The following is a 57,671-nucleotide window of genomic DNA, read 5'->3' as shown; positions in this document are numbered from 1 at the left end:
TTCACATAATCGGATAAACATCGCATGTTGGATCATTACCGTGCGTAGCGAGGGGGTATGATGCGCCGTTTTCCGGATCCGCCACGCCGATGATCGAGTTCCGGCCGTCAACCCCCTTGTGGTCGGGCAGACTCGAAGGAAACCCTGAGTAAGCGGTTCCGCCTCCTTCGCGAAGACCGGACCCGCCGAACCGTTCCCGAAAATCCTGGAAGAGGGTGGAACGCGTGGACCGTTGCGTCGTCCTGGTGGACGCCGGCTACCTGCTGGGCGCAGCCGCGAGTCTGCTGGCGGGGGAACCCGCCCGCTCGCGCATCACCGTCGACCACGCGGCGCTGATCCAGGGTCTGAGAGAGCGGGCCGAGGCGGACACCGAACAGCCGCTGCTGCGTATCTACTGGTTCGACGGCGCCCCCGACCGCGTACCGCAGCCCGAACACCGCAGGCTGCGCGTCATGCCGCGGGTGACGGTCCGGCTGGGCGCCCTGACCCGCAGTGACGGGCGGTGGGCGCAGAAGGGCGTCGACGCGGCGATGCACGCCGAACTCACCGAACTCGCCAGGAACCGGGCCTGCTCGGACGTCGTCCTGGTCACCGGTGACGGCGATCTGCTGCCCGGCCTGATGTCCGCCAAGGAACACGGCGTCGCCGTCCACCTCTGGGCCGTGCAGGCCGCCGACGGCGACTACAACCAGTCGGAGGACCTGGTCGCCGAGGCCGACGAGCGGCGCGTGCTGGACCGGGCCTGGATCACCCAGGCGGTCCGGGCCAAGGAGACCGGTGGGGCCTGCGCCCCGCCTCCCGTCCCGCGCCCCGAGATCGCGGCGATCCTCTCCGCGCCGCTGCCGGAGGCGGCCCTCGCGGCCTCCGCCGAGCGGGCCCAGGAAGCCCAGGAGGCGCAGGAGGCCCAGGCCGAAGCCGCCCGCAACGGCACGTCCGCGCAGGCCGACGACGAGACGCCCGGCCACACCACCGCGCACGGCCACGGCGGCAGGGGCGTGCCCACCCCGAAGGACCTCGCGGGCGCTCTGCGGGGCCCCGCCGCACAGGCGGACCGGCAGCACCCGGCCCCGCCGCCCGCCAACGCGACCCTGCGCTGGTCGTCCGACCGGGGCTGGGTGGAGCGCGGCGGCCCCCTCGGCGAACCCCCGGAGACCGCCTCCCTGCCGACGCTCGCCCAGCTCACCAGCGCCGAGCAGCGCTGGGCGGACCGGGAGGAGGACATCACCACGGTCGGCGGCGACCCCTTCGAGGTGGGGCAGGTCTTCGCCCGGCGCTGGATGGAGCGCCTGCCGGAGACCGTCCATCTGCAGAAGCTGTCCACCATGTACCCCCGCATCCCGCACCGCATCGACGGCGAGCTCCTGCGGTACGCCGCCCGGTTCGGACTGCTCGCCCACAAGGACGACCAGATCGACGAGCACGACCGGTACGCGATCCGGGCGGGATTCTGGCGCGAGATCGACGTACGGGCCGCCGCGGAGCACGCGCCCGCGGGGGAGAAGCCCGCAGCGTCGGCCGACCGGCACGCGTCCGCCGGCAAACCGGAGAACGCGGTGCCGTCCCGGGACTGAGGCCGTCCCGGGTCCGAGGTCGTCCCGGGACTGAGGCCGTCCCGGGTCCGGGTCCGTCCCGGTCCGAGTCCGTCCCGGGTCCGGCGCAGCCTCGGTGGGCGAGGTGCCCACCCCGCCACGCAATTGCCGCATTGATGCCCGATCGGTGCGGCCCCGGGCGTCATGCGGGTCCCCGGACCCCGTAGTCTCGTACCTCGTGAGTACGGGCACAGCACAGGCGCAGACGGCGAACGGCACCGTGTGCGCGGTGCGCGACCTGGTGAAGACCTACCCCGCGGCCCGCGGGCGGCGCGGCACCCCCGCCACACCCGAGGTGCGCGCCACCGACGGCATCAGCCTGGACATCCGGCGCGGTGAGATCTTCGGACTGCTCGGCCCCAACGGCGCCGGTAAATCCACCCTCGTACGACAGCTCACCGGACTGATGCGGCCCGACTCCGGCAGCGTCGACCTGCTGGGCCACGACCTCGTCCGCCACCCGGAACGGGCCTCCCGGCTGATCGGCTACCTCGGGCAGGAGTCGACCGCGCTCGACGAGCTGACCGTCGGCCTCGCCGCCGAGACCACCGGGCGGCTGCGCGGCCTGCCCGTGCGCGAGGCCCGGGCCGAACGCGACGCGGTGCTCGATGAACTCGGCCTCGGTGAACTCGCCGGCCGGCCCCTGAAGAAGCTCTCCGGCGGGCAGCGGCGGCTCGCCTGCGTCGCGGCCGCGCTGGTCGGGGAGCGGCCGGTGCTCATCCTCGACGAGCCGACGACCGGCATGGACCCCGTGGCCCGGCGCGCCGTCTGGGCAGCCGTCGACCGGCGGCGTGCCGAACGCGGTGCGACGGTGCTGCTGGTCACCCACAACGTCATCGAGGCCGAGACCGTCCTCGACCGGGTCGCCGTCATCGCACGCGGCAAGGTCATCGCCTGCGACACCCCGGCCGGGCTCAAGGAGCGGGTCGCGGGCGAGGTGCGGGTGGAACTGGTGTGGCGCGAGCGGGCCCCGCTCGAGGTCCCCGAGGTCGCCGCCCTGCGGGCGTCCGCGCAGGAGTCCGGGCGCCGCTGGGTGCTGCGGCTCGGGCCGGACGAGGCGAGGGCCGCGGTCGCCGCGGTCACCGGTGGCGCGGCCTTCGCGGCACTCGACGACTTCACCCTGGCGACGCCCAGCCTCGAAGACGTGTATCTGGCGCTCGGCGGGGACGCCACCGATGCGACCAAGGGGCTGGTCAAGTCGTGAGCGGGATCAGCAGTGCGGTGGCCGCAGCGGACCGGTGCGGGTGTGTGGCCGGACAGGGACCGAACAGGAGCAGCGCCAGGTGACGAGCATCGTTCCTGCGGAAGCGGTGTCAGGCCGGGACGGCCGGGAGGGTGCGGGCGGCCCGGAGAGCGCGGCGGGCTGTGCGACGCGGTCCGCCGGCCCGCCCGGCCCGGCGGGGGATGACGGCGGCGTGCAGGGCGGGGCGCCCGCGCCGCTCGCCCCGCGTGCCCGGCTCTTCCCCTCGCTCGCCGCGGTCTACCGGGCCCAGCTGTCCCGGGCCCGGGTCGCCCGTATCCCGCTGCTCTTCGTGGCGACGTTCCAGTCCGTCGGGATCATGGTCCTGATGCGCGGGGTGGTGGACGGCGGCTCCGAGGCCCGCGCCGTCGTGGCCGGCTCCAGCGTCCTGGTGGTCGCCTTCGTCGCGCTGAACCTGCTCGCCCAGTACTTCGGGCAGCTGCGGGCCGGCGGCGGACTCGACCACTACGCGACCCTGCCGGTGCCGCCCGCCGCCGTGGTCCTCGGTACGGCCGGGGCCTACGCCTCCTTCACCGTGCCCGGCACGATCGTGACGGCCGTGACCGGAAGCGTGCTGTTCGGGCTGCCGATGACCCACCTGTGGGTGCTCGTCGCCGTCATCCCGCTCTCCGGCGCGGCCCTCTCCGGCCTCGGCGCCGCCCTCGGGCTGCTCGCGCCGCGTCAGGAGCTCGCGACCCTGCTGGGACAGCTCGGCATGTCCGCGGCGCTGCTGCTGGGAGTGCTCCCCGCGGCCCGGCTGCCGGAGCCGATCGGATGGGCCCGTGACCTGCTGCCGTCCACGTACGGAGTCGAGGCGCTCTCCCGGTCCTTCGACGCCCACCCCGACTGGGCCGTCGTCGCCGTCGATCTGGCCGTCTGCGCCGCTGTGGGCGTCCTCTCGCTCGCCGTGGCGGCGTGGGCGTACCGCAGGGCAGCGGTGCGGTGAGGGGCGGGCCCCCGGTCCGGTGAGGCGCGGCACGGGGACGCCTGGCACGATGGCACGGTGACAGCACCTCTGACGCCGCCGCACCAGCCCTCGCCCCACGACCCGTGGCAGAAGCCGCCGAAAGGGGGCGGCCCCGGCGGCTCCCACCTCGGGACCCTGCTGCGGTCGCCCGAGGACGCGGAACTCCGTGCGGAACTGCGCCGGGCGGCCCTCGTCGCCGTCGCCGTGACGGTCGCCGGGGTCGCACTCGGGCTGCTCTGGCTGTGGCTGGCTCCGCGCGTTCCGCTGGTCTCCGACGACACGGCCGTCTTCCTCAGCGACAGCGAGGGCGAGGAGGCGATCGGCGCCGACGGTACGTTCGCGCTCCTCGCGCTCGCCTTCGGTGCGGTGTGCGCGGCGCTGGTCTTCTGGTTCCACCGGAAGGGCGGGATCTCCTTCGTGGTGGCGCTCGCGGTGGGCGGCGTACTCGGTTCGCTCCTGGCGTGGCAGATCGGCACCCGGCTGGGACCGACGGACGATGTGGTCGCCCACGCGCGCGAGGTCGGCAAGGGCGTGGTCTTCGACGCACCGCTGGAGCTGCACGCGAAGGGGGCGTTGCTCGCGTGGTCGCTGGCGGCGATGGCGGTGCATCTGGGGCTGACGGCGATGTTCGGGCCGCGGGACGCGGAGCCGGAGTGGGGGGTCTACGGAGGGCCCGCGCCCGGGGCTCCCTCGCCGTCGGCCACCCCTTCGCCTTCGTCGTCCCCTTCGCCCTCGTCCTCGCCCGAGGGGGGCCCGCCGTCGTCCGGTCCGTCGGCCTGAGCCAGCCGGATCGGGGCGTTCGGGTCGTGGCGTCGGCGTGAGCAGGGCTGCTGCGACGGGGCTCGTCCCCTGCCCTCCCTTCCCGTGACCGGGACAGCCCTCAGGCTCGCCCGATCGGGGCGAATACCGCGTCCGTCAGCGCCGCCAGATCGGTGGGGGACAGTTCGACCTCCAGGCCCCGGCGGCCGGCCGACACACAGATCGTCGCGTGCGCTCGCGCGGACGCGTCCAGCACCGTGGGCAGCCGCTTGCGCTGGCCCAGGGGCGAGATGCCGCCGCGTACATAGCCCGTGGTGCGTTCCGCCGCCGCCGGGTCCGCCATGGTGGCGCGCTTGCCGCCGGCCGCCGAGGCCAGGGCCTTGAGGTCCAGGGAGCCCGCGACGGGGACGACCGCGACCGTCAGGTGGCCGTCCACGTCGGCCACCAGGGTCTTGAACACCCGGTCGGGGGAGACACCCAGGGCCTCGGCCGCCTCCTCGCCGTAGGAGGCCGAGGCGGGATCGTGCTCGTAGGCGTGCACCGTGAACTCCGTGCCCGCCGCGGTCAGGGCGACCGTCGCGGGGGTGCCGCCGGACTGGGGCTGCTTCTTCGGCTTCTTCGCCACGGGGGAGGGGCCCTCCGGTCGCTCAGTTGGGGTGGGTCGGGGCGAGGGTGAGGTCCACGGCGGGCAGCGACGGAAGGTGGCGGATGACGGCCGTCTCGGAGCGCAGGATCGTCAGCTCCTCGCGGAGCCGGGTCGCGGTGTCCGGGGCCTGGAGGAGCCGCTGCCTGGCGGGGACGTCCAGGGTCGCCGCGGCGGCGACCAGGTAGGAGACGACCGACGGCTCGTCGGGCAGGTCCGCGCCCGTGGTCAGGGAGCGCTCGCTCGCGCCGGCCAGCCGCTTCTGGTAGTTGCGGAAAGCGCGCAGGACGCCTTCGGTGAGCGCCTGGGCCTCGTCGCCCGGATCCTCCTCCAGCTCTTCGAGCTCAGCGGTGAGGTACGGGCCGCTCGCGTCCACGGACAGCAGCCTCACCCGGCTGGTGCCCGTCGCCAGGACCTCGAAGCTGCCGTCCGAACGCTCCCTGATCTTCGCCGCGTCGGCGATGCAGCCGACCCGGTGGAACGTCTGGACGGGGTCCGGACCGAAGCCGTCCGCCGGGCCGCGCTCGACGGGCCGGGTCATCGCGTCAGGCATGCCCGAGCCCGTCGGGGCGGTCTCGCGGCCGTCGCGGATGGCGACCACGGCGAAGCGGCGCGGTTCGTCCTCGTCGGTCTTCAACAGCTCGCGCATCAGGGCGCGATAACGCTCCTCGAAGACGTTCAGAGGCAGCACGAGGCCGGGAAACAGCACCGCGTTCAGCGGGAACAGGGGCAGGCGAGCGGTGGTCACAACGGTCAAGCGTAATGGCCGCGGGCCCGTCCCCGGACGCCCCGGTGGCGAAGCGGCGTCCCGGAGGCCACCCGGAGCCGCGCCGTGTCCCGTGCGTCGAGGAACCTGCCGAGCGGATCGTCGGACACGAAGGTCCACGGGAACGACGCCGCATGGGGTCCGATCTGCCGGAACTGCTCCAGCGCCTCGTCCCAGCGGCCCCGCGCCACCAGCACGTACGCGAGCAGGTTGCGCACCTCGGCCGGCCACGGGTCGCCCGGGGCGAAGGAGGCGGACAGCGAGATCGCCAGATCCGCAGCGGCGTCGATCCGCTCCTCCTGCACCGAGGTGAACCCGGCCCCCGGCCCCTCGGTCAGCACCGCGAACGCCGCGCGCAGGGGCAGCGCCTGCACCAGGGAACTGGGCAGCGAGTCCTCGGCCGCCCGCTCGGCGAAGTCGAAGCACTCGCGGTGCGAGCCGTACCAGGCCGCGGAGAGGTACTGGAGGGCGGCGACATGGCAGCCGTAATGGTGCGTGGAGCGCTGCAGGGCCTGCTCCCACAGCGCCTCGAACGTGGTGTGCGACGCGTGCGTGCCGCGGGCGTGGTCCAGGGCGAGGCGCCAGGGCACCGGATCGCGCGGCTGGCTCTCCGCCGCCGCGGTGATCATCGGTCCGACCGCGCGCAGCTGCTCCGCGCGGGCCGGCGACTCCCAGGCCCGCCCGACCGCGAGCTGGGCCTTGACGAGGAGCGCGTCGGCGTCGTGCGGGGCGGCGGCCAGCCAGTCGCGGAGCCAGCCGTCCCGGTTGCGGGCGAAGGCCACGAGCCGGATCAGATAGCGGTCCCGGCTCTCCCACTCCGCGGCGTCCCGGGTGGTCGCCAGCAGCTTCGCCGCCGGCTCGTACTCCCCGAGGGCGGCGGCCACCAGCGCGGGCGAGAGCCGCTCGTCGGGGGCGTCGAGCATCACCGCGTGGTCCGCGGGCAACCCGGACGACAGCTCCGGGGTGTGCCGGATCAAGCGCGCGGTACGGAGCAGGGTACGGAGGAAAGGCATGGTGCAGACCATTGAAAAGCGCAGGTCGGGGCGGCGCCAGGGGCGTGCTGTGAAGCTTTGGTGCCGAGTGGGAGGGTTGCCCTGGCACGGTCCAAGAAAGAGTAAAGGAAATCGTGGAAACTGGCCTGTTTCCGTCGGTCCGGCCGTGCGACGGCGCTGGGCGGACGGTGGCGGACGCATCCGGTCGACCCCCTTCGGGCCGTCCGGCACAAGGCCCGCGGCCCCGGTCGCCTTCAGCGGGCCGCGCGCCCCGGTCAGCCGCGGCGCAGCAGCCGTGAGGCGCCCGCCGCGACGGTGGTGGCCAGTATCCATCCGAGCAGTACCAGAGCCGCCGCGATCCACTGCCAGCCGCCCTCCAGCCGCCAGTACCCGTCCTGACCCAGGTTGATCACCGGCACCAGCAGATCCAGCGCGTACAGGGCCGGATTCCACTCGGGGTGCTCGCTCCCCGTGATCGACGCCGGTTCGTACCGCGAGAACGCCACCGTTCCCGCGGCCCACAACACCGCCATCCACACCGCGGCCCGTCCCGGCCGGTAGCCGTACGCCACCGTCCAGTCCTGGACGAAGCCCCAGAGCTTCGCGGCGGGCGGCAGCGTCTCGCGGCGGCGCCGCTGCTTGGCGAGCAGCACCTCGCGCGCGTCCGCGTCCTCCCCGCTGCTGCGGAGGACGGCGGCCAGCCGTTCGTACGGCTCCGGCACGTACTCCGGGGTCGCCGCCGCCACCCATTCCAGTCGGCGGGAGAGCGGGAAGTGTCCGTACGGGACGAGGTTCTCGTACACGAAACCGCCCATGGCCAGACCGCCCGGGCCCGGCCAGCTGGTCGACACGTCGATGAGCGTGACGACCTTCGCCCCGTTGAGCACGACCCGTCCCCGCGCCGGGCGTTCCGGGTTGAAGCGGAGCTCCGGCGCGACCGTCCGGCGCAGTGAGAGTTCCTCGTGGGCGGCCAGCACGAAGACGGCCTTGTGCAGATCGATCGCGTCACCGAACCGTCCGTCGTCCAGCCGCACCCCGCCCCTGCACCGGAACGCCTGCGGGCGGGTGCCGCGGGCCGGTGTGGGGGAGTTGGCGATGCCGTACGGGGGAGTGGTGCCCTGGTTGCCCGTGTCCACGCTGACCCAGGCCTCGCTCATGTACAGCGTCCGCTCCACGCTCAGCTGCGGGGCGTTCAGCGCGCGGCGCCCCTGCGTGGCCCGGAGCCGGCTGCCGCGCAGGCTCAGCGAGCCGCCCACCTTCGCCCCGCGCAGGCTCAGCTCCCCGAGCGTCTCGATCATCTCGGCCTGGAGGTCCTGGGCGACGGCGAGTCCGTCGCCGACGAGCGCCCGTCCCTGCCGGTCGGGACCGACGTCGATCTGGCTGATCAGCAGATCCGTGCCGATCTGGGCGTCCGAGAGCCGGATCCCGCGCTCGACCCGGCAGCGCGGCAGGTGCAGGTCGCCCTCGGTGCGCAGCCGCGCCGCCTCCAGCCGGGGCATCGCGCACCCCACCAGCCGCAGCGTCGTGAAGTGGCACTCGGGCAGCAGGACTTCCTCATCGAAGCGGCAGCCCGTCATCTCCACGTACGGATCGACGCGGCCGCCCGCCAGTTCGAGCTTCCCGGTGATCCGCAGCCCCCGGAGCTTCAGTGCCGCCACCCGCCCCGGCCGGGGCTGCGGGCCGCTCAGCAGCAGCCGGGCGACGACGCGGGCCTCCACGCTGCGCTCGGGGCCCCACACGTAGGGGGCGAAGGGATCGTCGCGCGCCGCGTCACGGGCGCGCAGGTCGTAGGTGGTCCCGGTCCGGAAGGACTGCCACATGCCCAGCTCGGCGGGGCTGAGGCCGTCCGGAAATTCGTCGTGCGGTTCGGTCACCGACGCTCCCTCCGCTCGGAGCCGTGAATCGGTATTCCCCTTATTCCCTCTGAGTGACCACGTGAACGCACATAGTCAGCCGTCACACCGAGGGCATGTATCAGCCAGTGATACGGGCGTCCGGGCGTCTGCGCCGGTCTGCGAGAATTGCGGTGTGATCTCTCGAATCGATCTGCGCGGCGATGCCCTCCCCGAGGGCGGCGCCCTGCGCGACCTGCTGCCCCGTGCCGAGTTCGACGTGGAAGCCGCCCTGGAGACGGTGCGGCCCATCTGCGAGGACGTACGCCATCGTGGCTCGGCGGCAGTGATCGACTGGGGGGAGAAACTCGACGGAGTGCGGCTCGGCTCGATCCGCGTCCCGGCCGACGCCATCACCGGCGCGCTGGAGCGGCTCGATCCCGCCGTGCGCGCCGCACTGGAGGAGTCGATCCGCCGCGCCCGTCTCGTCCACCGCGAGCAGCGCCGCACCACGCACACCACGCAGGTCGTGCCCGGCGGCACCGTCACCGAGAAGTGGGTGCCGGTCGAGCGCGTCGGGCTGTACGTGCCGGGCGGGCGTTCGGTCTACCCGTCCTCCGTCGTCATGAACGTGGTCCCCGCCCAGGAGGCCGGCGTCGAGGGCGTCGCCGTCGCGTCCCCGCCCCAGAAGGAGTTCGGCGGACTGCCGCACCCCACGATCCTGGCCGCCTGCGCCCTGCTCGGCGTGGACGAGGTCTACGCCGCCGGCGGCGCCCAGGCCATCGCGATGTTCGCGTACGGCACCGAGGACTGCCTGCCCGTGAACCTCGTCACCGGACCCGGCAACATCTACGTCGCCGCCGCCAAGCGCCTCCTCAAGGGCCGCATCGGCATCGACGCGGAGGCCGGTCCCACCGAGATCGCGATCCTCGCCGACGCCACCGCCGACCCGGTCCACGTCGCCGCCGACCTCATCAGCCAGGCCGAGCACGACCCGATGGCCGCCGCGGTGCTGGTCACCGACTCCGAGGTGCTCGCGGCCGCCACCGAGGCCGAGCTGGAGCCACAGGTGGCCGCCACCAAGCACGTCACCGACCGGATCGAGCCCGCGCTGGCCGGCCGCCAGTCCGCGATCGTCCTGGTCAACGACCTGGAGGACGGTCTCAAGGTCGTCGACGCGTACGCCGCGGAGCACCTGGAGATCCAGACCGCCGACGCCGCGGCCCTCGCCGGCCGCGTCCGCAACGCCGGCGCGATCTTCGTCGGACCCTGGTCGCCCGTCTCCCTCGGTGACTACTGCGCCGGCTCCAATCACGTCCTGCCCACCGGCGGCTGCGCCTGCCACTCCTCGGGCCTGTCCGTGCAGTCCTTCCTGCGCGGCATCCACATCGTCGACTACACGCGCGACGCGCTCGCCGAGGTCACCCACCACGTGGTGACCCTCGCCGAGGCGGAGGACCTCCCCGCCCACGGCGCCGCGCTCAAGGCCAGGTTCGGGTGGAAGGTTCCGCAGCAGTGACGAACGGCAAGACCCGCATCGACGACCTCCCCGTCCGCGACGAGCTGCGCGGCAAGTCCCCGTACGGGGCGCCCCAGCTCGACGTACCCGTCCGGCTGAACACCAACGAGAACCCGTACCCGCTTCCCGATGCGCTCGTCGACCGGATCGCCGAACGGGTCCGCGAGGCCGCCCGCGACCTCAACCGCTACCCCGACCGGGACGCCGTCGAGCTCCGCACCGAGCTCGCCCGCTACCTCACCCGCACCGCCGGGCACGAGGTCACCCGCGCCCACGTGTGGGCGGCCAACGGCTCCAACGAGGTGCTCCAGCAGCTGCTGCAGACCTTCGGGGGCCCCGGCCGCACCGCGATCGGCTTCGAGCCCTCGTACTCGATGCACGCCCTCATCGCCCGCGGCACCGGCACCGGCTGGATCTCCGGACCGCGCAACGAGGACTTCACCATCGACGTCGACGCGGCCCGCGCGGCCATCGCCGAGCACCGCCCCCACGTCGTCTTCATCACCTCGCCCAACAACCCCACCGGCACCGCCGTCGACGCGGACACCGTCCTCGCGCTGTACGACGCCGCACAGGCCGCCGGGCCGTCGATGGTCGTGGTCGACGAGGCGTACGGCGAATTCAGCCACCACGCCTCGCTGCTCCCGCTGATCGAGGGCCGCCCCCGCCTGGTGCTCTCCCGCACCATGTCGAAGGCGTTCGGCGCCGCGGGACTGCGCCTCGGCTACCTCGCCGCGGACCCGGCCGTCGTCGACGCGGTCCAGCTGGTGCGGCTGCCGTACCACCTGTCCTCCGTCACCCAGGCCACCGCGCTCGCCGCCCTGGAGCACACCGATACGCTCCTCGGGTACGTCGCGCAGCTCAAGAGCGAGCGCGACCGGATCGTCACCGAGCTGCGCGCACAGGGCTTCGACGTCACCGACTCGGACGCCAACTTCGTCCAGTTCGGCCGGTTCGCCGACAGCCACACCGCCTGGCGGCACATCCTCGACCGGGGCGTCCTGGTCCGGGACAACGGCGTACCGGGATGGCTGCGGGTCTCCGCGGGGACCCCGGCAGAGAACGACGCGTTCCTCGATGCGGTACGCGAACTGAAGAAGGAGCACGACGCATGACTCGCGAGGCCCGCGTAGGAAGAGTGGAGCGGACCACCAAGGAAACCTCCGTCGTCGTCGAGATCAACCTCGACGGCAGCGGCAAGGTCGATGTCGCGACCGGGGTCGGCTTCTACGACCACATGCTCGACCAGCTCGGCCGCCACGGACTGTTCGACCTCACGGTCAAGACCGACGGCGACCTGCACATCGACTCGCACCACACCATCGAGGACACCGCCCTCGCCCTCGGCGCCGCGTTCAAGCAGGCCCTCGGCGACAAGGTCGGCATCTACCGCTTCGGCAACTGCACCGTCCCGCTGGACGAGTCGCTCGCCCAGGTCACCGTCGACCTCTCCGGCCGGCCGTACCTGGTGCACACCGAGCCCGAGAACATGGCGCCGATGATCGGCGCCTACGACACGACGATGACCCGGCACATCCTGGAGTCCTTCGTCGCCCAGGCGCAGATCGCCCTGCACGTCCACGTCCCGTACGGACGCAACGCCCACCACATCGTGGAGTGCCAGTTCAAGGCGCTCGCCCGCGCCCTGCGCTACGCCAGCGAGCACGACCCGCGCGCGGCCGGCATCCTCCCCTCCACGAAGGGCGCCCTGTGACCGGCCTCAACACCGTCCTGATCCTGGTCGGCCTCTTCCTGGCCGGCGGGGTCTACTCCTTCTCGAAGCAGGGGATGCCCAAGGGCGTCATCGTGCTGCTCGGGATCGCCTCCGTGATGTGCCTGGTGGCAGGCGTCATGCGGATCCAGGGCCTCTGGGACTGAGGAGCGAAACGTGGATACGAAGAAGAAGGTCGTCGTCTTCGACTACGGCTTCGGCAACGTCCGGTCCGCCGAGCGCGCCCTGGCCCGTGTCGGCGCCGACGTGGAGATCACCCGCGACTTCGACACGGCGATGAACGCCGACGGGCTGCTGGTGCCCGGTGTCGGCGCGTTCTCCGCCTGCATGGAGGGGCTGAAGAAGGCCCGCGGCGAATGGATCATCGGCCGCCGGCTCGCCGGCGGGCGCCCCGTCATGGGCATCTGCGTAGGCATGCAGATCCTCTTCGAGCGCGGCATCGAGCACGGAGTGGAGACGGAGGGGCTCGACGAGTGGCCCGGCACCGTCGGACCGCTCCAGGCCGACGTCGTCCCGCACATGGGGTGGAACACCGTGGAGGCCCCCGAGGACTCACGGCTGTTCGCCGGACTCGACGCCGGGGCCCGGTACTACTTCGTGCACTCCTACGCGGCGCACGACTGGTCCCTCGAAGTCACCAACGCCAAGATCCGTGCCCCCAAGGTCACCTGGGCCACGCACGGCGAACGGTTCGTGGCGGCCGTCGAGAACGGCGCGCTGTGGGCCACCCAGTTCCACCCCGAGAAGTCCGGCGACGCCGGCGCCCAGCTGCTGACCAACTGGATCGAGACGCTGTAATGCCGAAGCTTGAACTGCTCCCCGCCGTTGACGTCCGCGACGGCCAGGCGGTCCGCCTGGTGCACGGCGAGTCCGGCTCCGAGACCTCCTACGGCTCCCCGCTGGAGGCCGCACTCGCCTGGCAGCGCTCCGGCGCCGAATGGCTGCACCTGGTCGACCTGGACGCCGCCTTCGGCACCGGTGACAACCGGGCGCTCATCGCCGAGGTGGCCGGCGCCATGGACATCAAGGTCGAGCTCTCCGGCGGCATCCGCGACGACGCCACGCTCGCCGCCGCCCTCGCCACCGGCTGCCGCCGCGTCAACCTCGGCACGGCCGCCCTGGAGACCCCGGAATGGGTCGCCAAGGTCATCGCCGAGTTCGGCGACAAGATCGCGGTCGGCCTGGACGTCCGCGGCACCACGCTGCGCGGCCGCGGCTGGACCCGCGACGGCGGCGACCTCTACGAGACGCTCGCCCGCCTCGACTCCGAGGGCTGCGCCCGCTACGTGGTCACCGACATCGCCAAGGACGGCACCCTCCAGGGCCCCAACCTGGAGCTCCTGAAGAACGTCTGCGCGGCCACGGACAAGCCGGTCGTCGCCTCCGGCGGCGTCTCCTCGCTCGACGACCTGCGGGCCCTCTCCACGCTCGTCCCGGCCGGCGTCGAGGGCGCCATCGTCGGCAAGGCCCTGTACGCGAAGGCGTTCACCCTCGAAGAGGCCCTGGAGGCGGTCTCCGCATGAGCGACTCCGTCAAGCGCATCTCCTCCGGCGCCCCCTGGGAGGAGAAGTTCGGCTACTCCCGGGCGGTCGAACTCTCCAACGGGCTGGTGCTCGTGGCCGGCTGCACGTCCGTGGTGGGCGGCCAGATCTCCGCGGGCAGCCCCTACGAGCAGGCCGTCACCTCCTTCGAGGTCGCCTTCGAGGCGCTGAAGCAGGTGGGCCTCGGACGCGAGGACGTCGTCCGCACCCGGATGTACATCACGCACGCCAGGGACGTGGACGAGGTCGGCCGCGCCCACAAAGAGCTGTTCGACGCGGTGCGCCCCGCCGCCAGCATGATCATTGTGTCCGGCTTCGTCGACCCGAGCCTGGTCGTCGAGGTCGAGGTCGAGGCCTACCGGGCAGGTGCGTGATGACGCTCGCGGTTCGTGTCATCCCGTGTCTCGACGTGGACAACGGGCGGGTCGTCAAGGGCGTCAACTTCCAGAACCTGCGCGATGCCGGCGACCCCGTCGAGATGGCGAAGCTGTACGACGCCGAGGGCGCCGACGAGCTGACCTTCCTCGACATCACCGCGTCCAGCGGTGACCGGGAGACGACCTACGACGTGGTGCGCCGCACCGCCGAGCAGGTCTTCATCCCGCTCACGGTCGGCGGCGGCGTCCGCGCCTCCGACGACGTCGACAAGCTCCTGCGGGCCGGTGCCGACAAGGTCGGCGTCAACACCGCGGCCATCGCCCGGCCGGAGCTGATCCGGGAGATCGCCGAGCGCTTCGGCCGCCAGGTGCTGGTGCTCTCCGTGGACGCCCGGCGCACCCCCTCGGGCACCTTCGAGGTCACCACGCACGGCGGCCGCAGGGGCACCGGCATCGACGCCGTCGAGTGGGCGCACCGGGCCGCCGAACTCGGCGCGGGCGAGATCCTGCTCAACTCGATGGACGCCGACGGCACCAAGGACGGCTACGACACCGAGATGATCAGGGCCGTCCGGAAGCACGTGAGCGTTCCCGTCATCGCCTCCGGGGGTGCGGGCCGGCTCGCGGACTTCGCGCCGGCCGTCGACGCCGGGGCCGACGCGGTCCTCGCCGCGTCCGTCTTCCACTTCGGTGATCTGCGCATCTCCGAGGTCAAGGGCGCTCTGCGGGAAGCCGGGCATCCGGTCCGCTGAGGTTGGGGGCGCTCTGCGGGAAGCCGGGCATCCGGTCCGCTGAGGTTGGGGGCGCTCTGCGGGAAGCCGGGCACCCGGTCCGCTGAGGTTGGGGGCGCGGTGCGGGAAGCCGGGCCCCTGGCGCGCTGAGGGTGCTCTGTGCGAGGCCCGGTACCCGCTCCACCTCGGTCCGGCAAGGGGCGCCCGCCGGCCCGAGACCGGTGAACTTGCCGATGTGCGCCTCGGGGCGCACCGCAACAGTGGCGACCGCCAGAGAACAACGGCGGTTCCACGCGGTGCACCCCGAAGGCCCCCGGTGACGACGGGCTTGCGGTCCCTGCCCGGTGTGGCTCCCCGCCACGACCGAGAGGACCCTCCCGTGCAGCACCTCCCCTCCGGCGACACCTCCCCGCGCCACCGGATGTCCAAGAGCCGCGCACGCCTCGTCAGGGGCCTGCTGGCCGCCGGCGTCGCCACCGCTGGCCTGTGCACCGCACTGATGCCCGGCGCCCAGGCGGCCGACAATCCGTATGAGCGTGGCCCGGCGCCGAGCAACTCGAGCATCGAGGCGAGCCGCGGGCCGTACGCGGTCTCGCAGACCAGCGTCTCGTCACTGGGCGTCAGCGGCTTCGGCGGCGGCACGATCTACTACCCGACGTCCACCGCGGACGGCACCTTCGGCGCGGTCGCCATCTCGCCCGGCTTCACCGCCTACCAGTCCAGCATCGCCTGGCTCGGGCCGCGGCTCGCCTCGCAGGGCTTCGTCGTCTTCACCATCGACACCAACACCACCGTGGACCAGCCGGACAGCCGCGGCCGTCAGCTCCTGGCCGCGCTGGACTACCTGACGAAGTCGAGCGCGGTGCGCAGCCGGATCGACACCTCACGGCTCGGCGTGATGGGCCACTCCATGGGCGGAGGCGGCACCCTGGAGGCCGCGAAGAGCCGCACCTCGCTGAAGGCGGCGATCCCGCTGACCGGCTGGAACCTCGACACCACCTGGCCCGAAGTCCGCACGCCCACCCTGATCTTCGGCGCGGACGGCGACACGATCGCCCCCGTCGCCACCCACTCGGAGCCCTTCTACCAGTCGCTCCCGAGCAGCCTGGACAAGGCGTACGTGGAGCTGCGCGGGGCCACGCACTTCACGCCCAACTCCTCCAACACCACGATCGCGAAGTACAGCATTTCGTGGCTGAAGCGCTTCATCGACAACGACACCCGGTACGAGCAGTTCCTCTGCCCGGTCCCGCAGGTGAGCCTGACGATCGCCGAATCGCGGGGCAACTGCCCCCACACGTCGTAACCCCTGACGCCCGGTGAGGGCCGGACCGCGAACGGCGGTCCGGCCCTTCGCCGTTCCCGTTCCCGGTCCGGTCTGCCGCCGTTCCCGGCCCGGTCCGGTCCGGTCCGGCCCTTCGCCGTCCCCGTCCCGGGTCCGGACCGCGCGCGGGAATGGGCCCGGACTGTGCGCGTGCACAGCCAACTCCGGCCCTACTTGGGAGGATGCCCCGCAACCCGCCGCGGGCGGGGCGGGGCCGGACGCGCGTCTTCCGGCACTGTTTACGCGGAAGTAACGTGCTGGTGTGACTCCATCGACGACCGTGCACAGTCCGCTCCGGCTGTACGGCCGCAGCGGTGAACTCGCCATTCTGGACACCCTGTTGGCGCGACTGCGGGACGGTGACGGCGGCGCGCTGGTACTGACCGCGCTGCCCGGCGTCGGCCGCACCGCGCTCCTGGACGAGGCCGTGGCCGCACACCGTGACCGGCGGACCGGACCCGTCCTGTACGCCACCGCCGCCCCCGCCGAACAGCGGCTGCCGTACAGCGGGCTTCACGCCCTGCTCTGTTCGGCCCCGGGCCCGCTCCCCTCGCCGCCCGACCGGGTGCTGCGCGACGGCATCAGCCCCACGGCCCTGCTCGTGCTGCTGCGGCAACTCGGTGCGGACCGGCCCCTGCTGGTCTGTGTGGACGACGCGCACGCCTGGGATCCCGACTCACGCGACGCCCTCGTCTTCGCGGCCCGCAGACTCGGCGCGGGCAGCCGGGTCGCGGTGCTGATCGGCGCCGGTGACGAGGCCGGCTTCGCGGGGCTGCCCGCGCTCCGGCTCGGCCCCCTCGGCGACGACGCGGCGGCGGCCCTCCTGGACCGGATCACCGACGCCGCGGGCGCCGCCGACCGGGTGGACCCGGTCGTCCGCGGCGAACTCCTGCGGGAGGCGGCCGGAAACCCCCGGCTGCTCGCCGGACTGGCGGCCCGGCTCACCCCCGGCCAACTGGCGGGCCGCACCCCGCCCCCCTATCCGCTGCCCGGCGCCGAAGAGGTCCTGGACGCGCACGCCGCCCGCCTCGACGGGCTGCCCCCGGACACCCGCACACTCCTTCTGCTCGCGGCCGCGGCGCAGGAGCACGAACCGGAGGGCGCCGGCACGGACGTGACCCTCCTGCTCCGCGCTGCCGCCTCGGCCGGCCTCGGCCCCGCCGTGCTCGATCAGGCCCTGCTCACCCCGGCCGGCACCGCCGGCGCCCTCCAACGAGCCGGCGACCGGCTCCACTTCAGCCACCCCCTGCTGCGCCGGGCGGTCCTGCACCGCGCCTCCCCGCAGCACCGGCGCGCGGTGCACGGACTGCTCGCCACCCTCCTGACGCCGGTCCCGCCGGGCGTCCGAGACCGCCGCCCCCGGCGACGGACTCCGGGGGCAGGGTCGGTGGCGTACGGGACGGCTGCTCCTCACACCTCGCCCGTTTCGTACGCGATCCCCGATTCCCGCCCGGGGGACCGGTGGGCGGTGGCTTCCGATTCCCGCTCGGGGGACGGGCGGGCGGTGGCTTCCGGTTGGCACCCGGGGGACGCTCCCGCACCCGGGACCGGGTACCGCGCGGCCGTGCCGTCCATGCTCCCGGCGCTCGTCCAGTGGGCCTGCGCCGCCGCGGGCCCGGACGACCGGCTGGCGGACGCGCTGGTGGCGGCGGCCGTGGCCCCGCGCCCGCATGCCGAGCGGGCGGCCGCGCTCGCCCGTGCCGCCGTGCTCTCCACCGACGAGGCGGTGCGGGCCGCCCGGTTCGCCGACGCCGCCGAACACACCCGGCTCGCGGGCGACGCCGGCCGGGCCCGTGCGCTGCTGTCCCGGGCCGGCGCGCACCCCGCGCACCACGGAGCGCATCTGGTGCGCGGACTGCTCGCCCTGCGCGACGGACCGGCCGCCGACGCCCACGAGGCCCTCCTCACCGCCGCGGTGCTGCTCGCACCGCACGACCCGTGCCGCGCGCTCGAGGCCCAGCTCGCCGCCGCCGAGGCCGCCTGGGCGATGGGGGACGCACTCGCGTACCTCGACGCAATGACCCGGATCCCCGTCTCCGTGACCGATCCGGCCCTCGCCCGGTACAGCGACGGCATGAGCGCGCTGCTGTGCGGACGGATCGCCGAAGGGCAGGCGCTGCTGCGCCGCTGCCTCGACTCGGCCGGCCGGGCGCACGAGCCCGCCGCCCTGATGCGCGGCGGGGTCTCGGCCCTGGTGCTGGGCGACGTCGACGCCGCCTGCCGTCTGGGGACCCGGGCCCTGGCCGTCGTACGGTCGGCGGGCCCCGAGGCCCTGCTGCCGCAGGCGCTGGAGCACCTGGCGTACGCCGAGCTCCGGGCCGGCCGCCACGGTCCCGCCCGCGCCCACGCCCGGGAGGGCCTGCACGCCGCCCGGCGTACCGGACAGCCCAACACCGCCTCCCACCTGCACGCCGTACTCGCCCTCGCCGCTTCCGTGGAGGGCGGCCCGGAAGTCTGCGCCGCCCATGCCGACGCCGCCCTCGCGGGCGCCGGCCCCCACGGACTCGTCCAGGCCGCGACCCTCGCCACCTGGGCGCTCGCCCGCGCGGACCTGGCGGCGGGCCGCTCCGGCGCGGCGGCGGCCCGGCTCGACCCGCTCGTGCGGCCCGGTCCGCGGCGCGGGCACTTCGCGACCCGCATGCTCGCCGTGCCGTGCTACGTCGAGGCCTCCGTCCTGGCCGGGCGGGCGGACCGGGGCAGGGGAGCGGACCCGGTCGCCGACGCCGTGGCGGAGTTCGCCGTGTGGGTCACCCGCACCACCGACCCCCAGGCCCCCGCCCAACTGGCCCGCTGCCGGGCCCTGCTGGCGGCGCCGGCCGATGTCGCCGGACGGTACGAGGAGGCGCTCGCCCACCACGAGCGCGCGGGCGGCGACTTCGAACGCGCCCGCACCCAGCTGCTCTACGGGGCGTGGCTGCGCCGGCGCCGCCGCACCCGGGAGGCCAGGGGCCCGCTGCGGGACGCCCTGGTCGCCTTCGAGCGGTGCGGTGCACGGGCCTGGACCGACAGGGCGAGCGGTGAGCTGCGGGCCGCCGGCGAGGCCGTGGACGGCCCGGCGGCGACGGGGGGCACGGATCCGCTTGCCGCGCTCACCCCGCAGCAGCAGCGCATCGCCCGGTGCGTCGCCGAGGGGGCCACCAACCGTGAGGTGGCGCTGCGGCTCTCGGTGAGCACCCGGACCGTCGACCACCATCTGCGCAATGTGTTCGCGGCGCTGGGCGTGCGGTCACGGACCGAGCTGGCCCGGCTGCTGGACCGTTAGGCCCTTTCGTCCGGATCGGGCGATGAGGCTGCGGGGTCCGGTGCGTGCGGTCGCAAGGCGACGGCAAACCCGGCAGATGCCCGTGCGGGACCCCGCCGAGCCCGGCCCGATCCCAGGTGAACGGCTCTGGGGCCGGCGCGGCTACGGGGTCCCGCCAAGGGCTCCGTAGCCCTGTCCGAGTCAGGGAGGTTGCAGGACCGTGATGAGAAGAACGACGCAAACCTCTAGGTACCGACTGGGCGGTATGCCATTCTGCGGGCGTCAGGATGATTCGGTGTGCTCATGCCCAACACCGGGCTGGGTGAACCGGAGCCGGCCGTATTCCGGAGCCGGCCGAATCCCGGTGGAGGCCGCCATGCCGCAGGTCGTACGTTCACGGGTCAGGGCGTTGCACGGGCCGCCCCCTGTCGCGCCGATGCCGCGCCGCTTCCGTTCGCTGGCCGATCGCGAGGCCGTCGCCGCACTGCACCGGGCTGCCCGGGTGCTGATGGAGGGGCTGCCCGAGCTGACGGACCGGCTCGTCGAGGCGCTGCGGGAGCAGGAGCCCGCCTACCGCTCGGCCATCGACGCCGACGCGGCGGAGATCTGGCAGGAGGTGCACCATTCGCTGCGGCACAACGTCGGATCGCTGATCCAGCCCCGGGAGTTCCGGGAGGCCGCCCACCGCACCTCCCGCCGGATCGGTGAGGTCCGGGCCGAGCAGGGCCTGCCGCTCGACGCTGTCCTGCACGCCTTCCGGATGGGCGGTGCGATGGTCTGGCAGGAGCTGGTGGACGACACCGCCCGCCGCCACCCCGAGGACATCCGGCTGCTGGTGCACGTCGCGGCGGACGTCTGGAACTTCGTGGACGAGCACTGCGGTGTCGTCGCGGACGCCTATCGCCAGACGGAGCGCCGGCTGGCCTGGCGGCGGGAGAACCGCCAGCGGCTGATGACGGCGGCACTGCTGGACGGCACCGCCCAGATCGCCGAACTGCCGGAAGCCGCCGCGATGCTGGGGCTGCCGGAGTACGGGCGGTACGCGGTGCTCGTGGTCGCCACCGCCCGCCGCGCCCCGCACGGCACCGCGCAGCCGCCGATGACGCTGCCCGCCGGGACGGACGCGCTCTGGCACCCGGGCCCGGACGCGGAGTTCGCGATCCTGCCGCTGGCCCGGGGGGAGGGGCCGGCGGAACCCCTCACCCCGCCCACCGGTCCTGCGGACGGGAGCGACGCCCCTCCCGCCGCGGTCGACGGGGACACGGAACTCGCCGCGCTGGCGGCCGGGTTGTCCGTCCCGCCCGGCGCGCGGGTCGGCATCAGCTCCGTCGTCGACGGGCTGGCGGCCGTCGGGGACGCCCGCCGCCTCGCGGAGACCGCCCTGCGGGCCTGCCCGGCCGGGGGCGGGGTCGTCCTGCTCGACGAACAGCTGCCCGCCGCCCTGGTCGTCTCGTCCCCGGGGCTCGGCTCCGCCCTGGCCGCGCGGGTGCTGGGGCCGCTGGACCGGCTGGACCCGGCCGACCGCGACGTGATCATCGAGACGCTGACGGCGTGGCTCGACTCGGACGGTTCCGCCCAGCGGGCGGGGGCACGGCTCTACTGCCACCGCAACACGGTCCTGAACCGGCTGCGCCGCTTCGAGCAGCTGACCGGCCGCTGTCTGACCCGGCCGTCCGACGCGGTCGAGGTCTCTCTCGCCCTGGCGGCCCGCCGTCTGCTGGCCGGCTGACGGGACGCCCGGCGACTTCCCGGTCGCCTCCGGGGCTTGCGGGGCGCCGGCGCCCCGCACGCCCCTGCCGGTTCCGCGGCCCGGACGTGCTCGGCCGTCCCGGGCGCACAGGAGTGCGACTCCGCGATCCGGGCCAGCGGGGACGTGGCGCCACGTCCCCGCCACGCGCCCGGTGTCCGCCTCTCGCGCGTATCCCCCAACCGGCCGCCTCGTGCGGACCGGTGACCGCCGCGTGCGCGCGTCCGCGCCCCCCCCGTGCGGACCGGCGGCTCGCGCCGGTACACGTCTCGCGCGCACGTCGATGTCGGTGCCCCGCGCGGGCCGGCGGGCCGCGCCGGTACACGTCTCGCGCACACCCCGACGCCGCCGCCTCATGCGGACCGGCGGGCCCCCCGGCCCCCCCGTCCGCGCGCACATCCCCGCGCCCAACTGCCGCCGCGCAGACCGGTGATGTGCACGCGCACACACCTCGCCCGCACCGGCTGTACGCGCGCAGCGTCCTCGCCCCGGCCGCTGTACGCGGCCCCCGGCGCCTGATGCCGTGACCGGCATGTCCTCAGTGCCTCCGCCACCTCGCGCGCCCCGTGCGCACCGCGCCTGCGCGACCGCCGTCACCTCCGCTCCCGTCCCGGGACCGCGCCGGTGAGCGGCGGCTTCGACGCCCGGTCGCTGGCCGTGGTCGTCTTCCTCGGATTCGTCGCCGTGTCGTTGCTGCTCTGCGGGCTGGCCGCAGCGGACCAGGACGACCCGGAGCACTTCTACGCGGGGGGCGGCTCCGCCCTCGGCCCCGTCGGCAGCGGCCTGGCCATCGCCGGTGACTACATCTCGGCCGCCACCCTGCTCTCCACCACCGGCTCCGTCGCCCTCGCCGGTTTCGACGGCATCCTGTTCGCCGTCGCCACGGTCGCCTCGCTGGTCCTGGTCATGCGGATCATGGCGGAACCGATGCGCCGCAAGGGCGTGTTCACCCTCGGCGACTTCCTGGCGGACCGGCTCGGCGACCCGACCGTCCGCCGCGCCCTGGGGATCACGACCCTGGTGGTCCTGACCCCCCTGCTGCTGGTCCAACTCGCCACCGCGGGCCGGGTCATGGCCTCCGTGTTCGGGCTGCCCGACGGCGCGCTGACCAGCTGCACCGTCGCCAGCGGCGCCCTGATGGTCTGCTACTCGGCGGTGGGCGGCATGCGCGGCACCGGCTACATCCAGATCGTCAAGGTCGCGGTCGTGCTGGCCGCGGTGACCCTGCTCGCCGGGCTGGTGCTCGCCCGGTACGGCTGGAACCCGTTCACTCTCTTCGACGCCGCCCGGCACGGCAGCGGCGCGGGCGGGTCCTACGCGCGCCCCGGCCTGCAGTTCGGCCACACCTTCGCCGGCGCCCTGGATCTGCTGGGCTTCCAGCTCACCCTGGTGCTCGGGGCCGCCTGTATGCCGCACATCATGATGCGGCTGCACCCCATGCGCGACAGCTGGACCGTGCGCCGCGCCACCGTCTGGGCGGCGGCCCCGGTGGCCTTCCTGTGCACCGGCGTCGTCGTGGTCGGCCTCGGGGCGTCCGCCCTGCTCGGCCGAAAGATCATCCAGGCCGCGGACCCCGCGGGCGGCACCGCGCTGCTGCTGGTGACCGGCGCGCTCGACCCGGGGGCGGACGGGCCGCGCGAGTCCCCGCTGTTCGCCTTCGTCGCCTGCGCGGTCTTCGCCACCACCCTGGCCGCGGTGGCCGGCATCACCCTCGCCGCCGCCTCGTCCGTCGCCCGCGACTTCACGGCGAAGGCCCGGTCCCGTACGGCCGCCCGGTCCGACCGCTCCGCCGGGCGCGAGATCCTCCGCGCCCGCCTGGCCGTCGTCCTGACCGGCGCGCTCTCCGTCTACGTATCGACATATACCCATGACCGCAATCCGCAGGTGCTGCTCTCGCTCTCCTTCGCCGCCGCCGCCTCCGTCCTGCCGCCGGTCCTGCTGTACGCCCTGTTCCGGCCGTGGTTCAACGCGCGGGGCGTGCGCTGGACGGTCTACGGGACGCTGCCGCTGATCGTGTTCCTGATGGTGTTCTCGCCGGCGTTCTCCGGCACTCCGATCGCGCTCTTCCCGTCCCACGACTTCCACTGGTTCCCGCTCCAGACGCCGGGGCTGATCACGATTCCCGCCGGATTCCTGCTGGGGTATCTCGGGTCCCGTGCGGGGCGGGGTAAGCGGCCGACGTCCTCGGCCGAGCGTGCAACTTTTATTGCGCAATAGATATTGCGCAAGTTTCCTTTCGTATCTACCGTGGAGGCATGGCAAGCAACGAAACACGCCGGGTGTCCGATCTCGGCACGCTCAAGGCGTTCGGACACCCGCTGCGGATGAAGCTGTACCGGGCGCTCTACATCGCCCGGCAGGCCACCGCCTCCCAGCTCGCCGAGCAGGTGGACGAGCAGGTCTCGCTGGTCAGCTACCACCTGCGCAAGCTCGCCGACCACGGCCTGATCGAGGAGGCCGACCGGGAGGGCAAGGACGGCCGCGAGCGCTGGTGGCAGCCCGCGTCGAAGGGGCTCCGCTTCCACGACGAGGACTTCAGCGACGCGCCAGAGAAGGCCGCCACCCACACTGCGGTCAGCCGGCTCTCGTTCGACCAGCACATCGAGCTGTACCGCCGCTTCCTCGACGCGTACCGCAGCTGGACGCCCCCCTGGCGCAAGGCTTCCTTCACCTCGGAGTACCTGGCTCGGCTGACCCCCGAGGAGCTCGGCGCGCTCGAACGCGAGCTGGACGGGGTGATCGGCCGGTACGAGGAGCGGGGCCGCGCCCGCGACGAGGCGGGCGACACGGAGAACCGCGAGAACGTTGCCCTGCACCTGTACGGCTTCCCGTTCCGGACCTGAGCCGGCGCCCCGAGAGGACGACCCCGTGACCCTCACCCTCCCCGCCGCCAAGGACACCGGGAATCCCCGACCCCCCGCCCATCGGGACGGCAACGTCCTGCGCTGGCTCGGCGCCTACACGGCGTCGATGATCGGCGACAGCGTCTACTACATGGCCCTCGCCTGGGCCGCCGCCCGCACCGGGAGCGCCTCCCAGACCGGGCTGGTGCTCGCCGTCGGTTCCATACCACGGGCCGTGCTCCTGCTCGGCGGGGGAGTGCTCGCCGACCGGCTCGGACCGCGCCGCGTCGTGGTCGCGAGCGACACGGCCCGCTGCCTCGTCATCCTCGGCCTGGCCGGCGCCCTGCTCCTCACCTCGCCCACGGTGTGGATGCTGATCGCGGTCGCCCTGGTCTTCGGCGCGGTCGACGCCCTCTTCCTGCCCGCCGTCGGCGCCCTGCCGCCGCGGATCACCGCCGCCTCCCAGCTCGCCCGGGTCCAGGGCATGCGCGGCCTCGCCACCCGCACCGCCAACGTGGTCGGCGCCCCGCTCGGCGGCGTCGCGGTGGCCCTCGGCGGCCCGGTCCTGGCCTTCGCCGCGGCGGGCGTGCTCTTCGCCGTCTCGCTGCCGCTGCTCCTGGCCGTACGGATGAACCCGCTGACGGCCGGCGACGAGAAGACGGAAACCGAACCCGCCGGCACCGCCTGGCGCGATCTCGCCGACGGGCTGCGTCACATCCGCCGCCACCCGCTGCTCGGCCCCCTCATGCTCGTCGTCGCCGTCAGCGAACTGGGCTTCGTCGGACCGCTCAACCTCGGCCTGATCCTGCTCAGCGAGGAACGCGGCTGGGGCGCCTCCGGCATGGGCTGGGTCATCGCCGCCTTCGGCGCGGGCGCGGGCGGCTCGGCCCTCCTGCTCGCCGTCCGCGGCAGGGTCCCCAGGGCGGGACTCGTCATGTGCCTCACCGTCCTGGTCGGCGCGGCCGCCATCGCCGCCCTGGCGTACGCGCCCTCCGTGCCGCTCGCCGCGGGTGTCGCGGTCCTCGTGGGACTCTTCGCCGGCCTCGGCGGCGCCCTGTGCGGCGCTCTCACGCAGACCGCCGCCGACCCCGCCTACCTGGGCCGCGTCACCTCGGTCTCGACGCTCTTCACCCACGCCCTGGCACCGCTCAGCTACCCGGCCACCGGCGCCGCCGTCGCGCTCTGGGGCACCGGTCCGGTCTTCGTCGCCAGCGCCGCGCTGTGCGCGGCGGGCGCGGTGACCGGCCTGGCCTTCGTCCCGCTCCGCCGCGCGGAACTCCCGCGCTGAGCCCACCGCGCGCGGAACGCCCGCCTACATCCCGAGCTTCGCCGTCGTCACCCTGCCGATCGCGTCCTGCTCGCCCTCCAGGTCCACCCGCGCCGCGTCCTGCCGCCCGAACGCGAACAGCAGGAGCTCGCCCGGCTCCCCCGTCACCGTCACCACCGGGGTGCCCCGGTGCGCGACCGCCGTCTGCCCGTCCGGGCGGCGCAGGACCAGCCCCACTGGGGCCTTCCGCCCCAGCACGCGGGCCGCCTTCTCCGTACGCGACCACAGGACGTCGGCGAAGACCGGGTCCAGCTCCCGCGCCGACCAGTCCGGCTGCGCCCGGCGGACGTCCTCCGTGTGCACGTAGAACTCGACGGTGTTGGCCGCCTCGTCGAGCTGCTTCAGGCTGAACGGGGACATCCTCGGCGGACCCGTACGGATGAGCTGGATCAGTTCCTCGTACGGCTTCTCGGTGAACTCGGTCATGATCCGGTCACGCCGGTTCTTCAACGGGCCGATGACCAGCCCGGCCGCCGCGTCCGGCCGCCGCTCCCGCACCACCACGTGGGCCGCCAGATCACGGGCCGTCCAGCCGTGGCAGAGGGTGGGCGCCTCCGGCCCGACGGCCTCCAACAGGTCGGCAAGCAGAAGTCGTTCGCGCTTCGCATGGGTCGACATGCCCGCCAGCGTACGACCGTCGCCCCGCGTCCGCCCAGTGGACGCACGCCCGAACGGTCCCGCGGACCACGGCACAATGGGCCCATGACCAGCACGCCCCCGCCCGGCACGCCCCGGCCCGCCAGCGACCTCGACCCCGCCATCGCCGCCCGCCTCAAGCGCGGCGCCGACGGGCTGGTCCCGGCCATCGCCCAGCAGTACGACACCGGCGAGGTGCTGATGCTCGGCTGGATGGACGACGAGGCGCTCCACCGCACCCTCACCACTGGCCGCTGCACCTACTGGTCGCGCAGCCGCCAGGAGTACTGGGTCAAGGGCGACACCTCGGGCCACATCCAGGAGGTCAAGTCCGTCGCCCTGGACTGCGACGCCGACACCGTCCTCGTCAGGGTCGACCAGACGGGCGCCGCCTGCCACACGGGCGACCGCACCTGTTTCGACGCCGACGTCCTCCCCACAGGGGGTGTCTCGCCGGCCGGGGCCGGGTCCCCGACGCCCGGCACGGCACCTCGCGGCGTTGCCGAAACGTCCTGATCGCTCCTCCCCCATAGCCTGAAGGGCAGGGGAGGTACCCCCATCGAGGACGCCCCGGCGCCCTGCGATGTACCGCACCCGCCGCGGCCTGATCCGACCCTGGTCAGCGAGACACCCCCTCGGACAGTAGGGTCTGCCGCCATGGACCTCGACACCTTCCGCAAGCTGGCCGTCGACCGGCGCGTCATCCCCGTCACCCGCCGGCTCCTCGCGGACGGCGACACCCCGGTCGGCCTCTACCGCAAGCTCGCGGGGGAACGCACCGGCACCTTCCTGCTGGAATCCGCGGAGAACGGCCGCACCTGGTCGCGGTACTCGTTCATCGGCGTACGCAGTGCCGCCACGCTCACCACCCGCGACGGCGAGGCCCACTGGCTCGGCACCCCGCCGGTCGGGGTGCCCGTGGACGGCGACCCGCTCCAGGCCCTCCGCGCGACCATCGAGACCCTGCACACCCCGCACGACCAGGAATCCGGGCTGCCGCCCTTCACCGGCGGCATGGTCGGCTACCTCGGCTACGACATCGTGCGCCGGCTCGAGAAGATCGGCGAGCACGGCGGCGACGACCTGAAGCTCCCCGAGCTGACGATGCTGCTCACCTCCGACCTCGCCGTCCTCGACCACTGGGACGGCAGCGTCCTGCTGATCGCCAACGCGATCAACCACAACGACCTGGCCACCGGCGTCGACGAGGCGTACACCGACGCCGTCGCCCGGCTCGACGCCATGGAGCAGGACCTGCGCCGCCCCGTCGAGAACGCCCCGGCCGCCCTGCCGCCCTCCGAGCTGCCGCCGTACACGGCCCTGTGGGGCGGCCCCGCCTACCAGGACGCCGTCGAGGACGTGAAGGAGCGCATCAGGGCCGGCGAGGCCTTCCAGGTCGTCCCCTCCCAGCGCTTCGAAACCCCGTGCACCGCCAGCGCGTTGGACGTCTACCGGGTGCTGCGCGCGACCAACCCCTCGCCGTACATGTACCTCTTCCGGTTCGAGGGCTTCGACGTCGCGGGCTCCAGCCCCGAGGCGCTCGTCAAGGTCGAGGACGGCCGTGCGATGCTCCACCCGATCGCCGGCACCCGGCACCGCGGCGCCACGCCCCAGGAGGACCAGGCCCTCGCCGACGAGCTCCTCGCCGACCCGAAGGAACGCGCCGAGCACCTGATGCTCGTCGACCTCGGCCGCAACGACCTGGGACGGGTCTGCGAGCCCGGCAGCGTCGAGGTCGTCGACTTCATGTCGATCGAGCGGTACTCGCACGTGATGCACATCGTGTCCACCGTCACCGGCCGCGTCGCCGAAGGCCGTACCGCCTTCGACGTCCTCACCGCGTGCTTCCCCGCGGGCACCCTCTCCGGCGCCCCGAAGCCGCGCGCCCTGCAGATCATCGAGGAACTCGAACCCACCCGCCGCGGACTGTACGGCGGCTGCGTCGGCTACCTCGACTTCGCGGGGGACTCCGACACCGCCATCGCCATCCGCACCGCACTGCTGCGGGACGGTACGGCGTACGTCCAGGCCGGGGCCGGTGTCGTCGCCGACTCCGACCCGGTCGCCGAGGACACCGAGTGCCGGAACAAGGCCGCGGCGGTCCTCCGCGCCGTCCACACCGCCAACCGGCTCGGCTCCCGCTGAGACGGGAGGCACACGGGGGGCGGTCCGTCCACGCGGAGCCGTAGGGGATAGTGGAGTACGTGAGCGCCGTCCCCGTACCCCAGCCCCGTGCCGAAGCCGCCGCCGCGCCCGACAGCGCGGGAAGCCGCCGAAGCCTGGCAGCCGGCCTGCTCCTCGGGGCGGCCGGCGCCACCCTCGTCCTGCTCTCCTCCGGTCAGACCTGGGCCGACGGCAAGGCCGCGGTCGGCGGCGGCACCCTGGCACTGAGCGCCGAGGGGCAGGACGTCACCGGCCTCCCCGCGGCCCTCGCGATAGTCGGCCTGGCCGCCCTCGTCGCCGTCTTCGCCGTCCGCGCCACCGGCCGGCTCGCCGTCGCGGGGCTGCTGGCCCTCAGCGGACTCGGCGCCGCCGTGAGCGCCTACCTCGGCGCCTCCGACAGCGCCGCACTCGACGAGAAGGCCGCTCGGTCCACCGGCGACAGCGCCGCCACCATCGAAGCCCTCAGCCACACCGCCTGGCCCTACGTGACCGCGGCCGGCGGCCTGCTGATCCTGCTCGCCGGGCTCCTCGCCCTCCGCTACGGGAGCCGCTGGCCCACGATGTCCGGACGGTACGAGCGCGACGGCACCCCGCGCCCCCGCAAGGCCCGCCGCCCCGCCCCGGACCCCGACCGGCCCGAGGACCTGTGGAAGGCCCTGGACCGCGGTGAGGACCCGACGCGCGAGGCATGACCCCCCAGCTCACGTCGCACCCGCGCGTACGGGACAATGGCCGTGAGCTCGCAGCACAGCGGCGCCCACAGCGGCAGGGCTGCGGCACCCCCGAGCGATACCAACAGCGCAACACCAACGAGGAGCAACTCATGGCGGGCAGCAGCCACGGACACACCCCGGCCGCCTGGACCGGTGTCATCATCGCCTTCATCGGCTTCTGCATCGCGGGCGTCTTCATGGTCGCGGCCAACCCGCTCGGCTTCTGGGCCGGAATCGCCGTCGTCTTCGTCGGCGGGATCGTGGGCCTCGCCATGAAGGCCGCCGGCCTCGGCATGCCGAAGGAGTCGGCGGAGCTCGCAGCGGCCAGGGACCGCGCCGGACAGGCGCAGATCTCCTGAATCCCTCCGCGGGACACGACCACGCGAGGCGCAGCCCGGCCCGGGCTGCGCCTTTTCGCGTCAGCGGCGACAATCACCGAGTGGACGCATCGCCTTCCCCCGCCCCGCCGGTCCCGGGCTCGCAGCCGGTGACCGGCCGGCCGGCCGGTCCTGGCCCGCAGCACGGGCCCGCGCCGGTCTTCCCGCCCGCCCCCGCTCCCGTCCCGCGGTGGCGGCGGACCGCCGTGCCGGCCGCCGTCCTGGCGGGCGTCGTCGCCGCCTTCGGCTACGTCGGAACCGTCGACCCCAACGAACCGGGGCACTACCCGGTCTGCCCGCTGCTCCGGCTCACCGGCCTCGCCTGCCCCGGCTGCGGCGGACTGCGCAGCGCCCACGCCTTCGCCCACGGCGACATCGCGGCGGCGCTCGGCTCCAACGCCCTGGCCGTCCTCGGATACGCGGCCTTCGCCGTGCTCTGGGTGCTCTGGACGGTCCGCGCGGCCGCCGGCCGGCCGCCCCTGCGGCTCGCACCGAGAGCCCTCCACTGGTGGGCGATCGGATCCGTCGTGCTGATCTTCACCGTGGTCCGGAACCTGCCGTTCGGATCGGCGCTGGCCCCGTGAATGCCCAGGTAGTGGGACACCCGTCGGCCGGATGCGGGCCCACCGGCCTCCTGCGGATACCATCGGAACGGTCCATCCTGTTCAGTTCCGTTCCCCGTCAACGTCCCGGAAGGGGGCCTCTCGCGTGAGTGTGCTCGACGAGATCATCGACGGCGTTCGCGCCGACCTCGCGGAGCGGCAGGCGCGCGTCAGCCTCGACGAGCTCAAGGAGCGCGCGGCCCGCGCTCCCCAGGCCAAGGACGGAGTCGCCGCCCTGCGCGGCGAGGGCGTGACCGTCATCTGCGAGGTCAAGCGCTCCAGCCCCTCCAAGGGCGCCCTGGCGGCCATCGCCGACCCGGCCGCGCTCGCCGCGGACTACGAGGCCGGCGGCGCGTCCGTCATCTCGGTCCTCACCGAGGAGCGCCGCTTCGGCGGCTCGCTCGCCGACCTGGAGGCCGTGCGCGCCAAGGTCGACACCCCGATCCTGCGCAAGGACTTCATCGTCACCTCGTACCAGCTGTGGGAGGCGCGCGCCTACGGCGCCGACCTCGTCCTGCTGATCGTCGCCGCCCTCGACCAGGAGGCTCTCGTCTCGCTGATCGAGCGCGCCGAGTCCATCGGCCTGACGCCGCTGGTCGAGGTGCACGACGAAGAGGAGGCGGAGCGCGCGGTGGAGGCCGGCGCGAAGATCATCGGCATCAACGCGCGCAACCTGAAGGACCTCAAGGTCGACCGCTCCACCTTCGAGCGCGTCGCCCCCGAGATCCCCGGCCACATCATCAAGGTCGCGGAGTCCGGCGTCCGCGGCCCGCACGACCTCATCGCCTACGCCAACGCCGGCGCGGACTCCGTGCTGGTCGGCGAATCCCTGGTCACCGGCCGTGACCCGAAGGCGGCCGTCGCCGACCTGGTCGCCGCCGGCGCCCACCCGGCCCTCCGGCACGGACGGAGCTGACCGCACCCGTGACCGCCGACCGTTCCGCGTGCCGTCCCCGGGCGGGGCTGCGCCACGCCGGGGTCACGGGCCGGAACCCGCACGCGCCGCTGGCGCGTGGCTGCCGCCCGCGCGGCTGCCGCGCCCCCGCGCGCCGCGTGCACGGCCGGCGGGTGCGGTACGTGATCGGCGACGAGCCCGGACAGGTCAACGGCATGCGATGGCGCACGGGGTCCGCGCAGTAGAGCGAGCCCCGGCCGTCGTACCCCGCCCCATCCGGCGGAGATCCGCACGACCGCACCGCCCGGCCGTCCACGGCCGCGGCGGCGCTCCGCTCACGGCGCATACGGTGAACCCACCCACTGCCATGCCGAGGAGCACGTCGAGATGTCGTCCGACTTCTTCATTCCGGACCCGGAGGGTCTGATTCCCAGCGCCGAGGGGTACTTCGGCGCGTACGGCGGAAAGTTCATCCCGGAGGCGCTCGTCGCCGCCGTGGACGAGGTCGCCGTCGAGTACGACAAGGCGAAGGCCGACCCCGCCTTCGCCGCCGAGCTCAACGAGCTCATGGTGAACTACACCGGTCGGCCCAGCGCCCTGACCGAGGTCGAGCGCTTCGCCGAGCACGCCGGCGGCGCCCGGATCTTCCTCAAGCGCGAGGACCTCAACCACACCGGCTCGCACAAGATCAACAACGTGCTGGGCCAGGCGCTGCTCACCAAGCGCATGGGCAAGACCCGCGTCATCGCGGAGACCGGAGCCGGCCAGCACGGCGTCGCGACCGCGACCGCGTGCGCGCTCTTCGGCCTCGAATGCACCATCTACATGGGCGAGATCGACACCGAGCGGCAGGCGCTGAACGTGGCGCGCATGCGGATGCTCGGCGCCGAGGTCATCGCCGTGAAGTCCGGCTCCCGCACGCTCAAGGACGCCATCAACGAGGCGTTCCGCGACTGGGTCGCCAACGTCGACCGCACCCACTACCTCTTCGGCACGGTCGCGGGCCCGCACCCCTTCCCGGCGATGGTCCGCGACTTCCACCGCGTGATCGGCGTGGAGGCCAGGCGGCAGATCCTGGAGAGGACCGGCCGGCTGCCGGACGCCGCGGTCGCCTGCGTCGGCGGCGGCTCCAACGCCATCGGGCTCTTCCACGCCCTCATCCAGGACGCCGGCGTCCGCCTCATCGGCTGCGAGCCCGCAGGGCACGGGGTGGAGACCGGCGAGCACGCGGCGACCCTGACCGAGGGCGAGCCCGGCATCCTGCACGGCTCACGCAGTTACGTCCTCCAGGACGACGAGGGCCAGATCACCGAGCCGTACTCCATCTCGGCCGGACTGGACTACCCGGGCATCGGTCCGGAGCACGCGTACCTGAAGGACATCGGCCGCGGCGAGTACCGCGCGGTGACCGACGACGCGGCCATGCAGGCGCTGCGCCTGCTCTCCCGCACCGAGGGGATCATCCCTGCCATCGAGAGCGCCCACGCGCTGGCCGGCGCCCTGGAGGTCGGCAGGGAACTCGGCAAGGACGGTCTGATCCTCGTCAACCTGTCCGGCCGCGGCGACAAGGACATGGACACGGCGGCGCGCTACTTCGGTCTGTACGACGCGGACGCGGCCGTCGAGGCCGACGCGGACAGCGATCGCGCCGAGATCGAGGGGGACGTCAAGTGAGCGGCAACATCGAACTGCTGAACACCACGCTCGCCGCGGCCAAGGCCGAGAACCGGGCCGCGCTGATCGCGTACCTGCCCGCCGGCTTCCCGACCGTGGACGGCGCCATCGAAGCCGTCAAGGCCGTGGCGGCCGGAGGCGCCGACGTCGTCGAGGTGGGGCTGCCCCACAGCGACCCCGTGCTCGACGGCCCCGTGATCCAGACGGCCGACGACATCGCCCTGCGCGGTGGCGTGCGGATCGCCGACGTGATGCGCACGGTCCGCGAGGCGCACGAGGCGACCGGCATCCCGATCCTCGTCATGACGTACTGGAACCCGATCGACCGGTACGGCGTCGAGCGCTTCACCGCCGAACTCGCCGAGGCCGGCGGAGCCGGGTGCATCCTGCCCGACCTCCCGGTCCAGGAGTCCGAGCTGTGGCGCGAGCACGCCGGCAAGCACGGTCTCGCGACCGTGTTCGTCGTCGCGCCCAGCAGCAAGGACGAGCGCCTCGCCACCATCACGGAGGCCGGCTCCGGCTTCGTCTACGCGGCGTCCCTGATGGGTGTCACCGGCACCCGGGTCTCCGTCGGCGAGCAGGCCCAGGACCTCGTGCGGCGCACCCGCGCCACCACGGACCTCCCGGTCTGCGTCGGGCTCGGCGTCTCGAACGCCGAGCAGGCCACCGAGGTCGCCGGCTTCGCCGACGGGGTCATCGTCGGCTCCGCCTTCGTCAAGCGGATGCTCGACGCCCCGGACGAGGCGGCGGGTCTGGCGGCCGTCCGTTCCCTGGCGGCCGACCTGGCCGAAGGTGTTCGAAAGCGCTGACATCCGTGATCACCCGAATGGGTGGACTGGGACCGGGGAGGCACGCGAGTGCCTCCCCGGTTCGTTGCTGCGGGTGTGAGCGAGAAGAACCAAGAGGGAAAAAGGGCCGCGCGAGACCGGCTGAACCAGCAGCGCGAGCTGGCGAGGGCGCGTGAGCGCCGCCGCCGCACGCTGATCGTCTCCGCGGCCGTGGTGGGAGTCCTCGGACTGGCCGCCGTCGTCGGCCTGATCGCGGCGAACACGGGCGGCAAGGGCGACAAGGACAAGGCGTCGGGTCCCGCCGTCGCCCCGTCCGGCGCCACCGGCAAGGACAGCCTGACCATTCCGGTGGGAGCGGACGACGCCCCGTCGACGCTCACGGTCTGGGAGGACTTCCGCTGCCCGGTCTGCGCCCAGTTCGAGAACGCCTTCCGGGACACGATCCACCGGATGGAGCAGGACGGGCAGCTCAAGGTCGACTACCACTTCGCCACGCTGATCGACGGCAACATGGGCGGCAGCGGCTCGCTGAGGGCGGCCAACGCGGCGGCGTGCGCCCAGGACGCCGGCAAGTTCCCCGCGTACCACGACGTCCTGTACAGCAACCAGCCGCAGGAGTCCGACGACGCCTTCGGTGACAACGACAAGCTGATCGAGCTGTCCAAGAAGGTCGACGGACTCGACACGCCCGCGTTCCGCGCCTGTGTGAACGACGGGGCCCACGACTCCTGGGTGCAGAAGTCGAACACCGCCTTCCAGAACGGCGGATTCCAGGGCACACCGACGGCGCTGCTCAACGGTGAGTCGATCTTCCCCAAGAAGGGGAACGAGCCGATCACCGTGGCCAACCTGAAGAAGTGGGTCGCCGAAGCCAACAAGGGCAAGAAGCCGGGCACGGTCACGCCCGCCCCCTCGGGCTCCTGAGGGGCGGGCGACCGGGGGATCGAGGGCCGCTCGTTACCCAGACGTTGCCGGGCGGGTTGCCGTACGTCCCGCCCGGCAGGGTAGCGTCGACCGTGCCATGAACCTTGCCTACATTCCCAGCCCGTCGACCGGCGTGATCGATCTCGGACCGATCCCGCTCCGCGGCTACGCGTTCTGCATCATCATCGGTGTCTTCGTCGCCGTCTGGTTCGGCAACAAGCGCTGGATCGCCCGGGGCGGCCGAGCCGGCACCGTGGCCGACATCGCCGTCTGGGCCGTCCCCTTCGGCCTCGTCGGCGGCAGGCTCTACCACGTCATCACCGACTACCAGCTGTACTTCAGCGACGGTGAGAACTGGGTCGACGCCTTCAAGATCTGGCAGGGCGGCCTCGGCATCTGGGGTGCGATCGCGCTCGGCGCGGTCGGGGCCTGGATCGGCTGCCGCCGCCGCGGGATCCCGCTGCCCGCCTGGGCCGACGCGCTCGCGCCCGGCATCGCCCTCGCCCAGGCCTGCGGCCGCTGGGGCAACTGGTTCAACCAGGAGCTGTACGGCAGGGCGACCGACGTCCCGTGGGCGCTGAAGATCAGCGAGGGCCCCAACCGGGTCGCCGGCACCTACCACCCCACCTTCCTGTACGAGTCGCTGTGGTGCATCGGCGTGGCGCTCCTGGTGGTCTGGGCGGACCGCCGGTTCAAGCTCGGACACGGACGGGCGTTCGCGCTGTACGTCGCCGCGTACTGTGCGGGCCGCGCCTGGATCGAGTACATGCGCGTCGACGAGGCCCACCACATCCTGGGCCTGCGTCTGAACGTGTGGACCGCATTGATCATGTTCGTCCTGGCGGTGACGTACATCGTGGTCTCGGCGAAGGTACGGCCGGGGCGCGAGGAGATCGTCGAGCCCGAGGCGCCCGAGGCGCCCGAGGCGCCGGACGCGGTGGACGGGGAGGACGCGGAGTCCGGCGAGGCCAAGCCGGCCGAGGCCGACGCCGACGCCGACGCAGACGAGGACGCGCCCAAGACGAACGGCGAGGCGGAGACGGCCAAGGGCTGACGCCGCCGCAGCACGCGATGACGAGGGGCCGCCGAACGACTCGGCGGCCCCTCGTCGTGTGCGCCCCCCCGCGTCCCGCGGGTGGGGGCGTCCTCGCTCCCCGCACGGCGACCGGCTTGGCGCCTCCTCGCGCGGGCGCCGGTCACGCCAGTCCGGCGATCGAGGAAGGGGGCGGGCGGGGCGCGCCCGCCCACCGTTGCCGGGCCCCCGCCCCCGCGAACCGCTCACCGCGCCCGACCGGCCAGGGACAGCGTGCGGTGGGCCTGGGCGACCACCGCCGCGTCCACGAAGCGGCCGTCGGGGAGGGCCAGCGCCCCCGCCTGGAGGCGGGCCGCCTCGATGATCTCCTGCGCCGCCTCGACCTCCTGCGGCGTCGGCCGGAACGCCCGCTCGATGACCGGGAGCTGTCGCGGGTGGATCGCCGCCCGGCCGAGGAAGCCGAGCGCCCGCCCGTGCGCGCAGGACGCCCACAGACCGTCCATGTCCCGGACGTCCGGGAAGACCGACTGGATGGGCGGGGCCAGCCCGGCCGCCCGGGCCGCGACCACCACCCGGCTGCGCGACCAGTCGAGCCCGGCATCGTCCCGTACCCCCAGGTCCGCCCGGAGGTCTGCCTCCCCGAGGGCCACGGAACGGACCTGCGGATGGGCGCTGGCCACCGTGTACGCGTGCTCGATCCCGAGTGCCGACTCCAGCAGCGGACAGAGCGCGACGCCGGGGGCCAGCGCCGCGATGTGGTGGACGGACGCGGCATGCGTGATCTTCGGCAGCCGCAGCCCGGCGAGCCCCGGCAGCCCCGCCAGGGCCAGCACGTCCGTCTCGTCGTTGACCCGGACATGGACCGGCACCGCCTCGGGGGAAGCCGGTTCGCCGAGCAGTTCGACGGTGGCCGAGCGCGCGTACTCCTTGCGGTCGGGGGCGACCGCGTCCTCCAGGTCGACGATCACCGCGTCCGCCCCCGCATCGCAGGCCTTGCGCACCACGTCCGGCCGGTCGCCGGGCACGTACAGCCAGGTCAGCGGGGTCTCGGCGGTCACAGGACACGCTCCGCACGCAGTGCCTCGATCTCCGCGCCGCTCAGACCGAGGCCGGTGAGGATGTCGGCCGTGTCGGCGCCGTGCGGACGCCCGGCCCAGCGGATCGACCCCGGCGTCGCCGACAGCCGGAACAGGACGTTCTGCATCCTCAGCGGGCCCAGTTCCGGGTCGTCGACCTCCGTGACGGAGTCCAGGGCGCGGTACTGCGGATCCTCCATCACGTCACGGATGTCGTGGATGGGTGCGATGGCCGCCTCCGCCTTCTCGAACGCGGAGACCGCCTCCTCCCGGGTGCGCCGCCCGATCCAGTGGCCGACCGCCTCGTCGAGCTCGTCGCTGTGCTCGGCCCGCGTGGCGCCGGAGGCGAACCACGGCTCGTCGATCAGCTCCGCGCGCCCCACCAGGCGCATCACCCGCTCCGCGACGGACTGCGCCGAGGTGGAGACGGCCACCCAGTGCCCGTCCGAGGTGCGGTAGGTGTTGCGCGGGGCGTTGTTGCGCGAACGGTTGCCGGTGCGCGGCTGGACGTAGCCGAGCTGGTCGTACCAGAGCGGCTGGGGGCCGAGCACCATCAGGATCGGCTCGATGATCGCCATGTCGACGACCTGGCCCGCACCCGTGCGGTCCCGGCCGGCCAGCGCGGCCATCACCGCGAACGACGTGGCGAGCGCCGCGATCGAGTCGGCGAGACCGAACGGCGGCAGCGTCGGCGGGCCGTCCGGTTCCCCGGTGATCGCCGCGAACCCGCTCATCGCCTCCGCGAGCGTGCCGAAGCCGGGCCGGTGCGCGTACGGGCCGAACTGGCCGAAGCCCGTGACCCGGACCAGCACCAGCCGCGGATTGACGGCGTGCAGTTCCGCCGGCCCGAGCCCCCACCGCTCCAGCGTGCCCGGCCGGAAGTTCTCGATGATCACGTCGGTGTCGGCGGCGAGCCGCAACAGCAGGTCGCGGCCCCCGGGGCAGGAGAGATCGAGCGTGAGATTGCGCTTGTTGCGGCCCAGCAGCTTCCACCACAGGCCGACGCCGTCCTTCGCCGGGCCATGGCCCCGCGACGGATCGGGCTTGTCCGGATGCTCCACCTTGATCACGTCGGCGCCGAAGTCGCCCAGCATGGTCGCGCAGAGAGGGCCCGCGAACAGCGTGGCGAGATCGATGACCCGCAGCCCGGTGAGGGGCGCCGCTCCCGGGGCGCTCATGCGCCGTCGATCTCGGTGCGGTACGGCATGGAGACCGAGGCCCCGGGTCTCTGCACGCAGAGCGCGGCGGCCGACGAGGCCCAGGCGATGGCCTGCGGCACCGGACGCCCCTCGCCGAGCGCCACGGCGAGCGTGCCGACGAAGGTGTCCCCGGCGCCGGTGGTGTCGACGGCGGTCACGTCGGGGGCCGGGAAGTGGACGGCCCGGCTGCCCCGTGCCGCGTACAGGCAGCCCTTGGAACCGAGCGTGATGACGACCGCCGGCACCTGGCTGAGCAGGACCTCGGCCGCGGCGTGCGGTTCGGCGTGCCCCGACAGTTCGGCCGCCTCGTGCTCGTTCGGGATCAGCAGATCGACGCAGTCGAGGAGTTCGGCGGGCAGCGGCTGTACGGGGGAGGGGGTGAGGACGGTCCGCACCCCCTGGGCGTGACCGGCGCGGGCCCCTTCGAGGACTGCCGACAGCGGCAGTTCCAGCTGGAGCAGCAGCAGATCGGCGCCGGAGATGGCGGCGATCTCGCCCGGCCCGAGCGAGGTGACGGTGCCGTTGGCGCCGGGGATCACCACGATCGCGTTGGAGCCCTTGCCGTCGACCACGATGTGCGCGGTGCCGCTGGGCCCTTCGGCGGTGTGCAGCAGGTCGGTGTCGACGCCCGAGTGCTCCAGGTTCTCCCGCATCCGGACGCCGTACTCGTCGTCGCCGACCGCGCCGATCATCAGCACCTCGGCCCCCGCGCGGGCGGCGGCGACGGCCTGGTTGGCGCCCTTGCCGCCGGGAACGGTGCGGAACTCCCGTCCCGTGACGGTCTCCCCGAGCTCGGGGGCGCGGTCGACGTAGGCCACAAGATCCATATTGGTGCTGCCGAGCACCGCGACGTTGGTCATGGGCGGAGTGCCTCCTCGTGGGTGAGCCGGTGGGTCAGGTCGGCGAGAGTGTCGAAGCCGACCGAGTCGAAACCGGTGACGGATGTGGCGAGCCGGTTCTTCAGCGGGGCGGTCCACCGGTCGGGCAGCGCGTCCGGCCGCCCGGCCAGCAGCCCGGCGAGCGAACCTGCGGTCGCCCCGTTGGAGTCGGTGTCCCAGCCGCCGGACACCGCACGGCAGATGGAGCCGGTGAAGTCACCGTCGGCATGGGTGAGGGCGGCGGTGAGCAGAGCCGCGTTGGGCAGCACATGCACCCAGTGGTACCGGCCGTACGCCGCGTGCAGCCGGTCGACGACGGAATCGAAGCGGTGCTCCTCGCGGGCCGCGGCGACGCCGTCCCGGACCGCCTGGGCGAATCGTGACCGCGGCGGGACCACGCGCAGGCCGGCCGCGAGGCACCCGTGCACATCGGTTTCGCCGCCGGCCGCCTCGGCGAGCGCCGCCGCGGTGAACATCGCGCCGTACACCCCGTTCCCGGTGTGGGTGAGGACCGCGTCGCGGTGTGCCTGCTCCGCCGCCGCGGCCGGGTCGCCGGGGTGGGTCCAGCCGTGCACGTCGGCACGGATCTGCGCCCCGATCCACTCCCGGAACGGGTTGCGGTGGCGGGCGGTGTCCGGAGGCTCGAAGCCGTCGAGCAGATTGCGGTACGCGACCCGCTCGGCGGTGAACGTCCGGCCGGCCGGGAGCTCCTCCAGCCAGAGCCGGGCGAGGTCGGCGGTGGTGAACGCGGCTCCGTGCCGCTGGAGCAACAGGACGGTGAGCAGTGGGTGGTTGAGGTCGTCGTCCTCGGGCATCCCGTCGATGTTCTCGGCCAGCGAGGTGGCCGCGGAACGGCGGTTCCAGGGGTAGGTGGCGGCCAGCGCCGGGGGCACGCCGCGGGCGGTGAGCCAGGTGCTCAGCGGCCAGTTCCCGGTGGCGCGGGCCAGGGCGCGGATGCCCTCCAGCGGCAGCTTCTCGACCGGCTTGCCGAGCAGGCAGCCGGCGGCGCGGCCCAGCCAGGCCGCGTGCAGCCGCTCGCGCCCCACGGCGGACGGCTCCGTGCGGGGGGCCGGCCAGTGCGGGCAGGCGGCCCGGACCGCTTCGAGGCCGGTCGGTTCGTCGTCGGCCAGCGGCGACTCCAGCAGGGCGAGTTCGTCGAGCAGGCGTCCGGCGACCGCGCGCAGCCCGGGAGGGGCCGGAGGCTCGGAAGCGCCCGCGCGGTCCGGGGCGGGGGAGCCGCCGGCCTCGTACCACCGGCGCTCGATGTCCCGGACGTCCCGCCCGTCCTCGGCCGCCTGCCGCAACTCGTGTCCCACGAGGTCCTCGGGCTGGACCCAGGTGGCCCGCACCGTCGCGCTCACGGCCGGCCCGCCAGCGTGGCGAAGGCGGCCTCGTGGCGACGGCGGCGGGCCGTGTCGTGCGCGAACACCTCGCGGGCGACCTCGCTCAGGGTGCGGGCCGGGGCGTGCAGGTCGAGCCGGCTGGCCTCGCCGACCGTCGTCGCCCAGTCGGCGGGGACCGCCCGCTCGCCGTGCAGCGCGCCCGCGATCGCACCGCTCATCGTGGCGATCGAGTCGCAGTCCCGCCCGTAGTTGACCGACCCGAGGACCGCGTGCCGGTAGTCCCCGTCCGCGACGAGCAGCATCCCGAGGGCGATGGGAAGCTCCTCGATGGCGTGCAGCCGGGACGGGCGGCGGGCGCCGAGCGAGGGTGCGCGGTAGTCGGGCCCGACGGTGTCGAAGGGGGCGACCGCCTCCCGCAGCGGGGCGAGCGCGGACTCGAAGTCCCGGTGCCCGACGGCGGTTTCGCAGACCGCGTCGATGGCGGCCCGGGTCCCGTCCTTGGCCAGCGACAGACACGTCTCGACGACGCTCGCGGGCGTCGCCCCCGGCACGCACGCCGCGGCGACCGCGGCCGCGAACACCCCGGCCGCCTCCCTGCCGTAGCTGGATTGATGGGCGCCCGCGACATCCAGCGCCTCGGCGTACGCGGCCTGCGGATCGGCGGCGTTCACCAGCCCGACCGGAGCCATGTACATCGCGGCCCCGCAGTTGACGATGTTCCCGGCGCCCGCCTCGCGCGGGTCGACATGCCCGTAGTGCAGCCGCGCGACGATCCACTTCTCGGCGAGGAAGATCCGCTGGAGCGGCAGCGCCTCGGCCTCCAGCTCCGGAATCCAGCGCGGGTTCGAGATCAGCTCCGGTACGAGGTGGTCGGCCACCGAGTAGGCGTCGAGATGTCCCCGGACCTTCCCGTACACACGCACCAGCGCATGGGTCATCAAGGTGTCGTCGGTGACGTGCCCGTCGCCCTTGTGGTACGGCGCGATGGGGCGGGCGGTGCGCCAGTCCTCGCCGTCCCACGGGCCGACGACCCCGGTGATCCGGCCGCCGTGCCGGGCCGCGATCTGCTCGGGCGGCCGGCCCTCGACCGGACCGCCGAGCGCGTCGCCGACGGCCGCGCCGACGAGCGCGCCCGCGATCCGTTCATCGAGGGTGGGCCCCGCAGGGGTCGTGGGGAGTGCGGACCGCGTGGGCGCCGTGGGCGCTGTGGATGTCATGTCCGAATTGTCCACCCGGGGGAGCTGGTTCCGTGTCTGCCAGCAGCTCGGCGAGTTCGATCAGATCCGTGCCCGCGAAACGGGGCAGCGCGCACCCCGCCAGGGTGCGGCACGCCTCGCGCCAGCCGTCGGGTACGGAGGTGACGGAGCCCAGCGCCCCGGTGAGCGCGCCGGCCAGGGCGGGGGCCGAGTCGGCGACCCGGGACAGGCAGGCCGCCGACGGCACGGCTTGCGCGAGGTCTCCGCGGGCCGCGGTGGCCAGGGCGAGGGCGACGGGGACCGTCTCGGCCGCGGCGATCCCGTAGCTGTAGACGTGGTCGACGATCTGATGCTCCAGCACCGGCACGAGGGCGAACGCGCCGGCGCGTTCGCCGGCGAACTCGCGGGCGATGCGGACGGCGTGGGCGGCGTTGCGGGCGATCTCGGTGCCCTCGGGGAGCTGGGCCAGCGCGGCGTTCACCGCGGTGTCCACGTCGGCGCCGCCGAGGGCCTCGGCGACCGCGGCGGCCATCGCCCGCGCCCCGTGCACCCCGTCGCCGTCCTGGGTGTAGCGCGCGTCGAACTCCGCGAGATCGGCCGCCGCCGCCGGGTCGCCGGGATGCGCGACGGCCAGCACGGCGGCCCGTACGCACGCCGCGTCGTCGAAGTAGTGCGGGTTGTCGTGGCCGGTGGCGGGCGGACGGAGACCGGCGGCGAGGTTGCCGAGTCCGGCCCGGACCGAGATCCGCGCGCGCAGCGGCAGGACCGCCGACTCGACCTCCGGCGCCCGGGCGGCCGCCGCGGCGACCTCGGCGGCCAGCGCGTTCCAGGCGGCGTCCACGGCCGCCCGCATCCGGCGGCCGGGGGAGAGGCCCTGCAGGGCGCCGGCGGCGGAGGTGAGGATGGTCCCGGCGGCGAAGGCCGCCCATTCGGCGTCGTCGGACGGGCCGAGCCGCAGGGGCTCGGGCGGCTGGTTCAGCGCGATGGGGACGGGCAGGGTGGTGGTCGCGTTCTGCTCGGCGAAGGTGTCGAGCTCGCGGGTCAGGCGCCGGGTCCACTCCGGCATCCGGGCCGCCCGGTGCCGCGCGGCCGGCCACCCGGCGGCGTCCCCGGCCGCCAGCCCGAGCAGCAGGCCCTCGATCCGGGCCCGGCGCGGCGTGGCCGGCCGGGCCCTTCCGGGGACCGCCTCGGCCCGCGCGGCCTCGCGCGGCCGCTCGTCGCCGGGGAGCTCGCGCGCGTCCCCGGGGTGCGTGGGGACGTCCTGGTGCCCGGTGTCCCTGGCGGTGGTCATCGACCCGCCACCGTTCCGGGGGCGCCGCTCGCCAGGGGCTCCGCTCCGGGCGGCCCCCCGCCCGGCTCCTCCGTCTCGTTCTCGTCCGGGGTGAGCAGCTCCGCGATGTCCAGGACGTGGTAGCCCCGCATCGAGGGGAGACAGCTGCCGCGGACCGGGCCGATCGCGTCCGCCCAGACGCGCGGGATGGCGGACGCGCCGTGCAGCGCACCGGCCAGGGCGCCCGCCACCGCCGCCGTCGTGTCGGCGTCGCGTCCCATGTTGACCGCCGTCAGCACCGCCGTGCGGAAGTCGCCGCGCGCCGCCGCGAACGCGCCGAAGGCCAGGCCCACCGCCTCGGGCGCCAGGTCCGTCCACGGGTATCCGCCGATGACGACGGCCGAGCGCACCGCCCGCTCCCTCGTGAGGCGGTCGGGATGCGGGTGCTGCGCGGCGGTCACCGCCCGGCGCAGTGAGCGTGCCGTCCACGAGTCCATCGGTACGACGGAGAGGGCGGCGGCGATCACGGAGGTGACCCCGGCCCCCGTCATCGCGGCCGCCACTCCGGCCGCGACCGCCTGCCCGCCGTAGATGCCCTCGCCGTCATGGCTGACCCGCCCGTCCACCGCGACCAGCCGGGCCGCCTCCGCGGGCCGGCCCGCGGCGAAGACCCCGAAGGGCGCCGCCCGCATCGCCAGGCCGTCGCTCCAGGCGTGCCGGTGCTGGGCGGAGATCGGGGCGGCCAGTCCCCGGCGCAGGTTCTCCAGCGTGCCCCGCTCGCTGAAACCGGCGCCCCGGAACGGCCCCTCGTCCAGATCGGCGATCCACAGGTGCCAGGCGCGCTCGACATGGGTGACGGTGAGCGCGGAGCCGTGCCGGGCCAGCAGCAGCCCGGAGAAGATCGCGTACTCCGTGTCGTCCGTGCCCGCCGGGTCGTCGCTGACGAAGCCCTCGATGCGGCCCCAGCGGCGGCGGATCTCGGAGGGCCGCATGTTCTCCGCGGGGGCGCCCAGCGCATCGCCGACCGCGAGGCCCAGCAGCGCACCGCCAGCCCGGTCGGCGACGCCGCCCCGCGGCGGCAGCGGCCGGCCGGCCGGCTCCGGGCCGGCCGGGTCCGGAGCCCCGCGTACCGCCGCCCGCGCGCCGCTCGTCAGCGGCGTTGCCGGATTTCCTGCGGTCAGCTCCATCGCGTCGACCCTTCGCTCGTACAGAGCCAGTTCTCGTGCCTGTGGGATCTGTGCCACGCGGAGCCACCACAGAGGCCGATTATCACCACAAAAGGGCCACTCGGATGACGGCCTTCGGACAGGAAGGGAAGGCGTGCCTACGCGGTTACGGAGGGTGGTAAGTACGGCCTGCCTTGCTGGCGGGAGCCCCTTTTCGTGCGTACTTTCGAGGGTGTCGAGCGGGGCGGGAGCGTACGAAACGCGCTGCCGGAGAAGGGGAGAGCTGTGTCCATCATCGAGACCGACGCCGTACTGCACGAGGCGCACCGGGACAACCACACCCACCGTGATGTGAACGGCGGCTGGCTGCGCCCGGCGGTGTTCGGCGCCATGGACGGCCTCGTCTCGAACCTCGCCCTGATGACCGGTGTCGCGGGCGGCGACGTCTCGCACCGCACGATCGTGATCACCGGCCTGGCGGGTCTGGCCGCGGGCGCCTTCTCCATGGCGGCCGGCGAATACACCTCCGTCGCCTCGCAGCGCGAGCTCGTCGAGGCCGAACTGGACGTCGAGCGGCGGGAGCTCCGTAAGCACCCCAAGGACGAGGAGCGGGAGCTCGCCGAGCTCTACGAGTCCCGCGGAGTCGAGGCCGGGCTGGCCCGGGAGGTCGCCCGGCAGCTGTCGCGCGACCCGGAGCAGGCCCTGGAGATACACGCCCGCGAGGAGCTGGGCATCGACCCGGGCGACCTGCCCTCGCCGCTCGTCGCCGCCGTGTCCTCGTTCGGCGCCTTCGCGCTGGGCGCGCTGCTGCCCGTGCTGCCGTACCTCCTGGGCGCGGACGCGATGTGGCCCGCCGTGCTGCTCGCCCTGGCCGGGCTCTTCGGCTGCGGCGCGGTGGTGGCCCGGGTGACGGCCCGCAGCTGGTGGTTCAGCGGGCTGCGCCAGCTGGTGCTCGGCGGCGCGGCGGCCGCGATCACCTACGGCCTGGGCTCCCTGTTCGGCGTCGCCGTCGGAGGCTGACCCCGGCCCCGTCCCGTACCGCCCACGGCCGCGCACACCCCAGGTGTGCGCGGCCGTAACGTGTCCGCCATCTGTGTGACGTACGTCCTGATCACCGCCACTGGGCGGATCGGCCGAACGCGACGTAAAATGAGACTCTATGCAGGGCTACACATAAGTAGTCGTTACCCGGCGGTTTCGTTTCCTTTGCCGCTGGGCATGAGCCGTAGACACCGCAGGCAACGACGCCTGCTCTCTGCGGTCTCCCGGGCGCCGATCCTCCGACTGCGACCCACTCCACCGCCACGGCGGTGTCCGTATGTTGGAACGAGCTATCCGCTTTTTGAGAAGCGTCCCATCATGTAATCTGCACGAAATTTCGCAGAGGGCCAACGTCGTCCCTCGGCACGCAAATGCCACGACGACGACGGGAGAGCCGATGCGCACCGACGCCTGGTCGCCCATGGACGGTCGCCCCGCCCAGCAGGGGATGTACGACCCCCGCAACGAGCACGACGCCTGCGGTGTCGGGTTCGTAGCCACTCTGACCGGTGTGGCCGGCCACGAGCTGGTCGAGCAGGCGCTGACCGTACTGCGCAACCTCGAACACCGAGGCGCCACCGGATCCGAGCCCGACTCCGGTGACGGTGCCGGAATCCTGCTCCAGGTCCCGGACGCCTTCCTCCGCGAAGAGGTCGCCTTCGACCTCCCCGAGGCCGGTGCCTACGCCGTCGGCATCGCGTTCCTGCCCGCCGACGACTCCACCGAGGCCGTCCGCGACCTCGAGAAGATCGCCGCCGAAGAAGGCCTCAAGGTCCTCGGCTGGCGCGAGGTCCCGGTCACCCCCGGCATCCTCGGCAACGGCGCCCGCGCCACCATGCCCGACTTCCGCCAGCTCTTCGTCGCCGACGGCGAGAGCACCGGCATCGTCCTGGACCGCAAGGCCTTCGTGCTGCGCAAGCGCGCCGAGCGTGAGACCGGGGTCTACTTCCCGTCGCTCTCCGCCCGCACGATCGTCTACAAGGGCATGCTCACCACCGGGCAGCTGGAGCCGTTCTTCCCTGACCTCTCCGACCGCCGTTTCGCCACCACGGTCGCGCTCGTCCACTCCCGCTTCTCCACCAACACCTTCCCCAGCTGGCCGCTCGCACACCCGTACCGCTTCGTCGCGCACAACGGCGAGATCAACACGGTCAAGGGCAACCGCAACTGGATGAAGGCCCGCGAGTCCCAGCTCGCCTCCAGCCTCTTCGGCGAGGCGCAGCTCGACCGGATCTTCCCCGTCTGCACCCCGGACGCCTCCGACTCGGCCTCCTTCGACGAGGTCCTGGAGCTGCTCCACCTCGGCGGCCGCTCGCTGCCGCACTCGGTCCTGATGATGGTCCCCGAGGCCTGGGAGAACCACGCCTCGATGGACCCGGCCCGGCGCGCCTTCTACCAGTACCACTCCACGATGATGGAGCCCTGGGACGGCCCGGCCTGCGTCACCTTCACCGACGGAACCCAGGTCGGCGCGGTCCTCGACCGCAACGGTCTGCGCCCCGGCCGCTACTGGGTCACCGACGACGGCCTCGTCGTGCTCTCCTCCGAGGTCGGCGTCCTGGACATCGACCCCGCCAAGGTCGTCCGCAAGGGCCGCCTCCAGCCCGGCAAGATGTTCCTCGTCGACACCGCCGAGCACCGCATCATCGAGGACGACGAGATCAAGGCGTCCCTCGCCGCCGAGCAGCCGTACCAGGAGTGGCTGGAGACCGGCGAGATCGAGCTCGAGGACCTCCCCGAGCGCGAGCACATCGTCCACACCCACGCCTCGGTCACCCGCCGCCAGCAGACCTTCGGCTACACCGAGGAGGAGCTCCGCGTCCTCCTCGCCCCGATGGCCCGCACCGCCGGCGAACCGCTGGGCTCCATGGGCACGGACTCGCCGATCGCCGCGCTCTCCGAGCGCCCCCGGCTGCTCTTCGACTACTTCACCCAGCTGTTCGCCCAGGTCACCAACCCGCCGCTGGACGCCATCCGCGAGGAGCTCGTCACCTCGCTGCGCTCCACGCTGGGCCCCCAGGGGAACATCCTGGAGCCGACCGCCGCCGCGTGCCGTGCCGTCACGCTGCCGTTCCCGGTGATCGACAACGACGAGCTGGCCAAGCTCATACACATCAACGCCGACGGCGACATGCCGGGCATGAAGGCCGCCACCCTCTCCGGCCTCTACCGCGTCAGCGGCGGCGGCGAGGCCCTGGCCGCCCGCATCGAGCAGATCACCACCGAGGTCGACGCCGCCATCGAGGACGGCGCCCGCCTGATCGTCCTGTCCGACCGGCACTCCGACGCCGAGCACGCCCCGATCCCGTCGCTGCTGCTCACCTCGGCCGTCCACCACCACCTCATCCGCACCAAGCAGCGCACCCAGGTGGGCCTGCTGGTCGAGGCCGGTGACGTCCGCGAGGTCCACCACGTCGCCCTGCTGATCGGCTACGGCGCCGCCGCGGTCAACCCGTACCTCGCCATGGAGTCCGTCGAGGACCTCGTCCGCGCCGGCACGTTCATCGAGGGCATCGAGGCCGAGCAGGCCATCCGCAACCTCATCTACGCGCTGGGCAAGGGCGTCCTGAAGGTCATGTCCAAGATGGGCATCTCCACCGTCGCCTCCTACCGCGGCGCCCAGGTCTTCGAGGCCGTCGGCCTCGACGAGGACTTCGTCGCGCAGTACTTCAACGGCACCGCCACCAAGATCGGCGGCGCCGGACTCGACGTCATCGCCAAGGAGGTCGCCGCCCGGCACGCCAAGGGCTACCCCGCCTCCGGCATCTCCGCCTCGCACCGCGCGCTGGAGATCGGCGGCGAGTACCAGTGGCGCCGCGAGGGCGAGCCGCACCTGTTCGACCCGGAGACGGTCTTCCGCCTCCAGCACGCCACGCGCAACCGCCGCTACGACATCTTCAAGAAGTACACGGACCGGGTGAACGAGCAGTCCGAGCGCCTGATGACGCTCCGCGGACTCTTCGGCTTCGCCTCGGACCGCGAGGCCATCGACATCGACGAGGTCGAGTCCGTGGCCGACATCGTCAAGCGCTTCTCCACCGGCGCCATGTCGTACGGCTCCATCTCCCGCGAGGCGCACGAGACCCTCGCCATCGCCATGAACCAGCTGGGCGGCAAGTCCAACACCGGTGAGGGCGGCGAGGACGCCGAGCGGCTCTACGACCCGGCGCGCCGCTCGTCCATCAAGCAGGTCGCCTCCGGCCGCTTCGGCGTCACCAGCGAGTACCTGGTCAACGCGGACGACATCCAGATCAAGATGGCCCAGGGCGCCAAGCCCGGCGAGGGCGGCCAGCTGCCCGGCCACAAGGTCTACCCGTGGGTCGCCAAGACCCGGCACTCCACCCCGGGCGTCGGTCTGATCTCCCCGCCGCCGCACCACGACATCTACTCCATCGAGGACCTGGCTCAGCTGATCCACGACCTCAAGAACGCCAACCCGGCGGCCCGCATCCACGTGAAGCTGGTCTCCGAGGTCGGCGTCGGCACGGTCGCCGCCGGTGTCTCCAAGGCGCACGCGGACGTCGTCCTCATCTCCGGCCACGACGGCGGAACGGGCGCCTCCCCGCTCACCTCCCTCAAGCACGCGGGCGGCCCCTGGGAGCTCGGCCTGGCCGAGACCCAGCAGACCCTGCTGCTCAACGGACTGCGCGACCGCATCGTCGTGCAGACCGACGGCCAGCTCAAGACCGGCCGCGACGTCGTCATCGCCGCACTGCTGGGCGCCGAGGAGTTCGGTTTCGCGACCGCGCCCCTCGTCGTCTCCGGCTGCGTCATGATGCGTGTCTGTCACCTCGACACCTGCCCGGTCGGCATCGCCACCCAGAACCCGGTCCTGCGCGACCGCTTCTCCGGCAAGGCCGAGTACATCGTCAACTTCTTCGAGTTCATCGCCCAGGAAGTCCGCGAGATCCTCGCCGAGCTCGGCTTCCGTACGATCGAAGAGGCCGTCGGCCACGCCGAGCTCCTGGACACCGACCGTGCGATCACGCACTGGAAGGCCCAGGGCCTCGACCTCGCCCCGCTGTTCTACGTCCCCGAGCTGGCCGACGGCGCCGTCCGTCACCAGATCGCCGAGCAGGACCACGGTCTCGCCAAGGCCCTCGACAACGAGCTCATCAAGCTCTCCGCCGACGCCCTGAACGCCGACAGCGCCGAGTCCGCCCTTCCGGTCCGCGCGCAGGTCCCGATCCGCAACATCAACCGGACCGTCGGCACGATGCTCGGTCACGAGGTCACGAAGAAGTTCGGTGGTGCGGGCCTGCCCGAGGACACCATCGACATCACCTTCACCGGCTCCGCGGGCCAGTCCTTCGGCGCCTTCCTCCCCAGCGGTGTGACGCTGCGCCTGGAGGGCGACGCCAACGACTACGTCGGCAAGGGCCTCTCCGGCGGCCGCGTCGTCGTCCGCCCCGACCGGGGCGCCGACCACCTCGCCGAGTACTCCACCATCGCGGGCAACACCATCGCCTACGGCGCCACCGGCGGCGAACTGTTCCTGCGCGGCCGCACCGGTGAGCGCTTCTGCGTCCGCAACTCCGGCGCCACCGTCGTCTCGGAAGGCGTGGGCGACCACGGCTGCGAGTACATGACCGGCGGCCACGCCGTCGTCCTCGGCGAGACCGGACGCAACTTCGCGGCCGGCATGTCCGGCGGTGTCGCGTACGTCATCGACCTGGACCGCGACAACGTCAACGTCGGGAACCTCGGTGCGATCGAGGAGCTCTCCGAGACCGACGAGCAGTGGCTGCACGACGTGGTGCGCCGCCACCAGGAGGAGACCGGATCCACGGTCGCCGAGAAGCTCCTCGCCGAGTGGACCACCGCGGTGGCCCGCTTCAGCAAGATCATCCCGTCCACCTACAAGGCAGTGCTCGCCGCCAAGGACGCCGCTGAGCTCGCCGGTCTCTCCGAGCAGGAGACCACCGAGAAGATGATGGAGGCGGCGACCAATGGCTGACCCCAAGGGCTTCCTGACCACCGGCCGCGAGGTCGCCAAGACCCGCCCCGCCGATGAGCGCGTCAAGGACTGGAACGAGGTCTACGTTCCGGGCTCGCTGCTCCCGATCATCAGCAAGCAGGCCGGCCGCTGCATGGACTGCGGCATCCCGTTCTGCCACAACGGCTGTCCCCTCGGAAACCTCATCCCCGAGTGGAACGACTACGCCTACCGCGAGGACTGGACCGCCGCGTCCGAGCGCCTGCACGCCACGAACAACTTCCCGGAGTTCACCGGGCGGCTCTGCCCGGCCCCGTGCGAGTCGGCGTGCGTGCTCGGCATCAACCAGCCGGCCGTCACGATCAAGAACGTCGAAGTCTCGATCATCGACCAGGCGTGGGACCGCGGCGACGTCACCCCGCAGCCGCCCGAGCGCCTGTCCGGCAAGACCGTGGCCGTCATCGGCTCCGGCCCGGCCGGACTCGCCGCCGCCCAGCAGCTGACCCGGGCCGGCCACACGGTCGCCGTCTACGAGCGCGCGGACCGCATCGGGGGACTCCTCCGGTACGGCATCCCCGAGTTCAAGATGGAGAAGTCGCACATCAACCGCCGCATCGAGCAGATGCGCGCGGAAGGCACCAAGTTCCGCACCGAGATCGAGGTCGGCAAGGACATCGACGCCGCGAAGCTGCGGCGCCGCTACGACGCCGTCGTCATCGCCGCCGGCGCCACCGTCTCCCGCGACCTGCCCGTCCCGGGCCGTGAGCTGAACGGCGTGCACTTCGCTATGGAGTACCTGCCGCTCGCCAACAAGGTGCAGGAGGGCGACCTGACGGTCTCCCCGATCACCGCCGAGGGCAAGCACGTCGTCGTCATCGGCGGCGGCGACACCGGTGCCGACTGCGTCGGCACCGCCCACCGCCAGGGCGCGCTCTCCGTCACCCAGCTCGAGATCATGCCCCGGCCGGGCGAGGAGCGGAACGCCAACCAGCCCTGGCCGACCTTCCCCATGCTCTACAAGGTCACCTCCGCGCACGAGGAGACCGAGGTGCTGGCGGGCCTCAAGGAGGGCGCCGGGTCGGGGCAGGGCCCCTCCGCGCCGAAGGCGGGTGAGGGACGGGTCTACTCCGTCTCGACGACCCACTTCGAGGGCGACGAGGACGGCAACGTCCAGGCCCTCCACCTCGTCGAGGTGGAGTTCAAGGACGGTAAGCTGGAGCAGAAGCCCGGCACCGAGCGGAAGATCCCCGCACAGCTGGTCACGCTCGCGATGGGCTTCACCGGCACGGACCAGGCCAACGGGCTGGTCCAGCAGTTCGGTCTGGAACTCGACGCACGGGGCAACGTCGCCCGTGACGACGACTACGCCACCAACGTCGACGGCGTGTTCGTCGCCGGTGACGCGGGCCGCGGCCAGTCCCTCATCGTGTGGGCCATCGCCGAGGGCCGCTCCGCGGCGCGCGGCGTGGACCGCTTCCTGACCGGAGCCAGCGCACTGCCGGCCCCGATCCGCCCGACGGACCGTTCCCTGACGGTCTGATCACGGCACACCAGACGTCCCGTACAACGGCGTACGGAACTGAACGCGGCGCCTGCCCGTCCCCGACCGGACGATTCGGCAGGCGCCGTGGCGCGTCCCGGGGCAGGCACGGGCGCCTCCCTCGGATCCGTGGCGCGTCCCCCGGGGCAGGCCGCCGCCCTCCCCCTCAGGTGGCCAGCGCCAGCGCACAGGTGGCGGCCGTCACCGCCGTCACCGACAGCACCAGCCCGGTCAGGACGAACCGCCCCACGGAGATCCGCGTCCCCTGCCAGCGGCACCGCTCGAACCACAGCAGCGTCGCCAGCGAGCCCCACGGCGTGACGACGGACCCCGCGTTGACCCCGATCAGCAGGGCGAGCAACTGGTGGTGGTTCTCCACCGGGATCACCGCCTCGCCCGCCACGTACGCCGGCAGATTGTTCAGTACGTTGGACAGCCCCGCGCCCACCCAGGCCGACCGCAGCATGCCGGCGAAGCCGTCGTCCGAGCCGAGTGCCCGCACCAGCAGCTCGTGCAGCCCGTGGGCGTTGACCGTCTCCACGACCAGGAACATCCCGGGCACCAGCACCAGCAGCCGCCACGGCACCAGCGACACCCGCAGCTCCTCGCGGCGGCGCACCGCGTAGGCCGCCACCACGATCACCATCGCGACCAGCGACGCGGACCACAGCGGCACGTCCAGCAGCAGGATCGCCAGCAGGAAACCGCCGCACGCCACCGAACAGATCCGCAGCAGCACGGGATCGCCCGGCACCGGCATCGCCGGCGGGACGTAGCGGTCCGCCCCGCGCCGGCCGCGGCGCCAGTAGAAGACCCACAGACACAGGGCCGTCACCCCGATCGCCGCCAGCTGGGGCAGCCACATCACGCCGGCCAGACCGGCCGGGGACAGCGCCACCCGGTCCGCCGCCAGCAGATTGGTCAGGTTCGACACCGGGAGCAGCAGACTCGCCGTGTTCGCCAGCCACACCGTCGTCATCGCCAAGGGCAGGGCCGCGATCCCCACCCGGGTGCCGAGCGCCAGCATCACCGGGGTGAGCAGCACCGCCGTGGTGTCCAGATTCAGCGTGATCGTGGTCAGCGAGGCGAACACCACGCAGAGCCCGAACAGCAGCGGGTAGCGGCCCCGCCCCGCCCGCGCCACCCAGGCCGCCACCACATCGAAGACCTGCGCCCGGCCCGCCAGCTCCGCCAGCACGATCACCGTGGCCAGGAACACCAGCAGGGGCCCGACGCGCCGCATCTGATCCGCCGCCGGATCCGGCGGCAGCAGCCCGGTCACCACCGCCAGCACGCCCAGCAGGAGCAGCGCGCCCGCCAGCCGGTCCAGGGGATGCAGCCGCCGCATCAGGGAGACCGCACCGGAAAGCACGGCTTCCGGACGGGAGTGATCATTCCGCATGCCGTCATCGTGTCAGACCGTGCTCGGCGCTCCCGTTCAGCCCGTCAGCGCCGAGGTCTTGAGGACCACCAGCAGGACCAGCACCGCCAGCAGCACCACGCATCCGGCCGCCTGCACCGGCGCCCGCCGCTGCGCCGGCGCGTACGCGTAGACGACCGTGACGAGCGCACCGGTCAGCAGCCCGCCCAGATGCCCCTCCCAGGAGGTGAAACCGGCGGAGATCACCATCCACACCAGGAACCCGACCAGGAACCGGTTCACCGCCCGCATGTCCCGGCCGAGGCGCCGGTTGATCACGTAGAACGACGCCGCGAGACCGAAGACCGCCCCCGAGGCGCCCACCGCGCTGTCGTACGGCGAGATCAGGTAGACCAGGACCGAACCGCCCAGCGCGGACAGCAGATACAGCGCGAGATACCGGACCCGCCCCAGCTGCTCCTCGACCACCCGGCCCAGATTCCACAGCGCGTACAGGTTGAAGAGGATGTGCAGCACCCCGAACGGCAGCGAACCGAAGGAGGACTCGCCCGGCGGCAGGTGCAGAAAGGCCCCGGTCAGCAGCCGGTACCACTCGCCGTCCACCACGCCGATCACGTCGAGACCGGGGAAGCCCCCGTCCACGTAGACGTACTGGCCGCCGTCCGGGCCGGTCAGCCCGGCCCCCGTCATCGCGAACCGGTCGACGATCCCCGGACGGACCAGCTCGGCCAGGTAGGCCAGGATGTTCAGGCCCATCAGCACATACGTGATGACCGGCACCGCGCCGCGGGGCACCGCGCCACCGAACACCGTCCGCGCCTGCCGGACCGAACGCCGCCCCTCCTTCACGCACTCCACGCAGTGATGGCCGACGGCCGCCTCGCGCATGCAGTCGGGGCAGATGAAGCGCTCGCAGCGGGTGCAGCTCACGTACGTCTCGTACGAGGGATGGCGGTAGCAGGTCGTGACGGCGGCCTCCATGGCCGGCTCCTTCATCGGTGAATGGACCAGAAGCCGGTGGGGGCGGCGGCGATCAAGATAGCGAACGCGGGGGAGCGGGCCGCATCCGGGATTAGGCTCGGGGTTTCCCGCCCCCGACGATCGGAGCCCCCAGATGACCGCCGAGGCGTTCCGGATCCTGCGCGCGGCCGGCCGCACACCGGTGGCGTGGAAGAACGGCGGGGGCACCACCCGCGAGATCGCCGCGTCGCCCGGCGCCACGACCGACGCCTTCGACTGGCGGGTCAGTCTGGCGGACGTGGCCGCGGACGGGCCGTTCTCCCTCTTCCCGGGCGTCGACCGCACCCTGACGGTGGTGGAGGGGGCCGGGATGGACCTGATGGTGGACGGGGAGCATCACATCGTCGACGAGCCGTACTGGCCGCACGACTTCCCGGGCGACGTGGAGACCGACGGCCGGCTGCTGGCGGGCCCGGTCGTGAACCTCAACGTGATGTACCGCAGGGACGCCGTCCGGGCCCGGACGGCGGTGGTGCGCGGCACCCTCCGGCTGGCGGCTCCGGAGGGCGGGGCGGTGCTGGCCGTGGCGCTGGAGGACGGAGCCGTCATCGACGGCACGGACACCGCGCTCCGCCGCTACGACGCGGTGCTTCTGCGGGGCACGGCCGTGTGCGAACTGCGGACGCAGGGGTACGCGGCACTGGTCACGCTGTCGCGCTGAGGGCCGGGACAGCCCTCAGGAGCCGGGGATCCAGTAGCGGTGGACCTCGGAAACCGTGGGACGCTCACTCGCGGCGGGCAGGCCCCGCCTCTCGGCGACGGGCATGACGACCGCGCCGAACTTGTCCATGGCTTCCTGGGACTCCCAGAGGTCGTACACCTCGATGCCCGTATCGGTGGGGACACAGACGTGGGCGAGGCATCCGGCGAACGTGTCGCCGGGCATGGACTGGAGTTCCGTGTTGAGCGCGTCGTACTGCTCCGTCGTGGTGCCCGGCAGGGAAACCTTCATGAAGACGGCCATCTGAACTCACCTCGGAGTCGGGAGCGGCCCTCCCGGCCGCCGGCCGGCGGCCCCCGCCTCTTCCAGCACACCACGGCGCGGCCCGCACGGCATCCGTCCGGGTGGTCCGCGACCATGACGCGGGAAACCGGACAGAAGGTGTCGGGTTTTCCGGGTTCCATGGAGTCATGACTGCCACGACCTCGCACTCCTGGGCCGGCTTCCGGTCGGCCGAGCCGGACTTCGCCGACACCGTCCGCCGACGCTTCGAGCAGTACAGGCACCACGTACTGGCGACCCTCCGCAAGGACGGCTCGCCCCGCGTCACCGGCCTCGAAGTGGACTTCCGGCTCGACGAGCCGTTCCTCGGCATGATGCCGAACTCGCGCAAGGCGCTGGACCTGCGCCGCGACCCCCGCTTCGCGGTGCAGGCCAACCCGGGCCCCGACGCCGAGATGGCCGACGGCGACGTGAGGATCTCCGGACGCGCGGTCGAGGTGGACGATCCCGGGGTGCTGGCCCGCTTCATCGCCGAGGTGAAGCCGCCGGAACCCTTCCATCTCTTCCGGGTGGAGCTGACGGAGGTGGTGCGCACCGGCCTCGAGGGCGGCGACACCCTGGTCATCCAGACCTGGCGTCCCGGTCACCCGCTGCACACGATCCGCAGGGGCAACGACGACGGCTCGGCTGCCCGAACGCCCTGACCGCGCCCCGGCTGCCCCGGCCGTGGGCGACGAGGAGTCCGCAGCCGCTCCCGGCGGGCGGAGAATGGGCGGGTGCCTACCAAGAAGAAGCCCCAGGCGATCCCCGCGCCCGAGCGCCGTGGCGAACTGCTCGCCACCGCCGCCGAGGTGTTCGCCGCCCAGGGATACAACGCCACCACCGTCCGCAGGATCGCGGACGCGGCCGGCATGCTCGCGGGCAGCCTCTACTACCACTTCGATTCCAAGGAATCGATGCTCGACGAGATCCTCTCCACCTTCCTGGGCGAGCTCTGGGAGGGTTACGACGCCGTGCTCGGCGCCGGGCTCGGCCCCCGGGAGACCATCGAGGCGCTCGTCACCGAGTCCTTCCGCGAGATCGACCGGCACCGCGCCGCCGTCGCCATCTACCAGAAGGAGGCCCGGCACCTGGCAGCCCAGCCCCGGTTCCAGTACCTCGTCGAGTCCCAGGAGAGGTTCGAGAAGGCCTGGCTCGGCACCCTGGAGCGCGGCGTCGCCGACCGCACCTTCCGCGCCGATCTCGACATCCGTCTCACCTACCGGTTCGTCCGCGACACGGTCTGGGTCGCCGCGTCCTGGTACCGGCCCGGCGGCCGGCACAGCCCCGAGGAGATCGCGCGGCAGTACCTCTCGATGGTCCTGGACGGCATCGCCCTGCGGCGTTGAACCGACTTCGAACCGACTTCGAAACGGCTCCTGGCCGGACGCCCCAAGGGTTCTTCCGGACATCCGCCGGCCGGCGGCGCGGCGCGTCCCACCGCTGGTCGGCAGATCGTGCTACGGTGATCCGGTTGCAGTTTTGGTACCCATGAACTTTATGTGCGCCTGACGGGAATGCTTCCTCAGGCGTTTTATTGTTTTCCGGCTTTCTCCGGGTGGGGCTCAATGCGGCGACTTGGAATTCGTAAAGTGCGGATTTCCGGCACTGCACCTGTTTTAGGAGAATGACATGGCTACTGGAACCGTGAAGTGGTTCAACTCGGAAAAGGGCTTCGGCTTCATCGAGCAGGACGGCGGCGGCGCCGACGTCTTCGCCCACTACTCCAACATCGCCACCCAGGGCTTCCGTGAGCTCCAGGAGGGCCAGAAGGTCTCCTTCGACGTCACGCAGGGCCAGAAGGGCCCGCAGGCGGAGAACATCGTCCCGGCCTAATTGCCGGACGCGTACCTCGCAGCCGGGGCCCGCACCGTGAAGGTGCGGGTCCCGGCTTGTGCTGTCCCTGGGAAGTGACGCAGAGACCGGGCGCCGACCGGCGCCCCCGCACCGGGTGCGACGAAGCACCCCGGGCATCCCGGAAGTTCCGCGCGCCGCGCACAGCGGTCCGTCCGCACGTCCGCGCAGCCCCGGAACTCCCGCGCGACCCCCAGCAGTCCCCGTAGTTCCCAGGAATCCCCCAGGAGGGCAATTCCGTATGACCCGCTCCGAACGTCAGGACCGTCCCGCCCGCAATCGCCCGTCGAGGGGGCGTGGCACGGCCCAGGCACAGGCAACCGCACAGGGTTCCGGCAAGGGATCCGGCAAGGCGTCGCCCCGTCGCAGGGCCACGCCGCCGCAGGGTGAGTTCGCCCTGCCCGAAACGATGACCCCCGCACTGCCCGCCGTCGAGGCGTTCGCCGAGCTGGACATGCCCGCCGCCCTGCTGAAAACCCTTGCCGCGCAGGGCGTCACCGACCCGTTCCCGATCCAGGGCGCCACCCTGCCGAACTCGCTCGCCGGCCGGGACATCCTCGGCCGCGGCCGCACCGGCTCCGGCAAGACCCTCGCCTTCGGCCTCGCGCTGCTGGCCCGCACCGCCGGGCGCCGCTCCGAGCCGAAGGCGCCGCTGGCGCTCGTCCTCGTCCCGACCCGCGAGCTCGCCCAGCAGGTCACCGACGCGCTGACGCCGTACGCCACCGCGGTCAACCTGCGGATGGCCACCGTCGTCGGCGGTATGTCGATCACCAAGCAGTCCGGCACCCTGCGCCGCGGCGCCGAAGTGGTCGTCGCCACGCCCGGCCGCCTCAAGGACCTCATCGAGCGCGGCGACTGCCGCCTGGACCAGGTCGCCATCACCGTCCTCGACGAGGCCGACCAGATGGCCGACATGGGCTTCATGCCGCAGGTCGTCGCCCTGCTCAAGCAGGTCGAGGAAGGCGGACAGCGGATGCTGTTCTCCGCGACCCTGGACAAGAACATCGACCGGCTGGTCAAGATGTTCCTGACCGACCCCGTCGTGCACTCGGTCGACCCGTCCGCCGGCGCGGTCACCACCATGGAGCACCACGTGCTCCACGTGCTCGACGAGACGGACAAGAAGGCCGTCGCCACGAAGATCGCCGCCCGCGAGGGCCGCGTGATCATGTTCGTCGACACCAAGCGCGCCGCCGACCGCTTCGCCAAGCGCCTGCTCGCCAGCGGTGTACGGGCTGCCGCCCTGCACGGCGGGCGCTCCCAGCCGCAGCGCAACCGGACCCTGGACCAGTTCAAGACCGGTGAGGTCACCGCGCTCGTCGCGACGAACGTGGCGGCCCGCGGCATCCACGTCGACGACCTCGACCTGGTCGTCAACGTGGACCCGCCCACCGACCACAAGGACTACCTCCACCGCGGCGGACGCACCGCGCGCGCCGGTGAGTCCGGGAGCGTCGTCACGCTGGTGCTGCCCGAGGAGAAGCGGGAGATGACCCGGCTGATGCAGGACGCGGGCATCGCGCCCCGCACCACCCGGATCAGGTCCAGCGACGAGGAGCTCACCCGGATCACCGGGGCCCGCGAGCCCTCCGGCATCGCGATCGTGATCGAAGTCCCGCAGCCGACCCCGCCGAAGCCGCGCACGCGGACCGGCGGCGGCACGGGCACGGGCGCCGGCACCGGCGGCGGCTTCCGCTCGGGCAGCCGGGGCCGGGGCCGCCGCAGCGGCGCGGGTGCCGCCGGAGGCGCCGGTGCGCAGGGCGCGGGCGGCGCGTCCCGGGGCTCGGGCGCCGGGGGTGCCTCGCGCGGCTCCG

General features: G+C 73.2%; 52 protein-coding genes. 37 read left to right on the top strand and 15 right to left on the bottom strand.

Annotation, left to right across the window (positions count from 1 at the left end; genetic code table 11):
* The first annotated feature begins 215 nt into the window (after nt 1-215).
* From E6R60_RS21775 to E6R60_RS21760, 4 genes are all read left to right on the top strand, one after another.
* Nucleotides 216-1,571, top strand: a complete 1,356-nt coding sequence (locus E6R60_RS21775) for an NYN domain-containing protein (protein WP_240802647.1) — start codon at nt 216-218, stop codon at nt 1,569-1,571.
* Nucleotides 1,572-1,809: 238 nt separating this feature from the next.
* Nucleotides 1,810-2,793 carry an ABC transporter ATP-binding protein gene (locus E6R60_RS21770; RefSeq protein ID WP_136328406.1) on the top strand — a complete coding sequence of 328 codons (984 nt, stop codon included), beginning with the start codon at nt 1,810-1,812 and terminating at the stop codon, nt 2,791-2,793.
* Between the two features lie 211 nt (nt 2,794-3,004).
* Entirely contained in the window at nt 3,005-3,775 is a 771-nt protein-coding gene (locus E6R60_RS21765) for an ABC transporter permease (protein WP_136328405.1), read from the top strand.
* 57 nt (nt 3,776-3,832) lie between these two features.
* A complete protein-coding gene (locus E6R60_RS21760) occupies nt 3,833-4,576 on the top strand; it encodes an ABC transporter permease (RefSeq protein WP_136328304.1) in 744 nt (247 codons plus the stop codon).
* Between the two features lie 100 nt (nt 4,577-4,676).
* Here E6R60_RS21760 and ybaK read toward each other — a convergent pair whose 3' ends face one another.
* From ybaK to E6R60_RS21740, 4 genes are all read right to left on the bottom strand, one after another.
* On the bottom strand, nt 4,677-5,180 hold the full coding sequence (gene ybaK / locus E6R60_RS21755) for a Cys-tRNA(Pro) deacylase (RefSeq protein WP_136328303.1): 504 nt from the start codon (nt 5,178-5,180) through the stop codon (nt 4,677-4,679).
* A gap of 22 nt (nt 5,181-5,202) precedes the next feature.
* Nucleotides 5,203-5,946, bottom strand: a complete 744-nt coding sequence (locus E6R60_RS21750; protein ID WP_136328302.1) for an LON peptidase substrate-binding domain-containing protein — start codon at nt 5,944-5,946, stop codon at nt 5,203-5,205.
* A gap of 5 nt (nt 5,947-5,951) precedes the next feature.
* Nucleotides 5,952-6,989, bottom strand: a complete 1,038-nt coding sequence (locus E6R60_RS21745; RefSeq protein WP_136328301.1) for a hypothetical protein — start codon at nt 6,987-6,989, stop codon at nt 5,952-5,954.
* A 242-nt stretch (nt 6,990-7,231) separates the two neighbouring features.
* Entirely contained in the window at nt 7,232-8,830 is a 1,599-nt protein-coding gene (locus tag E6R60_RS21740) for an oxidoreductase (RefSeq protein ID WP_136328300.1), read from the bottom strand.
* Between the two features lie 154 nt (nt 8,831-8,984).
* Between E6R60_RS21740 and hisD the strand changes: the two genes are divergently transcribed.
* The 14 genes from hisD (at nt 8,985) to E6R60_RS21675 (ending at nt 25,131) form a co-directional block, all read left to right on the top strand.
* Complete coding sequence (gene hisD, locus E6R60_RS21735) at nt 8,985-10,307, top strand: histidinol dehydrogenase (protein ID WP_136328299.1); 1,323 nt, start codon at nt 8,985-8,987, stop codon at nt 10,305-10,307.
* Nucleotides 10,304-11,422 carry a histidinol-phosphate transaminase gene (locus E6R60_RS21730; RefSeq protein WP_136328298.1) on the top strand — a complete coding sequence of 373 codons (1,119 nt, stop codon included), beginning with the start codon at nt 10,304-10,306 and terminating at the stop codon, nt 11,420-11,422. The genes hisD and E6R60_RS21730 overlap by 4 nt, the downstream gene beginning before the upstream one ends.
* Nucleotides 11,419-12,021 carry an imidazoleglycerol-phosphate dehydratase HisB gene (gene hisB, locus E6R60_RS21725; protein ID WP_136328297.1) on the top strand — a complete coding sequence of 201 codons (603 nt, stop codon included), beginning with the start codon at nt 11,419-11,421 and terminating at the stop codon, nt 12,019-12,021. The genes E6R60_RS21730 and hisB overlap by 4 nt, the downstream gene beginning before the upstream one ends.
* Nucleotides 12,018-12,185, top strand: coding sequence for a hypothetical protein (locus tag E6R60_RS36775; RefSeq protein WP_168713658.1), 168 nt, complete (start codon nt 12,018-12,020; stop codon nt 12,183-12,185). Before hisB ends, E6R60_RS36775 begins: the two co-directional genes overlap by 4 nt.
* A gap of 10 nt (nt 12,186-12,195) precedes the next feature.
* Nucleotides 12,196-12,837, top strand: a complete 642-nt coding sequence (hisH, locus tag E6R60_RS21720; protein WP_136328296.1) for an imidazole glycerol phosphate synthase subunit HisH — start codon at nt 12,196-12,198, stop codon at nt 12,835-12,837.
* Entirely contained in the window at nt 12,837-13,562 is a 726-nt protein-coding gene (gene priA, locus E6R60_RS21715) for a bifunctional 1-(5-phosphoribosyl)-5-((5-phosphoribosylamino)methylideneamino)imidazole-4-carboxamide isomerase/phosphoribosylanthranilate isomerase PriA (protein ID WP_136328295.1), read from the top strand. Before hisH ends, priA begins: the two co-directional genes overlap by 1 nt.
* Entirely contained in the window at nt 13,559-13,954 is a 396-nt protein-coding gene (locus tag E6R60_RS21710) for a RidA family protein (RefSeq protein WP_136328294.1), read from the top strand. The genes priA and E6R60_RS21710 overlap by 4 nt, the downstream gene beginning before the upstream one ends.
* On the top strand, nt 13,954-14,709 hold the full coding sequence (gene hisF, locus E6R60_RS21705) for an imidazole glycerol phosphate synthase subunit HisF (RefSeq protein ID WP_136328293.1): 756 nt from the start codon (nt 13,954-13,956) through the stop codon (nt 14,707-14,709). Before E6R60_RS21710 ends, hisF begins: the two co-directional genes overlap by 1 nt.
* A 400-nt stretch (nt 14,710-15,109) precedes the next feature.
* Nucleotides 15,110-15,994: a dienelactone hydrolase family protein gene (locus tag E6R60_RS21700; protein WP_136328404.1), complete on the top strand. Its 885-nt coding sequence runs from the start codon at nt 15,110-15,112 to the stop codon at nt 15,992-15,994.
* 280 nt (nt 15,995-16,274) lie between these two features.
* On the top strand, nt 16,275-19,274 hold the full coding sequence (locus tag E6R60_RS21695) for a LuxR family transcriptional regulator (protein ID WP_240802646.1): 3,000 nt from the start codon (nt 16,275-16,277) through the stop codon (nt 19,272-19,274).
* Nucleotides 19,275-19,629: 355 nt separating this feature from the next.
* The gene (locus E6R60_RS21690; RefSeq protein WP_136328292.1) at nt 19,630-20,982 is read left to right on the top strand and encodes a helix-turn-helix domain-containing protein; all 1,353 of its coding nucleotides are present in this window, start codon (nt 19,630-19,632) and stop codon (nt 20,980-20,982) included.
* A gap of 642 nt (nt 20,983-21,624) precedes the next feature.
* Nucleotides 21,625-23,217 carry a cation acetate symporter gene (locus E6R60_RS21685; RefSeq protein ID WP_136328291.1) on the top strand — a complete coding sequence of 531 codons (1,593 nt, stop codon included), beginning with the start codon at nt 21,625-21,627 and terminating at the stop codon, nt 23,215-23,217.
* 38 nt (nt 23,218-23,255) lie between these two features.
* Nucleotides 23,256-23,843 carry a helix-turn-helix domain-containing protein gene (locus E6R60_RS21680; RefSeq protein WP_136328290.1) on the top strand — a complete coding sequence of 196 codons (588 nt, stop codon included), beginning with the start codon at nt 23,256-23,258 and terminating at the stop codon, nt 23,841-23,843.
* 25 nt (nt 23,844-23,868) lie between these two features.
* Nucleotides 23,869-25,131 (top strand): MFS transporter, encoded by a 1,263-nt coding sequence (locus E6R60_RS21675; protein ID WP_136328289.1) that lies wholly within the window; start codon nt 23,869-23,871, stop codon nt 25,129-25,131.
* A 24-nt stretch (nt 25,132-25,155) separates the two neighbouring features.
* Here the strand turns inward: E6R60_RS21675 and E6R60_RS21670 are convergent, their stop codons facing one another.
* On the bottom strand, nt 25,156-25,788 hold the full coding sequence (locus tag E6R60_RS21670) for a TIGR03085 family metal-binding protein (protein ID WP_136328288.1): 633 nt from the start codon (nt 25,786-25,788) through the stop codon (nt 25,156-25,158).
* An 84-nt stretch (nt 25,789-25,872) separates the two neighbouring features.
* On the opposite strand from E6R60_RS21670, the gene hisI reads away from it, so the two are divergent.
* From hisI to lgt, 11 genes are all read left to right on the top strand, one after another.
* Complete coding sequence (gene hisI / locus E6R60_RS21665; protein WP_240802645.1) at nt 25,873-26,322, top strand: phosphoribosyl-AMP cyclohydrolase; 450 nt, start codon at nt 25,873-25,875, stop codon at nt 26,320-26,322.
* A gap of 141 nt (nt 26,323-26,463) precedes the next feature.
* Nucleotides 26,464-27,951, top strand: a complete 1,488-nt coding sequence (locus E6R60_RS21660) for an anthranilate synthase component I (RefSeq protein WP_136328287.1) — start codon at nt 26,464-26,466, stop codon at nt 27,949-27,951.
* A gap of 50 nt (nt 27,952-28,001) precedes the next feature.
* Nucleotides 28,002-28,661: a TIGR02234 family membrane protein gene (locus E6R60_RS21655; RefSeq protein WP_136328286.1), complete on the top strand. Its 660-nt coding sequence runs from the start codon at nt 28,002-28,004 to the stop codon at nt 28,659-28,661.
* A 131-nt stretch (nt 28,662-28,792) separates the two neighbouring features.
* Nucleotides 28,793-29,041 (top strand): HGxxPAAW family protein, encoded by a 249-nt coding sequence (locus tag E6R60_RS21650; protein ID WP_136328402.1) that lies wholly within the window; start codon nt 28,793-28,795, stop codon nt 29,039-29,041.
* Between the two features lie 80 nt (nt 29,042-29,121).
* Complete coding sequence (locus tag E6R60_RS21645) at nt 29,122-29,643, top strand: DUF2752 domain-containing protein (RefSeq protein WP_136328285.1); 522 nt, start codon at nt 29,122-29,124, stop codon at nt 29,641-29,643.
* Nucleotides 29,644-29,767: 124 nt separating this feature from the next.
* Entirely contained in the window at nt 29,768-30,577 is an 810-nt protein-coding gene (gene trpC, locus E6R60_RS21640) for an indole-3-glycerol phosphate synthase TrpC (RefSeq protein ID WP_136328284.1), read from the top strand.
* A 47-nt stretch (nt 30,578-30,624) separates the two neighbouring features.
* Complete coding sequence (locus tag E6R60_RS37500) at nt 30,625-30,801, top strand: tryptophan synthase subunit(beta) (protein ID WP_240802651.1); 177 nt, start codon at nt 30,625-30,627, stop codon at nt 30,799-30,801.
* 142 nt (nt 30,802-30,943) lie between these two features.
* Entirely contained in the window at nt 30,944-32,230 is a 1,287-nt protein-coding gene (gene trpB / locus E6R60_RS21630; protein ID WP_136328282.1) for a tryptophan synthase subunit beta, read from the top strand.
* Entirely contained in the window at nt 32,227-33,039 is an 813-nt protein-coding gene (gene trpA / locus E6R60_RS21625) for a tryptophan synthase subunit alpha (RefSeq protein WP_136328281.1), read from the top strand. Before trpB ends, trpA begins: the two co-directional genes overlap by 4 nt.
* Before the next feature lie 75 nt (nt 33,040-33,114).
* On the top strand, nt 33,115-33,942 hold the full coding sequence (locus tag E6R60_RS21620) for a thioredoxin domain-containing protein (protein WP_136328280.1): 828 nt from the start codon (nt 33,115-33,117) through the stop codon (nt 33,940-33,942).
* Between the two features lie 97 nt (nt 33,943-34,039).
* Nucleotides 34,040-34,996 (top strand): prolipoprotein diacylglyceryl transferase, encoded by a 957-nt coding sequence (lgt, locus tag E6R60_RS21615; RefSeq protein ID WP_136328279.1) that lies wholly within the window; start codon nt 34,040-34,042, stop codon nt 34,994-34,996.
* A 224-nt stretch (nt 34,997-35,220) separates the two neighbouring features.
* Here the strand turns inward: lgt and E6R60_RS21610 are convergent, their stop codons facing one another.
* Genes E6R60_RS21610 through E6R60_RS21580 form a run of 7 tightly spaced genes read right to left on the bottom strand, consistent with a single transcriptional unit; the run spans nt 35,221 to nt 43,124 of the window.
* Nucleotides 35,221-36,033: a CoA ester lyase gene (locus E6R60_RS21610; RefSeq protein ID WP_136328278.1), complete on the bottom strand. Its 813-nt coding sequence runs from the start codon at nt 36,031-36,033 to the stop codon at nt 35,221-35,223.
* Nucleotides 36,030-37,229 (bottom strand): CoA transferase, encoded by a 1,200-nt coding sequence (locus tag E6R60_RS21605; protein ID WP_136328277.1) that lies wholly within the window; start codon nt 37,227-37,229, stop codon nt 36,030-36,032. The genes E6R60_RS21610 and E6R60_RS21605 overlap by 4 nt, the downstream gene beginning before the upstream one ends.
* The gene (rbsK, locus tag E6R60_RS21600) at nt 37,226-38,110 is read right to left on the bottom strand and encodes a ribokinase (RefSeq protein WP_136328276.1); all 885 of its coding nucleotides are present in this window, start codon (nt 38,108-38,110) and stop codon (nt 37,226-37,228) included. Before rbsK ends, E6R60_RS21605 begins: the two co-directional genes overlap by 4 nt.
* Nucleotides 38,107-39,489, bottom strand: coding sequence for an ADP-ribosylglycohydrolase family protein (locus E6R60_RS21595; RefSeq protein ID WP_136328275.1), 1,383 nt, complete (start codon nt 39,487-39,489; stop codon nt 38,107-38,109). Before E6R60_RS21595 ends, rbsK begins: the two co-directional genes overlap by 4 nt.
* Nucleotides 39,486-40,688 carry an ADP-ribosylglycohydrolase family protein gene (locus E6R60_RS21590; RefSeq protein ID WP_136328274.1) on the bottom strand — a complete coding sequence of 401 codons (1,203 nt, stop codon included), beginning with the start codon at nt 40,686-40,688 and terminating at the stop codon, nt 39,486-39,488. The genes E6R60_RS21595 and E6R60_RS21590 overlap by 4 nt, the downstream gene beginning before the upstream one ends.
* Nucleotides 40,615-41,958 carry an ADP-ribosylglycohydrolase family protein gene (locus E6R60_RS21585; RefSeq protein ID WP_240802644.1) on the bottom strand — a complete coding sequence of 448 codons (1,344 nt, stop codon included), beginning with the start codon at nt 41,956-41,958 and terminating at the stop codon, nt 40,615-40,617. The genes E6R60_RS21590 and E6R60_RS21585 overlap by 74 nt, the downstream gene beginning before the upstream one ends.
* Nucleotides 41,955-43,124, bottom strand: coding sequence for an ADP-ribosylglycohydrolase family protein (locus tag E6R60_RS21580; RefSeq protein ID WP_240802650.1), 1,170 nt, complete (start codon nt 43,122-43,124; stop codon nt 41,955-41,957). The genes E6R60_RS21585 and E6R60_RS21580 overlap by 4 nt, the downstream gene beginning before the upstream one ends.
* A gap of 264 nt (nt 43,125-43,388) precedes the next feature.
* Between E6R60_RS21580 and E6R60_RS21575 the strand changes: the two genes are divergently transcribed.
* From E6R60_RS21575 to E6R60_RS21565, 3 genes are all read left to right on the top strand, one after another.
* Nucleotides 43,389-44,123 carry a VIT1/CCC1 transporter family protein gene (locus E6R60_RS21575; protein WP_136328273.1) on the top strand — a complete coding sequence of 245 codons (735 nt, stop codon included), beginning with the start codon at nt 43,389-43,391 and terminating at the stop codon, nt 44,121-44,123.
* A 418-nt stretch (nt 44,124-44,541) separates the two neighbouring features.
* Entirely contained in the window at nt 44,542-49,101 is a 4,560-nt protein-coding gene (gltB, locus tag E6R60_RS21570) for a glutamate synthase large subunit (RefSeq protein ID WP_136328272.1), read from the top strand.
* Nucleotides 49,094-50,620, top strand: coding sequence for a glutamate synthase subunit beta (locus tag E6R60_RS21565; protein WP_136328271.1), 1,527 nt, complete (start codon nt 49,094-49,096; stop codon nt 50,618-50,620). Before gltB ends, E6R60_RS21565 begins: the two co-directional genes overlap by 8 nt.
* 166 nt (nt 50,621-50,786) lie before the next feature.
* Here the strand turns inward: E6R60_RS21565 and E6R60_RS21560 are convergent, their stop codons facing one another.
* Nucleotides 50,787-52,022: an SLC13 family permease gene (locus tag E6R60_RS21560; protein ID WP_136328270.1), complete on the bottom strand. Its 1,236-nt coding sequence runs from the start codon at nt 52,020-52,022 to the stop codon at nt 50,787-50,789.
* Nucleotides 52,023-52,058: 36 nt separating this feature from the next.
* The gene (locus E6R60_RS21555) at nt 52,059-52,982 is read right to left on the bottom strand and encodes a rhomboid family intramembrane serine protease (RefSeq protein WP_136328269.1); all 924 of its coding nucleotides are present in this window, start codon (nt 52,980-52,982) and stop codon (nt 52,059-52,061) included.
* Nucleotides 52,983-53,115: 133 nt separating this feature from the next.
* Here E6R60_RS21555 and E6R60_RS21550 point away from each other — a divergent pair, with 133 nt between their 5' ends.
* A complete protein-coding gene (locus E6R60_RS21550) occupies nt 53,116-53,682 on the top strand; it encodes a HutD family protein (RefSeq protein ID WP_136328268.1) in 567 nt (188 codons plus the stop codon).
* Nucleotides 53,683-53,697: 15 nt separating this feature from the next.
* On the opposite strand, the gene E6R60_RS21545 is transcribed toward E6R60_RS21550, so the two are convergent.
* Nucleotides 53,698-53,985: a hypothetical protein gene (locus E6R60_RS21545; RefSeq protein WP_136328267.1), complete on the bottom strand. Its 288-nt coding sequence runs from the start codon at nt 53,983-53,985 to the stop codon at nt 53,698-53,700.
* Between the two features lie 167 nt (nt 53,986-54,152).
* Between E6R60_RS21545 and E6R60_RS21540 the strand changes: the two genes are divergently transcribed.
* The 4 genes from E6R60_RS21540 to E6R60_RS21525 form a co-directional block, all read left to right on the top strand.
* Nucleotides 54,153-54,668, top strand: coding sequence for a pyridoxamine 5'-phosphate oxidase family protein (locus tag E6R60_RS21540; RefSeq protein WP_136328266.1), 516 nt, complete (start codon nt 54,153-54,155; stop codon nt 54,666-54,668).
* A 72-nt stretch (nt 54,669-54,740) separates the two neighbouring features.
* Nucleotides 54,741-55,352 carry a TetR/AcrR family transcriptional regulator gene (locus E6R60_RS21535; protein WP_136328265.1) on the top strand — a complete coding sequence of 204 codons (612 nt, stop codon included), beginning with the start codon at nt 54,741-54,743 and terminating at the stop codon, nt 55,350-55,352.
* A 283-nt stretch (nt 55,353-55,635) separates the two neighbouring features.
* Nucleotides 55,636-55,839, top strand: a complete 204-nt coding sequence (locus E6R60_RS21530) for a cold-shock protein (protein ID WP_015607926.1) — start codon at nt 55,636-55,638, stop codon at nt 55,837-55,839.
* Nucleotides 55,840-56,098: 259 nt separating this feature from the next.
* Nucleotides 56,099-57,671 (top strand): DEAD/DEAH box helicase (locus E6R60_RS21525; RefSeq protein ID WP_136328264.1); only part of this gene is annotated, 1,573 nt, incomplete at its 3' end.

Source organism: Streptomyces sp. A0642, assembly GCF_004795105.1.
Lineage (GTDB): Bacteria > Actinomycetota > Actinomycetes > Streptomycetales > Streptomycetaceae > Streptomyces.
This window is presented reverse-complemented; position numbering and strand designations above follow the sequence as displayed.

Coding starts and splice junctions, on each gene's coding strand:
- E6R60_RS21745 (WP_136328301.1), bottom strand. CDS start 6,989: ATGGTCTGCACCATGCCTTTCCTCCGTACCCTGCTCCGTACCGCGCGC.
- hisB (WP_136328297.1), top strand. CDS start 11,419: ATGACTCGCGAGGCCCGCGTAGGAAGAGTGGAGCGGACCACCAAGGAA.
- priA (WP_136328295.1), top strand. CDS start 12,837: ATGCCGAAGCTTGAACTGCTCCCCGCCGTTGACGTCCGCGACGGCCAG.
- E6R60_RS21710 (WP_136328294.1), top strand. CDS start 13,559: ATGAGCGACTCCGTCAAGCGCATCTCCTCCGGCGCCCCCTGGGAGGAG.
- hisF (WP_136328293.1), top strand. CDS start 13,954: ATGACGCTCGCGGTTCGTGTCATCCCGTGTCTCGACGTGGACAACGGG.
- E6R60_RS21700 (WP_136328404.1), top strand. CDS start 15,110: ATGTCCAAGAGCCGCGCACGCCTCGTCAGGGGCCTGCTGGCCGCCGGC.
- E6R60_RS21690 (WP_136328292.1), top strand. CDS start 19,630: ATGCCGCAGGTCGTACGTTCACGGGTCAGGGCGTTGCACGGGCCGCCC.
- E6R60_RS21680 (WP_136328290.1), top strand. CDS start 23,256: ATGGCAAGCAACGAAACACGCCGGGTGTCCGATCTCGGCACGCTCAAG.
- E6R60_RS21670 (WP_136328288.1), bottom strand. CDS start 25,788: ATGTCGACCCATGCGAAGCGCGAACGACTTCTGCTTGCCGACCTGTTG.
- hisI (WP_240802645.1), top strand. CDS start 25,873: ATGACCAGCACGCCCCCGCCCGGCACGCCCCGGCCCGCCAGCGACCTC.
- E6R60_RS21660 (WP_136328287.1), top strand. CDS start 26,464: ATGGACCTCGACACCTTCCGCAAGCTGGCCGTCGACCGGCGCGTCATC.
- E6R60_RS21650 (WP_136328402.1), top strand. CDS start 28,793: ATGGCGGGCAGCAGCCACGGACACACCCCGGCCGCCTGGACCGGTGTC.
- trpB (WP_136328282.1), top strand. CDS start 30,944: ATGTCGTCCGACTTCTTCATTCCGGACCCGGAGGGTCTGATTCCCAGC.
- lgt (WP_136328279.1), top strand. CDS start 34,040: ATGAACCTTGCCTACATTCCCAGCCCGTCGACCGGCGTGATCGATCTC.
- E6R60_RS21605 (WP_136328277.1), bottom strand. CDS start 37,229: ATGAGCGCCCCGGGAGCGGCGCCCCTCACCGGGCTGCGGGTCATCGAT.
- rbsK (WP_136328276.1), bottom strand. CDS start 38,110: ATGACCAACGTCGCGGTGCTCGGCAGCACCAATATGGATCTTGTGGCC.
- E6R60_RS21590 (WP_136328274.1), bottom strand. CDS start 40,688: ATGACATCCACAGCGCCCACGGCGCCCACGCGGTCCGCACTCCCCACG.
- E6R60_RS21585 (WP_240802644.1), bottom strand. CDS start 41,958: ATGACCACCGCCAGGGACACCGGGCACCAGGACGTCCCCACGCACCCC.
- E6R60_RS21580 (WP_240802650.1), bottom strand. CDS start 43,124: ATGGAGCTGACCGCAGGAAATCCGGCAACGCCGCTGACGAGCGGCGCG.
- gltB (WP_136328272.1), top strand. CDS start 44,542: ATGCGCACCGACGCCTGGTCGCCCATGGACGGTCGCCCCGCCCAGCAG.
- E6R60_RS21565 (WP_136328271.1), top strand. CDS start 49,094: ATGGCTGACCCCAAGGGCTTCCTGACCACCGGCCGCGAGGTCGCCAAG.
- E6R60_RS21560 (WP_136328270.1), bottom strand. CDS start 52,022: ATGCGGAATGATCACTCCCGTCCGGAAGCCGTGCTTTCCGGTGCGGTC.
- E6R60_RS21555 (WP_136328269.1), bottom strand. CDS start 52,982: ATGGAGGCCGCCGTCACGACCTGCTACCGCCATCCCTCGTACGAGACG.
- E6R60_RS21550 (WP_136328268.1), top strand. CDS start 53,116: ATGACCGCCGAGGCGTTCCGGATCCTGCGCGCGGCCGGCCGCACACCG.
- E6R60_RS21545 (WP_136328267.1), bottom strand. CDS start 53,985: ATGGCCGTCTTCATGAAGGTTTCCCTGCCGGGCACCACGACGGAGCAG.
- E6R60_RS21540 (WP_136328266.1), top strand. CDS start 54,153: ATGACTGCCACGACCTCGCACTCCTGGGCCGGCTTCCGGTCGGCCGAG.
- E6R60_RS21530 (WP_015607926.1), top strand. CDS start 55,636: ATGGCTACTGGAACCGTGAAGTGGTTCAACTCGGAAAAGGGCTTCGGC.